The following is a 48,404-nucleotide window of genomic DNA, read 5'->3' on the forward strand; positions in this document are numbered from 1 at the left end:
CAAATACGAGTGGCTGCGGCCAGAAGCCTACGCTGATTTCACTACGCTCAAGGCCGCCGTGCGCCATATTTTGGACCACGTGGGAACAGCATACCGCATCCGGTTTCAAACCTGAAATAGTCTGATTAATTCTGAACAAGCACTTACCACCTACGAACGCTAAACTCACTGCTTCCCCATTTTGCCATCTCGTTAAACAGAACGATGCCCGGCCGCCTATGCAGATCCTCCGTTTTTGAGGCTGCTGGGCGAACCGGGCATCTAATCCTTCAAATCTTACCAAGCGGCTGAGCTGGGGTACAGCCCCGCCATCCTTTCTGTAAGACCTTGCCAGAATGCGGGAACACGCCCTGAAGGGCTAACCGTGTTCCGCGCGAAAGCTGTTGTTAAGCGCGTCCGGCGGTGAAGCGGACTACATTCGACAGGCTTGGCAGGATTTGTTTGGGACTACTAGACATTTTGTACCTCCTTTCTTTAGGACCAACATAACCCCCGCTGCGCTTCCCAGCACCTTAGGGCGGCTAGGCAGGGGCTGTAGCACTCACTACGAAGGGTAAAGTTAAAAACCCCCGGGAAGGTTCAAAGCAAAAACACCATTATTTACAACCCTCACCCCTATTTTCAGTCATCTGCCTGATGATCAGCTCTTTTTTCTCATCGATTTCTTCACCTTGGAACCGGACTATCATTCTGGCTTCATAGTTGCAAGGGATGCTGACGGGTAAAAGAAGGTCAGAGAGTTGATTTTACAGACTTTTTTCTATCTTTTCCCGCAAACCAACACCCACACTTACCCCACCACCATGAAGAAATTTGTCATTCTCAGTATTGCCCTGCTGTTCGGCCTGATTGGCTCGGTTTCCGCCCAAACGCTTTCGCCACTGGGCATCTGGACCAATGCCGAGAAGAAAGCCACCTTTGAAATCTACAAGTGCGGCGACAAGCTCTGCGGTAGAATCGTGACGCTGACCATCCCCAACGACCCCAAAACGGGTAAGCCTAAAGTAGACACCATGAACCCCGACCCCAAGCTGCGCACCCGCCCCCGGTTGGGCATGGTGTTCATGAGTGGTTTCGAGTACGACGAAAACAACAAGTGGGACGACGGCAAGATCTACGACCCTGAAAGCGGCAAAACATACTCCTGCTACATGAAAATGGAGAATGCCAACTCCATGGAAGTGAAAGGCTACATCGGCTTTTCCCTCATCGGCAAGTCGCAGGCCTGGACGCGGGTGAAATAGCCCCACCTACGCCCATGGTGCTCCAACGGGGCCTCCGCAACCGGAGGCCCCGTTTTTTGTGGCCGTCTGGCACAAGTTCTGCTCCAACAGGTGAGCCGGTGGGCCAGGGCTGCGGCCGAAACCATTTACCAGGGCTCGTGTTACCTCTGAAACTACCCGCACTGTTTTGCTTGACTTGCTCAAACGGATTTTCTCCGATTCCTCACCCGCTGCGGCCGACTGGCAACCGTTGCGCCGCCCGCCCGCTCAGGAGCGGGTGCGGCAGCAGTGGCTGGAGCAACAGGTGTACCTGAACTGGGCCGGCCCCTACTTCAAGGCCTACCACTACCAGAAGGCCGGGCTACCAGGCTCGCCTTTCCGGGTGCAGCTGGCCCGGCAGGAAGGGCAGCGCGGGGCAGTTTTCCTGTACGACCCCAGCATTGGCCCCGGCAACTTCCAGCACTTTTTCGACTTCATCCGGGACCGGGTGCTGGCGCTGGGCTACCAGCTCGGGGCGGCCGATGAACGCGCCACCCGCCACGAGCGGTACACGGAAGCAACCCAGAAGTACTTCCTTAAGCCCCAGCCCCACGATTGTACCCACACGGGCCGCTGCAACCAGCGCTACGGCAACGTTACGGTCGACCTGGTCAGCATCAATGGGCAACCGGGCTTTATCCGCCTGTTCAACAACCCTTTCACGGACAGCATCTTCACGCCTCCCGGCACCTTCGATGAGCTCGTTGATGCCGTATTCAACCTGCCGGCCGCGCCGCCGGAAGTGCAGGAGCTGATTGGCAAGTACGCGCGGAAGGGAAAGTAAGCCACTCAAGGCCAGCAGGCGCAACGCCCGTTGAACGGTACCCCAATGGGTCGTTCAACGGGCGTTGCGCCTGCTGGCCTTGAGTGGCTTACTGGCGGTTTACTCGCCTCGCACGAAACGGGCCTGGGCCACGGAGCCATCGGGGCTGAGCAGGCGCAGGTGGTAGATGCCGGGGGCCAGCGCACCGGTTCGCAGCACCGGGGCGGGCGCCAGCACCGTTTGGCGCAGCACCACGCGGCCCGTGGCGTCCGTTACTTCGGCCTGGGCGCGGGAGCCATTGAAATCTGCCAGCCGGAGCTGGTCGTGGCAGGGATTGGGGTAGGTGCGCAGCGTAACCTGGGCGGCAGACGGCCGGGAGGCCGTTACCAGGCCGGCGTCGCGCTGCACGGAGCCAGTGCCGTTGAGCAGCCACTGGTCGGGGTCTACTTCGAGGCTGCTGATGACGCGCGACTCTGCTACGGCGGCTGACACCACGAGCTGGTACTGGCGCAGGCGCAGGGTGCGGGAAGTGCCGTCGGTGAAGGTAAGGCGGTAGTCAACCTCCGTATCGAAATACGGCGTCACGGTTGGCATCGACGTTGTTTGAGTGTTCTGAATGTACACCTGCCCGTTGGCCTGGTTCCAGCGCACGGCAAACGAGGGGAACCCTTCGCCCCGGAACCACTGGTCGAAGAAGTATTGCAGGGAACGGCCGGCTTCGGCCTCGAAGATGCGCTGCAAGTCGCGGGTGCGGGCCGTGCGGCCACCGTAGGTACTTTGGTAAGTGCGCAAGGCCCGGAAAAACCGGGTGTCATCGTTGAGCACATACCGCAGCATGTGCACCACGGCTGCCCCCTTCTTGTAGCTGAGGCGGGAGCTGAAAATCCGGCTCACGCTGGTAGTGTCGCTCACGAACAGGCTCCCGCCCGGAGCCGGCACCCACTGCGCGTTCACGTACTGGTTCATGGCCGAAAAGTGGGCGTTGTTCATCCAGTCGCGGGCCGCACCAGCGGAAGAAAAGCGGTTCAGCGACAGATATTCCCCGTAGGAGGCGAAGCTTTCGTTGAGCCAGATATCCTCCCAGGCCCCGCAGGTCACGTTGTCGCCGAACCATTGGTGGAACAGCTCGTGGGCCGTGAGCGTAAAGTTGAAGCCATCCTGGGTGGTCATGGTCTGGTGTTCCATGCCGCCGCCGATGGGCGCCATACTGTGCCCGTACTTCTCGTTGGCGAAGGGATACAGGCCCACCAGGTCGGAGAAGTTTTCGATGAAGCCCGGCGTGCGGTCGATTTCGGTACGGTAAAAGTTGAGGGCGGCCTGGTTGTAGACGTAATTCACCACCGGAATCCGGGGTCCGCCGGTGGGGTTGGCGTAGTTGATGTACTCGGCATAAGGACCCACGGCCACCGAAATCAGGTAGTAGGCAATGGGGTGGCGCGACTTCCACTCGTAGCGCACCTCGTTGCCGGGCAGGCTGGTAACCCGTTCCAGCACCCCGTTGGAGCCTACTTTGTTGGTGGCGGCCGTGGTCACCCAGACGTCCGAGGAGTCGGCCTTATCGGTCAGCGTTTGCTTGCAGGGCCACCACTCGTAGGCGTTGTAAGGTTCCGACAGGCTCCAGGTGGTACTGACTCCGTACCGGGAGTCGACGCGGGTATTGAGGGCGTTGCCGATGGCGGCGGCGTTGCCGTTGGGGGCCGTCCCGCGGTAGTAGATGCGGGCGCTGAACAGGGTATTGGGGGCAACGTTTGCCCCCAGGCCCACCGTCACGTCGCCCAGCGCCCGGCGCGTGAAGTCGCGGCTTCGGCGGCCGTCGACCACCACCGAGTCGATGGTGTAGGTGGCGTACAGCTCAAAGGCCAGTGAATCCAGCGCCTGCGCGCCGGTCTGGGCGCGCATAGTCACCACTCCGCCCACGGTGCGCGCGTTGTTGGCCAGCCGCAGGTCGAGCTTGTAGTACTTAACGTCGTAGCGGGCCATTTTCTGGCGGTGGCCGAGGCTGGCGTAGGCCGGGCGGGCCACCGCCGGCCCCATGTGGGCGCGGGCGCAGGCCTCGGCCGCCGAGCCATCGAGGTCGGCCGCTAGGGGCCGGTAGGTGGGCACCTGCGCCTGGGCCGCGCCGGCCAGCAGGCCGCCCAGTACCAGCAGGGAAGTAAGGATACGCATGGGAAGAAAGACAGACAGTGAAGTGGGGTTCCAAGATACGACAGCCCCGCACAAATCCGGGGACGGGCGCGCGGATTCGCGCGGCCTCTTCGTATCTTGGAACACGCTTGTTTTTCTTCTGCCTGACTGCCCGATGCTGGTTTCTACGCTTATCTGTTTTTTGCGCCGCGGCTGGCTGGCGCTGGCGCTGCTTTTGTTGCTGGCCGCGCCCGCCCGGGCTACCCACATCGTGGGCGGCGAGATGGACCTGCAATACCTCACCGGCAACACCTACCAGCTCACGCTCACCCTCTACTTCGACGCCGTTAACGGACAACCAGGCGCACTGGATTCCGACCTTACGGCCAGTATTTTTGAAAAGGGCAGCAACCGCCGGATGGCGGATGTGCTGCTGCCCCTGGTCAATAATGCGCTGGTGCAGTACACCAATCCGGCCTGCTCCACCCCATCGCTCATTACGCGCAAGCTTTCCTACACCCGCCAGCTCACGCTCAGCGCGCAGGAGTACGCCAACAGTAGCGGGTATTACGTGGCCGTGGAACGCTGCTGCCGCAACAACGGCATCAACAACATTGTGAACCCGGGCGGGGCCGCTCAGACGTTTTACCTGGAGTTCCGCCCGTGGTGCGGAACGGCATGGCCCTGCGCAACTCCACTCCCCGCATCTTTCCGCCCCTGAGCGACTATGCCTGCCTGCGGGAGCTGTTTTACTACGATTTCGGGGGTCAGGACGTCGACGGGGATTCGCTGGTGTACGACCTAGTGACGCCACTCAACGGCTCCTCCTCGGCGGCGGAGCCCAAACCGGCCGTAGCCTCGTCCTTGCCCTACCGAGACATCAACTGGCTGGCGGGCCTGAGTGAGACCAACCAGATTCCGGGCGCTCCCACCCTCACCATCGGCCGGCTCACGGGGCGGCTGGAGGTGCGGCCCACGCAATTGGGGCTGTTCGTGTTCGGGGTGCGCTGCACCGAGTACCGCAAGGGCGTGCGCCTGGGCGAAACCCGCCGCGACTTCCAGCTCAAGGTTATCACCTGCTCTGCCAATGCCCGTCCCAAGGCGCTTCTGCAACTGCCCGGCACCAAAATAGCCTACCTGCCGGGCCGCGACACGCTGCGCCTCAGCCCGGGCGCTAGCCGCTGCGTCACCTTCCGCTTCACCGACCCCGACCCCACTTCGGCCCTCACCTTTTCTCTGCGGCCGGTAAACTTTACGGCCCCGCTGCCCGCGCTCAGCGTGGCCCAGGGCACCGTCCGGACGCCCGGCCAGCCGGATACCGTCACGTCGCAGCTCTGCTTCCCGGCGTGCTTCAACACCCGGGGCAAGGTGTACCTGATCGACGTCATCGTGGCCGACAACGGCTGTAGCCTGCCCCTGCGCGATACCGTCCGGGTGGCCTTCATCTCCGTGCCCGACCCCAACTCCGCGCCCCTGCTCCGCACCACGGCCGTGCTGCCCCTGCGCGCCCGGGTGGGCGACGTCATCAGCTTCGACCTCACGGCCACCGACCCCGACAACGACCCGCTGACACTGACCATGGCCGGGCGCGGCTTTACGCCCGCCGCCCTGGGGGCCACGCTCGCCCTGGGTGCCAACGGCAACCAGCTCACGGGCCGCTTCAGTTGGAAAGTGGACTGCCGGGCCGTAGACAAGCCACTCTACGAGTTCGAGTTTACGGCGGCAACCGCGCCCTGCGGGGAGCGGCAGGCGGCCACTATTCTTATTCCGATTCAGATAGACTACTCCAATACGCCCCCGGCCCTGGCTACCACGTTCCCACCCGCCGCCGCGCCCGATTCGCTCACGGTTATCCGCCTGCCCATCGGGGGCGTGTACGATGCCACCCTGGAGGGCCAGGATACCGATAACGACGTGCTCACGCTCTCGGCCGTGGGCAAAGGGTTCGACCTGGCGGCGGCGGGCATGACGTTCACGCCCAGCAGCGGCGCGGGCACGGCGGCCGCCCGCTTCCGCTGGATGGCCGACTGCGAGGCCGTGCGCCAGCAGGGCCTGGAAGTAACCTTCACGCTCCAGGAAGCCACTTGTCGGCCCCGCCCCCGAACCCGCACCGTGCGCTTCGAGGTAACGCCGCCCGCGGCCGGCCCCTTTCTGCCGCCCAACGTCATCACGCCCTACCAGAAAGACGGCCTCAACGACGTGTTCACGCTCGATAACGCCCAGAACAACCTGCCCCCGGATTTCTGCGACGCCCGTTTCGCTAATATCCAGATTTTCACGCGCTGGGGCAACCGGATCTACCGTACCACCAACCGGACCTTCCGCTGGGATGGCGGGGGCCTGCCGGCCGGCCCCTACTTCTACCTGATCGAATTCACGAACGGCCAGAAATACCGCGGGGCCGTTACCATCGCCAACTGAGGTGGATGAGTGCGCCAAGAAACGCGTGAAACGGCCGGCGGCCGGCACAATGCCATAGCCCCCCCGCGCCGCTTTATGGGCGGGATGAAAAAGGAAAGGAAGCGCCTGAAAACAACAAGGCACGAGTGCGTATTAAAGCCGACCCCCCTGACGTTCGCACGTCAGGGGGGTCGGCTTTAAAGGCTACTGTGAGTTGCGCGTGGCAGAAATGGCGTCGCGCAGGGCACAGTAGCGGCCCATGCCACGTAGTGCCCGGCTCACTCCTGCTGCGCTAGTACAGGAACAGAAAAGCGGCGAACAGCGCTATCCAGAGGCCGTCGATGAAGTGCCAGTAGAGGGTGATCATGCGCAGCTGAAGGCGGCGGTAGGGGTTGCGGATGAAGACCAGACTGCGGACGGCGTCGCGGGAGGCGTAATGCGTGCGCAGCAGCAGCGTGAGCAGAAACAGCATCCCGCCCAGCAGGTGGGCCACGTGCAGGGCCGAAATCAGGTACACGAACGTGCCGCTGGCCTGGCCTTTAAAGAAGACGCCCTGCACCATCATCTCGCGCCAGCCCAGAACCTGTAATCCGGCAAATACGCTGCTCAGCAGCAGCGTGGCGGCCAGGCAGCGGCGCAGCATCAGCAGGTCGTCCTGCTCATACAGGCGGCGCGACTGGGCAATGACGTAGCTGCTGATGAGCAGCACGATGGTGCTGAGGGAAAAGAAGCGGGGCAACGGGTAGATGTCGGTGGGCGCGTCGGCCCGGAAGCGCGTGTAGGCGTATGCGCCGACCAGTACCACGAACAGCACCGTAATGCCCACCAGCCCCGCGTAGAGCATCATCAGCAGCGGCGGCACGCGCTCCATGCGCTGCAAGGACGAAGCCGGGCGGTTGGAGCCCACTTTATTGGAATGGTTGGGGTCGGAATTCATGAGCGGGGGGGCGGAACTATGTGCGTAGTTGCAAACCAATCAGCAGCCCTTTAGTTCCGGTCCGGCGGGACAAACGTGGTACCAGGGCCCTTCCAGCAAGATACGTAGAAAAGCCCCCGGGGCACGTACGTTTTTCGGCCCGGCCCGGCCCGGTGGCAGCCGTGGCGCCAGGGTCGGTATGCTCGTTTGTTAATCCCGATTCGGCCCGGGCTGGTTGGCTTGGAAGGTCCGGCCCGGGAGCCGCGCGTATCTTGCCGCTGCATGTCTGCTTCTGCCCCCTCATTTGCCGCCGCCCCGCTTGGCCCGCGCCTCTACCCGCTGGGCGAAACGGCCGTGGTGCTGGAGTTCGGCACCGGCATCAACGAGGCCACCAACGCTGCCATCCAGGCCGTGGCGGCGCAGCTGGCGGCCCATCCGTTTCCGGGCTTTGTGGAGTTGGTGCCCGCCTTCGCCACCCTCACCGTTTTCTACGACCCCTGGCAAGTGAGCCAGACGGCTTCCGGTAGCCCCTTCGACTACGTGGCCCGCCAGTTGCGCCAGCAGCTCGGGCAAGCGCCCGCGCCCGGCCCGGAGCCGACTACAACGGGTCCGGCGGTGGAAATTCCGGTCTGCTACGGGGGCGAGTTCGGGCCGGATTTGGCGGCGGTGGCCCGGCATTGCGGGCTGAGCCCCGAGGAGGTAGTAGCCCGCCACGCCGGGGCCGACTACCAGGTGCATTTTATCGGCTTCGCGCCCGGGTTTCCCTACCTGGGCGGCCTGCCCGCCGAACTGGCCATGCCCCGGCGCGCCAGCCCCCGGGCCGCAGTGCCGGCCGGCGCGGTCGGCATTGCCGGGGCTCAGACCGGCATCTACTCCCTGCCCACCCCCGGCGGCTGGCAGCTGATTGGGCGCACTCCGGAGCGGTTGTTCCGGCCCGAAGCAGTTGAGCCCAGCCGGCTGCGGGCGGGCCAGCGGCTTCGGTTCGTGTCCATCACGGCGGAACAGTTCCGCCACTGGCCCGCCTTTTCAGCCACTGCCCGATGAGCCTGCACCTGCTGCGCCCCGGCCTGCTCACCACCATTCAGGATGCCGGCCGGCCCGGCTACCGGCAGGCGGGCGTGAGCGTGGGTGGCCCCCTCGATGCCCGGGCTTTGCGCGTGGCCAACCTGCTGGTGGGCAACCCGACCGGCGCGGCGGCCCTCGAAGTCACCCTGCTCGGCCCCACCATCCAATTCACGGCCGACCACCTGCTGGCCCTCTGCGGGGCCGACCTCAGCGCCACGCTCAACGGCCAGCCCCTGCCCCTGAACCGGGCTGTGGCCGTGCGGGCCGGCACCCAGCTCGCCTTCGGCCGGCCCCGGGCGGGCTGCCGGGCTTACCTGGCCGTGGCTGGCGGGCTGGCCGTGCCGATGGTGCTGGGCAGCCGGGCCACCTACCTGGCGGCTGGTATCGGCGGACTGGCAGGCCGGGCTTTGCGGGCCGAGGACGTGCTGGCGGTGGCCGAACCCGCTCCCGCCGCCAACTGCCTGCGCCAACAGCTGCTGGCCCGCTCGCCCGAATTGCCCTGCGTAGCCGCACCCTGGTTCGCCGCCCCGACCCTGACGCCCCAGCCCGAAGCTAAGCCCGTGCTGCGGGCGGTACGCGGACCGGAATACGGGCAGTTTACGGCGGCCAGCCAGCAGGCTTTCTGGACGAAAGAATTCCAGGTGACGCCGGCCTCCAACCGCATGGGCAGCCGGCTGGCGGGCCTGCCCCTGCTCCGCACTGCCGGGGCACCCGAGCTACTCTCGGCGGCCGTCACGTTTGGCACGGTGCAGGTACCGCCCGGGGGCCAGCCCATCGTGCTGCTGGCCGACCATCAGACCACCGGCGGCTACCCCCGCCTGGCCCTGGTGGCCGCCACCGACTGGCCCCAGCTGGCCCAGGTGCCCCCGGGCGGTACGGTGCGGTTCCAGGAAATCAGCCTGCCCGAAGCCCAGCAGCTGTATATAGCCCAGGAAAACCAGCTGCGGCAACTGGAGCGGGCCGTGGCGCTGCGGTGGCCGATGTAGGGGCGGGGCTTGTCCCCGCCCGCCGTTGAACGAAACCGGGCGCTACAATTCATCAAACCAAACGCCGCTGTTCAATATAGCCAGCCGAACGTCATTCAACAAAACCATCCGCCGCTGTTCAACGACAACCGTTCAACGGCGGGCGGGGACAAGCCCCGCCCCTACATCGGCCGCTTCCGCCTATCTTGCCCGCCATGAATTCAACCCTTACCATCGACCTCAACTGCGACCTGGGGGAGAGCTTCGGCGCGTACTCCCTGGGGCAGGATGAAGCTATTCTGCCTTTAATAACGTCGGCCAACATTGCCTGCGGCTACCACGCCGGCGACCCGGCCGTGATGAAGCACACCGTGCGCCGGGCCCTGCACCACGGCGTGGCCCTCGGCGCCCACCCCGGCCTACCCGATTTAGTAGGCTTCGGCCGCCGCGAAATGGCCATTTCGGCCGAAGAAGCCTACGACATGACGGTGTATCAGCTGGGGGCGCTGCTGGCTTTCGTGCGAGCCGAGGGCGGCATGCTGCACCACGTGAAGCCCCACGGCGCGCTCTACAATATGGCCGCCGTGAACCCCGCGCTGGCCGAGGCGCTGGCCGAAGCTGTGTACCGGGTGGCGCCCGAGGCCTGCCTCTACGGGCTGGCCGGCAGCGCCCTGCCCCGGGCCGCCGAAAAGCTCGGTTTGCGCACCGCCCACGAGGTATTTGCCGACCGCAGCTACCAGCCCGACGGCACGCTCACGCCCCGCCGCCAGCCCGGCGCGCTGCTCACCGACCCCGCCGAGGCCGAGGCCCAGGTGCTGCGCATGGTCCAAGAGAGCCGGGTGCGGGCCCAGTCAGGCGAGGATATTGTGATTCAGGCCGATACGGTGTGCCTGCATGGTGACGGACCCCATGCGCTGACGTTCGCCCGGCAGCTGCGGGCCGCGCTGGCGGTGGCCGGCGTGGCGGTGCAAACGCCTTCCGGGCCGCGCGTATGAAGCCGGCTCGTAACTGGAGCGTGCTGCTGGGGGCCGCTTTTCTGATGGCTACCTCGGCCGTGGGACCGGGGTTTCTGACCCAGACCACCGTGTTTACCGAGCGGCTCGGGGCCAGCTTCGGCTTCGTTATCCTGGCGTCTATCCTGCTTGATATTGGGGTGCAGCTGAACGTGTGGCGGGTAATTGCCGTGGCCGAGCTGCGGGCTCCTGATATTGCCAACCGCGTGCTGCCGGGCCTGGGCAGCGTCATTTCGGTGCTGATTGTGCTCGGCGGCCTGGCCTTCAACGTGGGCAACGTGGGCGGGGCCGGCCTGGGCCTGTCGGCGCTTACGGGCCTGCCGGTGCCGGTCTGCGCCGGGCTGGGGGCCGGGGTGGCGCTGGGGGTTTTTCTGGTGCGCGAGGCCGGCCGGCTCATGGACCGTTTCGCCCAGGTGATGGGCCTGGTGCTGGTGCTCACCATCGTCTACGTGGCCTTTACTACCCATCCCCCTCTGGCCGAAGCGGCGCGGCGCACCCTGGTCCCCACCCAGCTCGACCTCACGTCCATCATCACGCTGGTGGGCGGCACGGTGGGCGGCTACATCACGTTTTCAGGTGGCCACCGCCTGCTCGATGCCGGTATCCGGGGCGAAGCTGCCCTGCCCGAAGTCACGCGCAGCGCCGTGCTGGGCATTTCGGTGGCCTCGTTGGTGCGGGTGTTCCTGTTTCTGGCTACGCTGGGCGTCGTGAGCCAAGGACTGGTTATTGACGCCGCGAATCCGCCCGCTTCGGTGTTCCGGCTGGCGGCCGGCGAGCTGGGCTACCGGCTGTTTGGGGTGATGATGTTCGCGGCGGCCGTCACGTCCATCATCGGTTCGGCCTACACCTCCATTTCCTTCCTCAAAGCCCTACTGCCCCGGGTATCGGCCCACGAAAACCGCTGGATTATTGGCTTCATTGTGCTTTCCACGCTGGTGTTTTTGACCATTGGTCAGCCGGTGCAGGTGCTGCTCTGGGCCGGGGCGCTCAACGGTTTCATCCTGCCCCTCACCCTGGGTACCCTGCTGGTGGCGGCCTACCGTCCGGCCATCGTGGGCCGCTACCGCCATCCGCTGGTGCTGGCCGTATTCGGGGTGCTGGTGGTGCTGGTGATGACCTGGCTCAGCGGCTCGGTGCTACTGACGGCGCTGGGGATGTAGCGCATCTTCACCGTCCTTACGTAGCGCCTCACCCCCCCCTCTCCGAAAAAGGAGAGGGGGAGCCAGACGACAGTGCGTTCGAGAACTCATTCCAAAGTTCGTTGAACGCACCCCCTCTCCTTTTTCGGAGAGGGGGCCGGGGGGGGTGAGGCGCTACGTGAGGACGACTAACCCTAACAACTACTTTCCCCCCCCATGCCCCACCCCGCCCGACTCCTGTTCGCCGCCGCCCTGTTGCTGGCCGCCGGCTGCACCACCCCACCCGCCACCACGGCCTACGACCTGGTCATCACCCACGCCAACGTGGTGGACGTGGAAACCGGCATCCTCCGGCCCGACCAGACCGTGGCCGTTTCCGGGGGCGTCATCCGTCAGCTCGGACCCACCGCGGCCAGCGCGCCGCGGGCCACGCGCACGATTGATGCCCAGGGGCGCTACCTCATGCCGGGCCTCTGGGACATGCACGTGCACTTTCGGGGCGGCGACTCGCTGGTAGCGGCCAACCGCAGCCTGCTACCGCTGTACCTGGCCCACGGCATTACCACGGTGCGCGACGCGGGCGGCGACCTGACTCCGGCCGTGATGGAGTGGCGGCGGCAGATTACGGCCGGCCAGCTGGCAGGGCCTACCATCTTCACTTCGGGTCCTAAAATCGACGGCCCCGGCGCGTTCTGGGCCGGCTCGCTGGAAGTGGAAACGCCCGTCCAGATTAGTCGCGCCCTCGATTCGTTGCAGCGCCTGAAGGTCGATTACGTGAAGATTTACGAGAGCACGATTTCGCGGGAGGCGTTTCTGGGCACCATTGCGCAGGCCGAAAAGCGGGGCATGCGCACAACCGGCCACATGCCCTACACCGTCACGCTGGCCGAAGCCTCAGCCGCGGGCCTCGACGCCTCCGAGCACCTCTACTACGTGTTCAAGGCCTGCTCTAATCGGGAAGACAGCATTACGGCCGCCATCCGGCAAAGCCAGGGCACCGCGAAGCCCATTGGGCTGTTTGCGGCTCTGCCGGCCGTGTACCGCACCTACGATACCGCCACCGCCGCCCGCGCGTTCCGGATGCTGGCCGAGCGGCGCACGGCCGTAGTGCCCACGCTCTACATTCAGCAGCTGTTGGCCGATCTGCCCACCACCGACCACTCCCGCGACTCGCTGCTGGCCTACATCGACCCCGCCCTGGAGGCCACCTACGCCCGCCGACTGGCCGGAGCCCGGCAGCAGTCGGCCGCCACCCGGGTGTTCAACCAGCAGCTCGGGGCCCGGTTCCGGAGCCTGATTCCGGGCCTGCAAAAGGCCGGCGTACTGCTGCTGGCCGGCTCCGACAGCGGGGCCTCCAACTCCTACGTGTACCCCGGCGCGGCTTTGCTCGGGGAACTCGACCAGTTGGTGCGCGCCGGCCTCACGCCCGCCGAAGCCCTGCGCACGGCCACTATCAACGGGGCCATCTTCTTTCACCAGGAAGCCACCGCCGGCTCCATCGCCCCCGGCAAAGCGGCCGATTTGCTGCTGCTCGATCGTAATCCGCTGACCAGCCTGACGGCCCTGCGCGGCCCGCATACCGTGGTGGCCCGGGGCCGGGTGTACCCGGCCGCCGAGCTGCGGCAGATGCTACAAGCCGTGCGGCGGCGGTAGCGTGGGCAGCCCGCCTGAAACCTCTCCGCGCTAGTCGGGTTTGGGTTGAATAATCACAGAGCTGACGCAGAACGACCGTTCTACCTCCCTTTAATCATCCCAGCACACTACTACCCTATGCGCTTCCTCTACTTCCTGTTACTTTGGTTGCTGCCACTCATCAGCTGGTCCCAGACGGGGGTACTGAGCGGCACCGTGCGCGACCGGGCCACCCAGCAGCCGGTGCCGGGGGCCACTATCACGCTGGAAGGCAGCACGCTGGGCACGGCCGCCGATGAGCAGGGCCGTTTCCGGCTGGCAGATATTCCGACGGGCAGCTACAACGTGCGGGCCTCGTTTATCGGCTACGAGCCGCTGTTGCGCGCCAACATCGTTATCACCAGTGGCAACGCCAACATTGTGGGCCTGGAGCTGGTGGCGAGTCAGCAGCAGTTGGGCGAGGTAACCGTGACGGCCAGCCGGGCCATTCGGGTGGCCACGGCCGAAACGCCGCTGAGCGTGCAGCGGCTGAGCGCCCAGGAAATCAAGAGCAACCCGGGCGGCAACTTCGACATTTCGAAGGTGGTGCAGGTGCTGCCCGGCGTGGGCGGCGGCGGCACGGGCGGCACCGCCGGCTTCCGCAACGACATCATCATCCGGGGCGGCGCGCCCAACGAAAACGTGTACTACCTCGACGGCATCGAGGTGCCGGTCATCAACCACTTTCAGACCCAGGGCAGCGCCGGCGGGCCGGCCGGCATGCTCAACGTGAGCTTTATTGAAGACGTGACACTGAGCACCTCGGCCTTCGAGGCGCGCTACGACAACGTGCTGAGCAGCGTGCTGCAGTTCCGCCAGCGTGAGGGCAACCCCGACCGGGTGCAGGGCAACATCCGCCTCAGCGGCACCGAAGTAGCGGGCACGCTCGAAGGTCCCCTGGCGCCCAATACCACGTTTCTGGCCTCCGTGCGCCGCTCCTACCTACAGGTGCTCTTCAAGCTAATTGACCTGCCTATCCGGCCCGATTACTGGGATTCGCAGTTCAAAATCACTTCCAAGCTGGGTCCCAAAACCACCCTCACGGCCCTGGGCCTGGGCGCTTTGGACCACTTCGAGGTGGCCGTGCCGCGCTCCACCACGCCCGAAAAGGCCTATATCATCCGCAACACGCCCACCATCGACCAGTGGAATTACACCGTGGGCCTGAGCTTGCGCCAGCTGCTGCCGCGGGGCTACCTCAACCTGGCGCTCAGCCGCACTCAGCTCAGCAATCAGGTCGATTTTTTTGAGGGCGGGTCGGCCAACCGGGGCGATGAGAGCCGGCGGGTGCTGCTCACGCGCTCGGGCGAAACCGAGAACAAGCTCCGCCTCGACGTGAACCGGAGCGCCGGCCGCTGGCGCTACGCCTACGGGGCCGTGGGCCAGCTCGTGCACTACGACAACCGCTTTTTCAACCGCCTGCGCCAGGCCGTGCTGGCCCCCGATGGCACCGTGCAGCAGCCGGCCGTCACGGTCGATTTCAACGCCAACCTCGATTTTGCCCGCTTCGGCGCGTTCGGCCAGCTCACCCGCTCCTTCCTCGAGGCCGACCGCCTCACCCTCTCGGCCGGCCTGCGCACCGATGGCAACAGCTTTACCGACGGCGGGGCCAATTTGCTGCGCACGATTTCGCCCCGGATTTCGGCTACCTATGCCCTTACGCCGCGCTGGAACGCCAGCGCCAGCGTGGGCCGCTACTACAAAATTCCACCCTCTACCCTGCTCGGCTTCCGCGACAATGCCGGCCAGCTTGTAAACAAGAGCAACCGCTACATCGGCAGCACGCACTACGTAGCGGGCCTGGAGTTCCTGCCCGGCCCCAGCCGCCGCATCACGCTCGAAGGCTTCTGGAAGCAGTACGACCACTACCCGGTGAACGTGCGCGACGGTATTTCGCTGGCCAACCTGGGCGGCGACTTCATTGCCCTGGGCAACGAAGCCGTAACCAGCACCGGCCGGGGCCGCTCGTTTGGGGGCGAGTTGTTCTTTCAGCAGCAGCTCACCCGCAACCTCTACGCGGTGGCCTCCTACACGCTGTTCAACAGCGAGTTTACCGGGGCCGATGGCCGCTACAAGCCCTCGGCCTGGGATACCCGCCACTTGGCCTCGGCGCTGCTGGGCCGCAAGTTTGGCCGGGGCTGGGAACTGGGCCTGAAGTACCGCCTGGCCGGCGGCGCGCCCTACACGCCCTTCAACGCCGCCGCCTCTAGGGCCAACTACCTCACCGTGGGCAACGGCGTGCTCGACTACGACCGCCTCAACACCCAGCGCCTGGGCACCTTCCAGCAGCTCGATTTCCGGCTCGATAAGAAGATAAATCTGCGCCGCCTCACCTTCGATTTCTACGTCGATATCCAGAACGCGCTGGCCCTGAAGAGCCCCGCCGTGCCCAGCTACGCCTTCCAGCGCACCCCCGACAACGCCGAGTTCGTCTCCACCGACGGCCAGCCCCTACGCCCCGACGGCAGCAACGGCATCCCCGTGCTACTCGACAACACCGCCGCCACCGTGCTACCCACCATCGGGTTTATCGTGGAGTTTTGATTTTTGAGATTCAGACTTAAAGTTCTTGTAGTATGGCAACTGCTCCCAATGCTGATTCGCGGCTCGAAATCCCGGCTTTTCTGTCGGCCGCCGAGTGCACCGACCTGATTGCCCGCAGTGAGCAGCAGGGCTTTGCCGAGGCCGGGGTGCTGACCTCTACCGGGGCTCAGATGATAAAGGGAATCCGCAATAACTACCGCGTTGAATACCCCGACCCGGCGCTGGCCGCCGACCTGTGGACCCGCTTGGCCCCGCTCCTACCGGCGAATTCCGAAGCAGATGGCGCGGCCCCAATCGGCCTTTACGAGCAGTTTCGCTTCTACCGCTACGACGTGGGCCAGCGCTTCAACCGCCACAAAGACGGCAGCATCCGGCCCGACGACGCCACGGCCAGTCGCTGGACGCTGCTGCTCTATCTCAACGACGATTTCGAGGGCGGGGCCACCGAGTTTGAGGACCTGACTATTGCCCCACGCCAGGGCGCGGCGCTGGCTTTCCGGCACGAGCTACGCCACAAGGGTTGCCCCGTTACCGCCGGCCGCAAGTACGTGCTGCGTACCGATGTGCTGTACCGGGCGGGGTAGCTGCTATTCAGGGCAATTGTATTTAATTTTCTACTTGGTGTCACTCACTATGTCCGTTGCTGATTCACTAGCTCGCATCGAAACCTGGCTGGCTGCTCATGCGCCCCGCATCCTGCGCGAGTCGCTGAACCCCGGCGCGGCTTCGGCGGCGTTGGATAGGCTGGAAACTACCGTGGGCCGGCCGCTGCCCGCCGACTACCGGACGCTTTACCAGCGGTTTGATGGGTTGAACCAAGCTGCCGACAACCTCGGCAGCTTTTGGTATGGCCCGCGTTTTCTGCCGCTGGCGCAGGTAACGGGCAATTACCAAAGTAGCGCCGCCGATTCGGAGGTAAGTCCTCTTTCCAAAGTACCAGCCATCAGGCAGGATAACGCGCTGAACCCTTTCTGGCTTCGTTTGGGGTTCGATGGCTCACACGTGTGGCTATGCCTCGACCTCGACCCAGCTTCGGAAGGCCAATACGAACAGGTCATTCTGTTGGATGAGGAAGCAGAAACGGCTTTCGTAGTAGCTGGTTCGGTAAGCAGCCTACTGCGCGACTTTGCCCAGGACCTGGAACAGGACCGGTATGTCCTCAACCCCGATGCGCTGGAGGATGGCGACCGATATTTGGACCCGGTCCAAGCCATTGACGTGGTGAACTGGTACCACGCCGAGCGGTGGCAGGACAAGGTCAACGGTTGCTGACCGGCCGTTCAGCAGTACCCTTTCAGCAGGAGGCAAAGTTTATCGCTTCAATAAAGCGAGAACCGGCCGTCATCCCGCCGTACCTTGCGGCTTATGCCGACCCCAATGCAACCCACCCCCAACACTGCCCCTTTTATCGTGACCGACGCGCCGCCGGAGCTCACTGACCCGGCGCGGCGGCAGCGCATCCTGGTCGACCTCTCCGACATGGACGATTATTACGTGGTGTTTGAGCGCTACGGTTTTGGGGGCGGCGGGGCCTGTTGGGCCGAGCACATTGAAACCATTATCGAGGAGCACGCCCCCGACCTGCTGGAGCGCGTGGAGCTGGCCGGGGCCGGCGAAATCTTCCGCGCTTTCACCGACGGCCCCGCCACCACGGCCGAGTTCCTGGCCCTGGTGCGACCCATCTTCGCCGATTTGGGCAGCCTGAACAAGTACCTGAGCCAGACCGACCCCACCGATTTTTTCGAGTAAAATCTGCCAAATTGGACAACGGATGGCCTTTTTCACGTAAGAGGTTGAAGCATACTGAGGGGCTTCGAGCAGATGACTACCAACCTGTGCGGCCTCGACAGCTACCAGCGCATTTTCGAGTTGCAGCAACGGGAAGTAGCCCCCCTCAACCAGGCCGTGAGCGTGTCTGATGACCTGTTCAGGGCCAACTACGCCACCTACCTGGAGGTAGTCACGGCCCAGCGCAACGTGCTCGAAGCCGAGCTCAACCTGACCAACGCCCGCCGCCAGCAGTTGCTGCTGCTCATCAACCTCTACCGCGCCCTCGCCGGGGGCTGGACGCCGCCCTGGACCGGGGAGTAACGGCTGGGCAGGCGGGGGCCGCCTCTCACGCCCCCCTTGCTTACCCGCCTACGGGGTTTCATCCCTTTCGCTCCGCCCCTATACCACCACCACATCCCGCAGAAACCCGGCCGCGCCCGCGAAGTCGAAGTACCGCTCCTTGAGCACCGCTACCTGCAAATGCGCGGGCAGCCGCGCACCCCACTTGGCGAAATCCATCAGGGCCGGGTTCTGGGTTAGCGCATCGTGCAGGTGGAAATCCACGTCCAGCGCGAACAGGCGCAGCTGCTCGAACAGCGCCGGCAGCAGCGGCGCGGCCACCCCAAGGCCGAAGCTGCTCGCGCGCTCATCGAAGATGAATTCCACCTCCAGTTGCCGGAGCAAAAAGGCTAGGCTGCGGTTGATTTTCGTGCCGGTGAAGGTATAGAAAACCAGGCCGCTTTCCTTGAGCAGCGCGGGCCGCTCGTGGGTCATTTGCGCCGGCCAGGGCCGGCCGGCAAACTGCTGGCGCAGGCCGCGCAGAGCCAGTCGGCTGGGCTCGTCCAGCTCCGGGTACTCGTCGGTAGCGGCCAGAATGGCCAGCATTTTCTCGCGGATACGCGGGTGCACCGTGCCGCCGCCACCCGAGAAGGCGGGGCGCTTGCCGTCGCGGGCGGGCACTACCTCGATGCGCTTGGCAGCCATATCGATGTTGGTGATTCTCCAGGTGCGGGCGGCCAGAAACAGGTTTTCCTGCTCCTGCACCTGGATCGAATAGGGAATTTCGCCCACCGTTTTGCCGGCATGGACGACTTTAAACACCGACTCGGTTTTGAAGACGCTGAAAAACTCCCGCGAGTTGACCGTGAACTCACCCTCCACCCCGATAATGAGCTCCGGCCCCAGCGCCTCTAACCAGCCAATACGCAGTAACTCGTCCAGAATTTCATGGGCCGCTGCCGGCGCTATTTCCTCGAACAGGCTATTGTCCAGCAACTCCTTAAGCAGCGCAATCCGGCCAATACCTGCCCGCTCCTTCACAATAGAAAGGGCCTGGTGCAGCAGCAAATCATAGGGGTGGCGGGCGGCCCGCAGCGGCTCCACGAAGCCCTCTTGATACAGCAGCCAGCAGGCCAGCGACTGCACCAGGCTCCAGGCATTGGTGGCGTAGAGCAGCAGCTCACTGGCCGCCCCATCGCGCCGCCCGCTGCGCCCCACCCGCTGGATGAGGGAGGCCACCGACTGCGCCGCGTCAATCTGCACCACTTTATCGACCGAGCCGATGTCGATGCCCAGTTCCAGGGTGGAGGTGCAGGCAATGCAGAAGGGCTGGCGCTGGTTGTTTTTGGCGAAGTGCTCCACGTATTCGCGCACCTCCTTGTGCACCGACGAGTGGTGCGAAAAGTAGTGCGGGTGCCCGTGCACCCGGTCCGAAATCAGGCGCAGCTTCACGGCCACCACTTCGGCCAGGCCACGGGTGTTCGGGAAAATCAGGGCTTTACTATGGCTGGTTTGCTTGTACAAATCCTTGAGCAAATCGAGCGGCAGATCGGCCCCGTGGCGGTCGGCCGCGAAGTAGCGAAACCGCGTGAGCAGCTCCTTACCGGCGCGGTCGAGCAGCACCTTGGTGCGCGCGGCCTCGCCGGTAAAGCGCTTGGCCTCCGCGTAGTCGCCGATGGTGGCCGACAGGCCCACTACCGCCGGCCGCGTTCGGCTCACGCGCCGCAGCCGCCCCAGCAACGACTGCAATTGCAGGCCCCGGTCGGTGCCCAGAAAAGAGTGAATTTCGTCAATCACCAGGTAATCTAGGCTGGCGAACAGCGTTGTAACGCTGGAGGGCGAGTGCACGAACATGGCTTCCAACGACTCGGGGGTGATGAGTACGATGCCTTGGGGTTGGGCCAGCAGGCGCTTCTTGTCGGCGCGGCTGGATTCGCCGTGCCACTTGGTCACAGGCACGGCGAGGTACTGGCACAAGGCCTCCACGCGCTGAAACTGGTCGTTAATAAGGGCAATGAGCGGCGACACGTACAGCACCCGCACGCCCGGCCGCCCAAAATCCACCTTCGACAGAATAGGCAGAAACGCCGCCTCCGTCTTGCCCGAAGCCGTGCGCGAGGCCAGGATATAGTTGTCGTCGTCGGCCAGAATATGCTGGATAGCCGCCGCCTGAATCGGGCGCAGTTCCTGCCAGCGCTGGTCGCGCACGTAGCGGCGAATGGGCTCGGCGAGCAGGTGGAAGGCCATTTTTTGGAGCTGTTAGCTGTCAGCTATTAGCTGCTAGCTTTTCGTTCTGATGAACTTTATGAGGTAGCCAGGAATGGGGTAGAGACGCAAAAATTTGTATCTCTCCTTAAAGGGCTGAATGACGAGAAAGCTGTCAGCTAACAGCTCAAAAAAACTCACAGCACCTCAATGGCATCCACGGCCGAGTCGTTGGCACCGGGCCGCTCGTCGCGGATTTGAATGTCGCCGAACAACTGCTTTTTATCCAGCTCCGGGTTTTGGCGCAGCAGGCTCAGGATGTTGAGGAAGTCGCGGATGACTTCGCGGGGCGTGAGGAATTCGCTGGCCCCGGGTTTGTTGAACATCTCTTCCATGAAGGCCTCAATGTCGGCATCGGTGATGGCCAGCTGGCTCTGGTAGTTGAAATCGAAGATTTCCTTGAGCTTTTGCAGCAGCACGAACACCTCGTTGTGGGTGAGCGGCATGAGGCGGATGACGGGCTGGGCGAAGTCGCGCAGTGCGCTGGTTTCAAACTTATTGGTTTCCAGCCGCGACTTCAGGGCCTGGTAGCTGAACAGGCCGCGCCGCTCGTTTTCGAGCACCTCGCGGGTGCCGGCGAAGTTGAGGAAGAAGTGCTCGATTTTGCCTTGGAAGCAGTCGTTGTAAATGGTCAGAATCTTCTCATAGTTCTTCTCGCGGGTGGCCGACGACGCTATTTTGTACAGGTTGATAGCCTCGTCCAGATTTATCATAAACCCGCTGTAGCCCATGCTCACGAACAACCGGCAGAAGTTCTTGAGCATGTCGTAGTAGTTGAGGTCGTTGATGATTTCGCGCACGCCCAGGTCGCGCCGGGCCTCAGTTTTGGTGCGGTACTCGCCCTTGAGCCACTTGAGCGCGTCGCGCCGCAGCGTATCGTTGCCCGTAACGTAGCCCTCGTAATACTTCATCACCACCGTGCCAAAGTCGAAGCCGCCCACGTCGGTCAGCTCCTGAATAGTGGCCATAATGGCGGCCTGCACCTTCGGCAAGTGCTTCTGGTCGCGGATGCTGGGCAGCGGAATGTTCTCGGCGGCGGCCACCCGGCTCATCACCTGCTCCATCCATTTTTCGAGCAGCGTGGCCAGTGCCCCACCTTCGGGCTTGGTCTGGATGGCGATGTTGTCCATGATGGCCGCGTACAGGGCCACGGCCTTGTGGTCGTTGGCATACAGGCGGTTGTCGGGCGTGAAATCGGCATTGGCCACCACAAATTTCTGCTTCAGGGCCACCGTGTTCAGCAGGTGCAGCATAAACGACTTGCCGGAGCCGAAGTCGCCAATCCAGAACTTGACCATGCTGTGTCCGTTTTTGACATCATTCAGGGCCTGCAAAAACGCGGCAATTTCGGGCGAGCGGCCCACCGTAATGTGCTGCACCCCCAGCTTGGGTACCACGCCGCCCAGCAACGAGTTGACGATGGCCGTGGCTTCCTTGGGTTTTATGTTGTCGATCATCAGGCAGTAATCTTATGATAATAAGGCTGGTAAATGGTGTAGCCGTCGCCGGTTTCCTCCACCAGCACGTCGTCCAGCAGCTCGTAGCACGCCTCATTGAGGCCGTCGATGAGCTGGTGGCGCAGCGTGCCGTGGCTGATAGCCAGCGCTTCTACCTGGGCCTGCGACAAAGCCAGCTTGTGGGCGGCGAAGAGTTGCAACAGCACCCGCTGCGGGATATCCAGGACCAGGCTACCAACGCAACGGGCAGCAGCGGGGGGGGGCGGATCAGCGGCCGTTCGGGGCGGTTTGGCAGCTACTTTCCGGGATTTTGCAGGCTTGGCCGGCGCGGGAGTTTTCCCCGGCGGCGGGGACGCAACGGTTTCGTCGCGCAGGTATTCGTTGAGCAGCTCCACGGTGCCGCTATGCTGGTCGCGCACGGCGTGGATGGCGTGGCGGTCCAGCTCGATTTTGCGGCGCTGCACCTCGTACACTTTCGGCAGTTTGGCCAGGGCCTCTTCCAGGTTTTGAGAGAATGCCAGCTCGTTCACCATCACTTGAAACCGCTTGGCCTGCTCGGGCTGCGAAAACAGCTGTTTCTGCAAAGCCTTGGGCAGGGGTTTGGCTTCGGCGTAGCGGGCTTTTACACCATGCAGGTAGCGCAGGTGGTAGCCCAGCGCGGCCTCGGGGTGCCGGGCGGCCAGGCGTTTAGTGGCCTCCTGGTAAAGCGCCCCCACGGCCGGGTTGTCGGCGTTGCGGGCCGCCAGCGCATCGAGGGCGGCCACGAAGGCGGGCGCATTGGCAGCGGGGCTAGTTACCAGTTGCGCCAGCTCGGCTTTCCAGCGACTGGTGTTCAGCTTGTTGAGGAGCCGCTCGGTAGCATGGTCGGGGGCGGGCAGCAGGGCCAGTAGCGGCGGTAGCAGCGGCGGCACCCGCCGCCCCAGCAGCTCCCGGAAATCAGGTTCCAGCTCGGCCAGGGAGCCACCGAACAGACTGGTTATTTTACGCTTGTGGCCCAGGTGCGCCCGCGCCGCGTTTTCGCAGAGCCGGAAAATAGCCAGGTAGGTATCGGCCCCGGTTTTGGGCGGCGTGTAGTACCACGTCGTGCTGGCGTAGTAGCGCAACGACTTGGCGCGGCCATCCAGGGTTTTCACCGTCTGGGCCAGGGTACTGCCCTCGGACTTGAGCTGCTGCTCCAGCAGCGGCAGCACAGCCAGGTACAGTCGCACGGTGGCCTCGCGGCCCGCCTCCACATCCAGAAACGTATTGGTTGGCAGCGGAAAGCGGTTGAGCCAGCTGATTTGCCGGGGCGTGAGGGCCAGCTTCTCCTTATAGAACCGGGCGAGGCTCGGCGGCTCGTAATCGTTGTAGTACGAGTAACCGGACGTTGGCGGCAGTGCGGGCGTAGACCGGGGCAGGTCGGCGCTGGCCCATTGGAGCGCATTGTTCAGCTTCAGTAATAGGCCCGTTACGTCGATGATGGAGTCGTCAGCGGAGTCGGTTGGCATGGCGGAAAACGGGAAAATTGCGGTCGGCGGCGGCTACAAATTACGGCAATTCGCCCGGTACCGTGCACTCTGCCACGCCTGCCGCCACGTAGGTCGGGGGCGGCGGCTCCTGCTCCTGCCGGGCGTGGGTGGCCAGCAAATGCTGGTAGAGCGGCGGCTGGGCCGCTGTCAGGCCGGGCAGGGGTTGGGGGCTGAAACTGCCGCCGCGCCCGCCGCCATGGTAACGGACCACTCCGATGTTGTTTTTAAGCGCAACTCTGCCATCGTTTAGAGCGAAAATATTTCTTGCTTATCATCTGCTTACTGATTACGCCTACGCCTTATCTCGGCGGGTTGCTTGGCAAGGGCCTTTTCGGCAGCAGCTGAAGGAGCTTTCTGGAGCGCTGACGAAGTCAGGGGGTAACATCAGTTATCGACACCCGGGTTGGCTGACAGAACTGCCATCCGGCCGCAACCATGCAACGCCCGACGGGTGGCCGTACTCCAGGCAAAGTACCGCCGCCCCGTTTTTTTGTTCCATATGCTGCTCCTATTGGGCTTACTGCTGACCCACTCGAACCTCACCGTCGCTTCCCCGGCCCCGCCCGACACCCTGACCGCCCGCGAAACCCGCAACCTCACGGCCCTGGCCCGGGCCGTCGGCGACCTCAAGTACTTCTACCCCAACCGCCACACGGCCCGCGTAAGCTGGGAAACAGTGCTGACCCGCGCCATTCCGGCCGTGCGCCATGCCCCCACCGATCAGGCCCTGGCCGCTACTCTCGACCGGCTGTTGCGGCCGTTGGCCCCCGGCTGCCGCTTGGCTATTGGCACTGGTACCGCTATTCTTCCCGCGCCGCCCGCTGCGGCGGGCTTCTACTGGGAGCATCGCGGGCTGGGGCTTGACAAGGCCGGTTTAGGGTTGGTAACCGGACTGATGCGGCTGGGCGGGTTGCACTATGAGAGCCGGATTGAGGCGGTCTCGGCGACGGAAACGGCAGCCGCTTTCCCGGACGGGCCGACGTATACGGAGGCCCTCACCGATTCGGTGCACCTGACCCTGCCGCTGGTGCTGACGGCCGCTCAGCACCGGCTGCGGCTGCGGTACCGGCCGGGGCGACGGGTCCGGCAGTTATCCGCCGCCACCCCGGAACAACGTATGGCAACGGTCATGCTCACCTGGAACATCATCCGCCACTTCTACCCCTACCAGGCCGTGCTCGACCGTGCCGGGTGGACCGAGGCCCTGCCGGCCGCGCTGGAGCAGGCCGGCAGGGCCACCACCGAAACCGAGTTGCTGGCCGCTGTGCGCCGGCTGCTGGCCCGCCTGCCCGACCGCCACCTGAGCTTCAGCCCCCTCACCCGCACCGGTCTGCACCTGACGGCTCCGCCCCTGGCCCTGGAACTGGCCTGGGCCGACAGCGCCGTAGTGGTGCACCGGGTACCCGCCGGGCTGGCGTCGGCCGTAGCCCCGGGAGCGGTCCTGACCCACCTGAACGGCCAGCCGGCAGGGCCGCTGCTGGAAGCCCTGCGCCGCACCATTCCGGCCACCAGCCCCACCGTAGCCCGCCAGCTGGCCGCCCGCCAACTACTGCCGGAACTGGCCGCCACGGCCGCCTCGGCGGCGTTTACGCTCCGCGATTCGCTGGGCCGCACCCGGACGCAGACCTGGGCGTTCCGCCAGCTGCGCGGCAGCCACTCCGAGCCGTTGGGGCCGGTGCGCGAAGTGGCCCCGGGCATTGTGTACCTCGATGCGACCCGGCTGCGCTACGCGGATTTCCGGCGGGCTCTGCCGCAGCTGCAAGCCGCCGGGGCTCTGGTAGTGGATGTGCGCCGCCGTCCTCACTACGACCTGCTGCGCATCCTGCCCCACTTCACGGCTGAGCCCCTGCTTTCCGACAGCATTGCCACGCCCCTGCTACATCAGCCCAACTTCGGGCACCCGGGCTGGTTGGCAACGGCCAGCTCGCCCATTCTCCCCCAACTGCCGCTGCTAACCGCCCCAAAAGTCTTCCTGACCGGCCCCGATACGTACAGCTACGGCGAAACGGTAGCCACGTTGGTGCGCAACAACCGCCTCGGCGTGCTGCTGGGCCAGGCCACCGGCGGCACCAACGGCGAAATGAATTTCGTCAGCATCGGCCGCGCCTACGAGCTCACCTTCACCGGCCGCCGGGTACTGCCCCAGGGAGAAGTTTACCAGGGCCGGGGCCTTACCCCGGATCTGCCGGTTATGCCCACCCCAAGCCCTATTGGCCGGCCGCTGGACGCGACGCTGCAACAGGCCATAGAATGGCTGCGGGCGCAGTGAAGGAAGGTGGCCGCAACTGGCCGCAACCTGGGTCTGCCACGCGGAAAACCGCACGCCCATGCTCCGGACCGCTTCATCACCCCCAACAACCAGCCCCCACTAGCTAAAGAAGGACCCGATCTTACCCAGTACCGCGTTGAGCGATATTTTGGGTGAGCGGCCGGTGCCGAACGTGACGTAGGTTTTGCCGGCCACCCGTAGCTCCAGCACCAGGCCCAGACGGTGCGCCAGGCCGTTTAGCTCCTGCATGGGGTTGGGGGCGTTGCGGTTCTTCGGTTTGGGGGGGGCATTCGGGTCTTTGGGCGGACCGCTGGTTAGCTTGTCGAGGACGCGCTGGCTGGGCAGGTTCACAATCAGGTAGCCCCCCGAGCCGGCCACCTGCACATCGTCGCCATCGAGGCTGATGACCAGGCGCGCTTCGATGTCGAGGCCGCTAGCCAAGAGGCGCGGGGGTAACCGGGGGCAATGCGCCGGAGGGCGGATTTTCGCCCCGGGTCCGGATGCGCAGCGAGCCGTTGAGCCGCCAGGTAGTGGGCGTGGCCGCGTTCTGGGGGTTGGGCACCTGCAATTCCATCTGTTCGAAATTGAGGGCCAGCTCCACCCCGCCCGAAAGCTTGGAGAGCAGCGAGGCGGCCGTATCGGCCCAGGAAGTAGCTTGTTCAGGCATTTTCAGTAGTAAGAAGTATGCGTAAAAGAAAGTCGGAACCGGGTCCGGATGAGGAAGGGGTGGCAGTACCTTCGCTGCTGACAAATGCTGCCGGGCGGCCCAAGTTACGTTTTCGGGCTGGCAAGGCTTTTGACAAGCCCCACGTACTCGTTCTAACAAACCGGCAAAATCCAAATAGTGCAGCTTGCGTATGCAGGTTTCCCGGCCGGATTCCCACTTTTCCCCTACCCATGCGTTCCGTTACTTTTTCTCTTGCTCTGTTGGTCGGCACGGCGTCGGCTCCCGCCCTGCTGGCCCAAACGGCCCCGGCCGACTGCCCCCACCCTTTCGGCCTCTACGATAACATGGAGCTGGTATACCAGCGCCAGGACGACCACGGCAAACCCCTGGGCACCGTGCGGGAGCGGGTGGTGCGCCTGGACTCGGAACAAAGCAAAAAACAGACGCTAACCACGACTACCGTGCTGCTCAAGAGCGGCACCTACGACGCCAAAAACCGGCTTCAGCACCTGCGCGACCTTACCTTCCGCTGCCGCCGCGACACGGCCTTCACCGACGGCCTCACCCAGCTCAACCCCGACCAGCTGAGCTCCTTCCGGGACCGGATTTTTGCCTATTCGCCCACGCCCCTGGCCTGGCCCAACCAGCCTACCGTTGGCTCGGAGCTGCCCGACGGCGGAATTTCGGTAGATGTGCGCAGCTCGGCCGTGCACATTGCGGAGGTGTACACCCGGGTGCGCAAGCGCCGCGTAGTCAGCCAGCAAACCATCACAACGCCGGCCGGCACCTTTTCCTGCTACCAGGTGGAAGCCGAGCGCGAAAGTGCCACCGTGGCCCGGGCCGATATTGTGATGCGCACTACGGTGCGCGTGGTGGATTATTACTCCCCGGCCGTTGGGCTGGTGAAAACGGAGGTCTATGACAAGAAGGGGCGGCTGGCCGAAGTCCGGCTGCTGACGGCCATCCAAAAGGCTGGTCAGTCGGCCGAAAAAGCCAAGTACAAAGTCAAAAAATCGTAAGTTCAGGGCTTCCAAGGAGGGCTACGGTAGCCCCCGTTTCTCCGCTATGCGCTTTCTCTCCCTTCCGGCTTTCGCAGTGCTGCTGGCCGCCTGCCAACCCCAGACTGACTCGGCCGCTACGGCTACTACCGTCCCGGCAACGACGACTCCGGCTTTGCTGACCGGCCAGAGTTACGGGGCCACCACCACCAGCGAGGATGCCCAGCCGCTGTCGGCCCTGCCGGCGCTGCTCGGCTCCCAGGACTCGGCCCGGGTGAAGCTGGTGGGCAAGGCCGAGGCCGTGTGCCAGGCCAAGGGCTGCTGGCTGACGATGCAAACGCCCGACGGCCAGCAAATGCGCGTCCGGTTCAAGAACTACGCCTTCTTCGTACCCAAGGACATCAGCGGCCAAACGGTGGTCATCAACGGCTGGGCTCACCGCGAAACCGTGCCCGTTTCCGACCTGCGCCACTTCGCCCAGGACGCCGGTAAGTCGGCCGCCGACATAGCCGCCATTACGGAGCCCCAGCAGCAGCTTAATTTTGAGGCCGACGGGGTACTGGTAGTAAAGTAGCGGCTTTTATTGTTCGTTGATTCGGACCCGATCAGGCAGTAGTTGACGCGTACCGCAGAACGAACAAATCCCCCGGCAGCACCGCCACCGGGGGATTTGTTTTTTTTCAGAAACGGCTCTATTTGTAGCCAAACCGGTAGCGCAGGCCTATACCGAGCGAACGAAACGTTTTTATTTCGTACTTGGTAGTGCGCAGATTTCGGTTGAAAAGCAATTCGGAGGTAGCCTGAAAATGCCGACCCAACGCGTAACTCAGTCCTGGCCCTGCAACTACATACCAGTCAGTGGCGCGGTTATCGTTCAATCGTTTTTCCGTTACTACCCCGTTTTCTGTGCGAGTAAACTCACCCCAATTGCGCCGACGCAATAAAACCGGACCTGCTATCCATTCTAACTGGAATTTTTGGAGTGGAAACCGCAAGAAGGTGTAGCGGGCAACAGCAGAGAAGGCATGACTTCGGTCTTTTGTCCAACCTTGTTCAGTAACGGGCTGGCCGCTAGTATTGGTCCCGAAATTATCGGTAATGAATTTGTTACCACTGTAGCCCCAGCCTACCTGAAAAGCCCAGCTGGGGTTCAATTGATAGCCCGTCGAAAGCTGAGTCCGCCGTGCATTGGTAAGCCAGGGTTCGAGCTTGGGAGGATTGAACAACTGGTAGGTTTGCCGGCCGTATTGAACGCTGCCATACCAGCGAGCGAATGGGGCGGGTGCTATTTCCTGAGCTAGTAAGGTAGCTGGAAGACCAAGCAAAGAGCAACAAAGCAGAAATATATTACGCATGTCGATGAACCAATGACTATCTAACGAGAATTAGCAGCACCCTACCTACGTCTGATGTACAGATAAATGTAATCTCCGCCAGCACCTTCGTTCAAGTCGCCACTTGCCCTTACCCAACCCTGAGTTGGCGGCTGAGTGCTGCTGCTGTTACTTGTTAATACACCTAATTCAATAGGATTCCCTGAATTTAAAGATCTGGATTGAAAAGCATAGATAAATTTTCCTCCTGCTCCATCATTCAAATCGGAGAATTTCATCTTATCACCTTCAACAGAAGGAAAAGGTGATTCAGCCCAAATAGGAGAATAGTCGTACCCATCAGCAGAGAAATAATAGTAATTTGGCCTACCCAATGTATTCGCTTCTGATCGAACATTAGTGATGGGCCTATATATTGCATTATTAGAGGAATCATACTCACCTTCATCTCTACCTTTACCAAAAATATTATTTCGATGATAAAAAATAATATCTCTACTGAACGAGACATAAATATATTCCCCTCCAGCTCCACCATTGAGGTTAACCCCTATGTTATGATAATAGCGGCTGTCGTAAAATGTTGGTTGAGTTTGGCCTCGCCCTTTCACGATTTTCAAATCATACAAATAGCCGTTCGGATTCTCCGCTGTGTAAAATCCGGTTGGCCGCATAGCAGTGGCAGTGCCTGTTGATTGTATGTTGGGCGGTGAACTGTAGGGCTGCACCATTTCGGTAGTAATAAAGGTGTAAGTCGGCGCTGGAAAACCGCCGCCACCGCTACCGCCACACTCAAGTGCATCACCTGCGCAGGGCTCATCAATTGGAATGAGCAGCGAAGTGAGGTCGCCGTTCTTGGCGCGGGTAATAACGCGTTTGAACTCCCTTTTGCCAGCATCTTGCTTGGGCCGGGAGGCCCGTTCCCTATTGGCGGCCGTCTCCACCCAAGTGTCATCACTAACATACTGCCCAAAAGCGTCTTTCCATTCGCCCTTTTTAACTTTCGTAACGAAAGTATTCCAGGCTTCTTTAAGGTCTTGTTGGGTGGTGGCAGCAGCTGGTACTGGTTTGTCATTCTGCGCCAGATTTGGCTCCGCTTGCTCTTTTGAGCAACTCGCCATCGTAGCGAGTATCCCAAGAGCTATTAGGCTAGCTCTGCGGGGAAGGGAAGGGAAGGGAAGGGAAGGGAAGGGAACATAAAAACAGGTAAGGGTGAAAAATAGAAATGGTCGAAAAGGTCAGTCTGGTGCGAGCCTGAGCCTGTCTGCGTAGTTATTCAGAATAGTAGGCGCAAGTAGGGTTTTTTTCACCGATTTAAGATCACCCACCAGAGCTTTTTTGTAAACCAGTCAATGCTGGCATGGCGCGGTATAAAATCAGCCGGCCGGAGTCGGCTTAACCAACATACTGCGGTTTCGCCAACAGGGTGCCCGTGCAGGCTGTAGTGGCGCCGTAGCTTTGCGGCTCGTCGTGGAGCGAGGCCAGCCGACCGGCGCGAACGGCGCGCCGCAAAGCGGCGGCGCTACAACCCGGGTGTAGGGTGCGCGAAGCTGCTATAGGCGCAGCTCACCCGTCCGGGTTTTCCGCTTACTACCCTTCCGCGTCCTCCTCATCAATTCGTAGCTTGCGGCCCTAACCCGCCCGGCTTCCTATGACGACCGATATTCAGCAGCGCCTTACTGCCCTCACCGAGCAGCTCCACCACCTCAACTACCAGTACTACCAGCGCGATATTTCCGAGGTATCGGACCAGGAGTTTGACCGGCTGCTGGCCGAGCTGGCCCGGCTGGAAGATGAGTACCCGCAATTCGCCCAAGCCAACTCGCCCACCCAGCGCGTGGGCGGCACCGTTACCAAGCAGTTCCCGACGGCCGAGCACCGCTACCCCATGCTCAGCCTGGGCAATACCTACTCCGAAGCCGACCTGCGCGAGTTCGACGAGCGGGTGCGCAAGGGCCTGGAGGGCGCGGAAACGGCCTACGTCTGCGAACTGAAATTCGACGGGGCCGCCATGAGCCTGACCTATGAAGCCGGCCAGCTCACCCAGGCCGTTACGCGCGGCGATGGTGCCCGCGGCGACGTGGTGACCAGCAACGTGCGCACCATCCGCAACGTGCCCCTGCACCTGCGGCCGGCCGGCGCGCCCCAACCCCCGGAGTTTGAGGTGCGCGGCGAGATATTTATGCCCCTGCCCGTCTTCGCCGAGCTCAACCAGGAGCGGGAGGCCAACGGGGAGGCCCAGCTGGCCAACCCGCGCAACGCGGCCGCAGGCGCGCTCAAGCTCCAGGATTCGGCCCAGGTGGCGGCCCGCAAGCTGCGCTTCTACGCCTACGCCTTCCTGATGCCCGGCCGCGCTCAGTTTGCTACCCACAGCGCCTCTTTGGAAGCCCTGAGCGCCTGGGGACTGCCCGTAGCGGATACCTGGCGGCGGTGCGCCACCCTGGAGCAGGTGCTCGATTTCGTGCACGAATGGGACCAGAAGCGGTTTGAGCTGCCGGTAGCTACCGACGGCATTGTGATCAAAGTGGATGATTTCCGCCAGCAGGAGCTGCTGGGCTACACTGCCAAAAGCCCCCGCTGGGCCATTGCCTACAAGTACCCCGCCGAGGCCGGCCGCACCCGCCTGCTGGCCGTGCAGTACCAGGTGGGCCGCACCGGGGCCGTAACGCCGGTGGCGTTGCTGGAACCGGTGCCCCTGGCCGGCACGGTGGTCAGGCGGGCCTCCCTGCACAACGCCAACCAGATTGCCGCCCTCGATTTGCGCCTCGGCGACCTGGTGTTCGTGGAGAAAGGCGGCGAAATCATTCCCAAAGTAACGGGTGTCGATCTGGAGGCCCGGCCCGAAGGCAGCCAGCCCATCGTGTACCCCACCGAGTGCCCGGCCTGCGGCACCCCGCTGCTCCGGCCCGAGGGCGAGGCCCACTTCCGCTGCCCCAACGACCGGGGCTGCCCGCCCCAGCGCAAGGCCAAGCTGGAGCACTTCGTGTCGCGCAAGGCCCTGGATATTGATGGGCTGGGGGCTGAAACGGTGGGCCGGTTCTTCGATCTGGGCCTCGTGACGGACGCGGCCTCCCTCTACGAGCTGCCGGCCAAAGCCGGGCAGCTGGCCCAGCTGGAGCGTATGGGCGAGAAATCGGTGCAGCGGCTGGTAGCGGGGCTGGCCCTCAGCCAACAGATACCCTTCGACCGGGTCCTGTTCGGGCTGGGCATCCGCTACGTGGGCGAAACGGTGGCCGAGAAGCTGGCCGCCCACTACCGCACCGTGGAAGCCCTGGCAGCGGCCACGGCCCCCGAGCTGGCCGCCGTGCCCGAGGTGGGCGGCGTCATTGCCGAGTCGGCGGCGGCCTGGTTCCGGGAGCCCGAAAACCAGGCGCTGGTGGAGCGACTGCGGGCCGCCGGCGTGCAGCTGGCCCTGACGGGCGAGGCCCCGCAGCCCCAGAGCGACCGGCTGGCGGGCCTCACCTTCGTGCTCTCGGGCGTGTTCGAGCAGCACAGCCGCGACGGGCTGCACCACCTGATTGAGCAGCACGGCGGCAAAATCACGGGCAGCATCAGCAAGAAGCTCAGCTTCCTGGTGGCCGGCGACAAGATGGGACCCGCCAAGCGCGAAAAAGCCACCAGCCTCAACGTGCCCATCATCAGCGAAACCGACCTGCTGGCCATGCTGCCCGCCGCCGGCGACGCGGCCGATGCAACAGCCGCAACGCCGGGCTCGGCGGCGGCTGTTGCATCGGCCGCGTACGAGCAAGGCGCGTTGTTTTAGGCAATCGGGTAGTGTGACAATTTTTCGTGTAACAATTTAAATTGTTACACGAAAAATTACCGCACCGTTCTCCCTATTGTTGAATTAACCGCCCCGAAATTTCCGGCAGGCAACGCGCCCGGCAACGGCGTGTCTTTATTGCATCCACCACGTTAAACCTGATTCCGATGCTTCGTTACTTGCTGCTTACCACCCTGGCCGCCGCCCCCCTGGCCGTACTGGCTCAACGACCAGCCGTTCCCCAGGAAGTGAAAACGGAAATACCTGCCGCCCAAAAGACTGCCCTTTTCACCGAAACTGGTGCTATTGCCAACCCAACCGTACCCGTAACACCGGTAGCTCAGGTGAAGCAAACCCTGGGCCGGCCCAACGTGGTGCTGCTGGATGTGCGCACGCCCGAGGAGTACGCTACCGGTCATCTGCCCGGGGCCGGCAACCTCAACTTCCGCGCCCCCGACGTGGCCGCGCAGCTCCAGCAGCTCGACCCCAACAAAACCTACGTGGTGTACTGCGCCAGCGGCAACCGCAGCAACAAAACGGCCGTGCTCATGCAGGAAAAAGGGTTTAAGCACGTAGTAAATGCCGGCGCGTACCAGGATCTGAAGAACGACATCAAGTAACAGAAAAGCGAAAGCCCCCACCCGTCATCCGGAGCTCCGGATGACGGGTGGGGGCTTTCGCTTTTCTGTTACTTGCGGAGCTCCGGATGACGGGTGGGGGCTTTCGCTTTTCTGTTACTTGCTTCCGGTTAGAAGCTCTGCACCATGCTGTTGTGCAGAGTGCGGGGAGTCCAGTAGCCGCTGGCGATAATGCGGCGGATGGTGAAGAGCGGGTCCTGCTGGTCGCGCTTTTCGGCCAGCACGAAGGCCGCGTCCATGCCGCGCTTTTTGAGTTCAGGAATGGCTTCCTGGTTCCAGAGGCCGAAGGGGAAGGCGAAATAGTTGATTTTCTTGCCCGTGATTTCCTCCAGCTGCTTGGTGGGCTTCTCAATCTGGGTTACCCAATCCTGGCCCTGGTATTTTTTCACGTTGTGGTGGTCCCAGGTGTGGGAACCGATGACGTTGCCCTCATCGGAGAGCTGCTTCACCTGCGCCTTGCTCATGTAGTTGGGGCGGCCCAGGCTCACGGTCATGATAAAGTACACGGCTTTGAAACCGTACTTTTCCAGCGTGGGGCGGGCCACGGTGAACTGGTCGAGGTCGGTGTCGTCGAAGGTGAGCATCACGGGCTTGCTGGGCAGCGTGGCGCCGGTGGTCAGGTAGGCGTAGAGTTGGTCGGGCAGGATGGCGTGGTAGCCCGAATCGGCCAGCATCTTGATGTGGGCCTTGAACTGATCCACCGGAATGATGTAGTCCTTGGCCCCTTTCGAGTCCTTGGCCCGCCAGTCGCGGATCTGGTGGTAGCACAGAATGGGCACCTGGGGGCGGGCCGTGATGGTGGCCGCATCGGCGCGCCGGCCGGCCGGAATGGTGGCCGGGCTGCCGGCGCTGTTCATGGTGGCGGCCGTGGCCGTGCCGGTGGTGGTAGTTTCGGCCGTTTCGGCTGAGTCGGCGGTCATGGCCGCCGTAGCGGCATCAACGGCCGTGTTCTCGGCGGTGGCGGCGGTTTTGGCGTCGTTGCAGGCGGGCAAAGCGGCCAGCGTTGCCAGCGCGGCGGCCAGCAGGGGGTATTTCGGAAAGTTCATGGACGAGGATAACGCGGCCGGACACGGGGTCCGGCCGTACTTTTGAATGATGACGGGCCGACCTTCTTGCCGGCGGCTGTATCTTTGCCGCGGGTCTTCCCTTGTACAAATCAACCGCTTATTTCCCGCATGGACAAATTCCGTGGCACCGGCGTAGCCCTCGTTACCCCCTTCACCCCCACTCCTGACCGCGCCGTGGATTACCCGGCCCTGCGCCGGCTGATTGATTTCCAGCTCGCAGGCGGCGTGGACTACCTCGTCATCAACGGCACCACCGCCGAGTCGCCCACCCTTACCACCGAGGAAAAGGCCGAAATTATGCGCGTGGCCCGTGAGCATACTGCCGGCCGCTGCCCGCTGGTGTACGGCCTGGGCGGCAACGATACGGCCGCGCTGGTGCGCACCATTGAGGCCACCGACTTCACCGGTTACGACGCTTTGCTCTCGGCCTCGCCTTACTACAACAAGCCCAGCCAGCGCGGCATCATTGCCCACTACCAGCGCGTGGCCGATGCCTCGCCGGTGCCCGTTATTCTGTACAACGTTCCCGGCCGCACCAGTTCCAACCTGACGGCCGCCACCACGCTGGAGCTGGCCCGGCACCCCAACATCATCGGCATCAAGGAAGCCAGCGGCAACCTGGAGCAGTGCCAGGCCATTGCCGCCGGCAAACCCGCTGATTTCCTGCTCATTTCGGGCGATGATATGATGACCACAGCCCTCATCAGCTTCGGCGGCGCGGGCATCATCTCGGTGCTGGCCAACGCCTTCCCCCGCCGCTTCGCCGACATGACCCGCCACGCCCTGGCCGGCGACTTCCCGGCCGCCAGCCAGCTGCTGTTCGGTTTCGTACCCCTTAACCCGCTCATGTATGAGGAAAGCAACCCCGTGGGCGTAAAAGCCGCTCTGGCCGCCCAGGGCATGTGCGCCGATGCCGTGCGCCTGCCGCTGTTGGAGGCGTCGGAAGGGTTGAAGCAAAGAATCGCGGATTGTGCGGATTTTTAGGATTTCGCGGATTTTGGTGATGGAAAGGGCGGTTTACTACCGCCCTTTCCTTTTTTTTGATTTTTCGAGCTGATGCTTTGGCCGTTCATTCCTGGCATCGGGCATTTGGTTAGTTGACGTTTATGGGTATTTTTCTTTCCGATTATTTTCTCTTGGTTATCCACCTATTGACTCAATCCTATGTCGCTTGACAGTCGGTTCAATCACATTACAGAAAAGATTATAGGAGCAGCTTTCCAGGTTCATCGGAAGATGGGGGCCGGATTTCAGGAAGTCATTTATCAACGCTGCCTGGCTATTGAGTTGGAAAAAACCGGGTTAGTTTTTGCCCGGGAAGTTTCTATGCCCCTTTACTACGATGGGCACAACGTGGGACTGCGGCGGGTTGATTTTCTGGTGGAAGAAAATGTGTTGGTTGAGCTGAAAGCTCTATCTGAAATCACGAATACCCATTTCGCTCAGATTATCAACTACCTCAATGCATACCAATTGGAAGTCGGTCTACTACTAAACTTCGGGGAGCCCAGCTTGCGCATTAAGCGCTTCGTAAAAAGCCAACAGGCCAACAAACTCAATCAGTAAAGTATCCGCCATTCATGCAAGCGGCGTGTACGTGGGAACGAACTACTTGTACCGTATCCGAAATCCGCGAAATCCTACAAATCCGCATAATCCGCGTTCTACCAACCGCTGGCCAGCACATCAGCTACGTGCAGCGTCTTAATGGGCTTTTTCTCGCGGCGGATGTAGGCGTCGAGGTGCATGAGGCAGCTCGTGTCGGTGCTGATGAGGTAGTCGGCACCGGTGGCCAGGGCGTGTTCCACTTTCTGCTCGGCCATGGCCACGGATATGGCCTCGAACTTCACGGCGAAGGTGCCGCCGAAGCCGCAGCAGGTTTCGGTTTCGGCCATTTCGAGGCGTTCGAGGCCGGGCACGGCATCCAGAAGCTGGCGCGGGGCCTCGCGGATGCCGCACTCGCGCAGGGCGGAGCAGGAATCGTGGTAGGTGTACTTGCCGGTTAGCCGGGCCTGCGGGATGCTGGTGATGCCCAGCACGTCCACCAGAAACTCGGTGAGCTCGAAGGCCCGGCGCTGCACGCCGTGGTAGCGGCCGGCGTCGGGGGTGCCCTCAAACAGGTCGGCGTAGGTGTTGCGCACCATGCCGATGCAGGAGGCCGAGGGGCTCACGATGTAGCGTTCCTGGTCGGTGGGGAAGTCGGTGAGGAACTTGCGGGCCACCTCGCAGCTCTGCTCCTTGTAGCCCGCATTGTAGGCCGGCTGCCCGCAGCAGGTTTGGTTGGCGTTGTAGTGCACCTCGCAGCCCACCGCCTCCAGCACCTTCACCATATTCATGGCCGTCTGGGGGAAAAGCTGGTCTACGAAGCAGGGAATGAAGATATCGACGGCGGTTGGCATGGGCAGAGAGGGGAATGGTGGATAACCGACAAGAACTGTCATTCCGACGCAGGAGGAATCTGGGGGTGAATCGTTGACAACAGTTCAGTAATTCAACCCAGATTCCTCCTGCGTCGGAATGACATTTCTCGTCGGAATGACAGTTCTTAACGCCCCGCAAAGATGCGCTGATTCAGCCGCATAGCCTCGCCGAGTTCTGCCGGTTTCAGGCCCGGCTCCAACCCGACCTGGGTGGCGAATTCTAGGAGCCGCTCGGTGGGCATATTGCCGGTGAGCTCATCGGTGGCCATCGGGCAGCCGCCGTAGCCGCCCAGGGCGCCGTCGAAATGGCGGCAGCCGGCCTCGTAGGCGGCCTGCACTTTCTCGTGCCAGGTAGCGGGCGTGGTGTGCAGGTGGGCCCCGAAGCGGATGTGCGGGTAGGCGGCCGTCAGCTCCCGGAACGCGGGGCCGATGGTGGCCGGGGTGCTGGCCCCGATGGTATCGGAGAGGGCCACGATGCCCACGCCCAAATCATCCAGCTTCTGCGTGAACTCGCCCAGCACGGCCGGGCTCCAGGCGTCGCCGTAGGGGTTGCCGAAGCCCATGCTCAGGTATACCACCTGCTCCTGCCCGGTGCGGGCGCAGATGTCCTGCATCCGGGCCACGTCGTCGAGAGCCTGGGCAATGCTTTTGTTGGTATTGCGCTGCTGAAACGTTTCGGAAACTGAGAGCGGGAAGCCGATAAACCGGATTTGGGGGTGAGAAGCCGCCGTTTCGGCCCCGCGCAGGTTGGCCACAATGGCCAGCAGCCGGGTCCCCGACTGGCTTAAATCGAGGCCATCGAGCACCTCCGCCGTATCGGCCAGCTGCGGAATGGCTTTCGGCGACACGAAGGAGCCGAAGTCCAGGGTATCAAACCCCACCTTGAGCAGGGCGTTGAGGTAGTCGATTTTATCGGTGGTCGGGATGAACGTGGGCCAGCCCTGCATGGCGTCGCGGGGGCATTCGGTGAGGTAGAGCATGGAGTCGGGGTTGGGGGGCGGGCGTAAAGGTAAAATCTCCCCCGGCAAACCGCTACACCCTGCCCATCAATTAGCGGCCCACCACTCCGTAACGGCCGCCTTTCACGTCGAGAATGAGGGTACCACCCACGAAAGGTTCATTGCCCAGCATGCCTTCCAGACCGGAAAAGCGCGTTAGCATCTGCTGCATCAGGTTCATGCCTTCCATGTACGTAACGGTGCCGAGGGGCAAATCCGTAGCGCCGAAGCGGAAACGGGCAGCGGTTGGCACGGTATGGACCAACAGTTTTTTGCCCCAGGAGTTGGTGGTATCGGTGCGGGCGGGAGCACCGGGAAGGGCCATTCGCTGCCAGTTTTGCTGGCTGGTAATTAAGGTATAAGCGCTACTGCCCGAATCAAACAAAAGCTGGCGGGATTCGCCGTCTACCCCTGCTTCCAGCAACACGCGGCGCTCGGGGAATGTCAGGGGGGCAAAATGGGTCCGGGCGGCCAGGGCAGGCGGCACCTCATGGCCCAGCGTGAAGCGGCCGGCGGCGTAATCCAACACCAGCACCCGGCCTTCCAGCACATCAGTGCCCAGGGTACCAATAATGAACGGGGCCAGGCTATCGGCGGGGAGCTGGCCCGCCCCATTAAGGAGCACCCGGGCCTGGCCCACCTTTACCTGGCTGCTTCCCAGAGCGAAGCGGAATTCCGGAACTACGTTTTCCTGAACTGCGAGGGCCGGGGCCAGGTGGGGGTAGCGTTCGGCCAGCGCCGCCAGCTGGCGGGCGTAGAGCAGCGTGTAGGGGGCGCCGGTATCGAATTGCAGATAGCAGGTGCGAGGGCAGTTGGGGAGCCGAACAGGTACCAGCAATTCGGCGTGGGGCACGGCAATTTTGGCTACCGTATCGGCCTGCCAGCGCAGGGTACCCGTGGCGGGCAGGGCGGAGATGACTAGTTGGTTGGCAGGCGGCGCAAACTTCTGCCTCATGTAGAAGTAGCCCCCAACACCGCTCAGCACGAGCACCATCACCAAGGCGGACAGAATTTTAAAAAACGTTTTCATACGGGGAAAAGATAGGGTTGCTATACGGAAGCAAACCTAGCCGAATGCGTGGCCTCTGCTTGCGCCATTTTGCCGCCATTTTGCCGCCACTACGCCTAAAGCCTTTTCTATCAGCCCTGTGGCATCAGAGCCTGATGGGATAAATAGCTAAATCGCCGCGCCGTAGCCGGCCGGCATAGTACCCCACGAGCAATAGATTGAGCAAGTAGGACAGGATAAACACCGCCAGGAAGCCCCCCCGCCACAGCGGCAGATGCAACGCGTTGGCCGCTTGGTAAGCCAGCAGCACCACCACGTACGCCAGAAAGCATCCGACCTGCCACAAAATCTGGAAGCCCAATACCCGGCGGCCCACCTCGGCCGCGTGCAGGATGGTATGGCGTTGCCGCCGCCAGAGGACAAAGGGCACAACGATGTTGAGCAAGGGTAGCACCAGCACGCTCAGCGCACTCAGGTTGAGCAGTTGCAGAAACTCCGGGTCGGGCCGTAATGGGCTCAGCAGCACGGGCACGGCAGGCGCGGCCACCACCCCGGATGCGGAAAGGAGTTGGACAGAGGTTTCCAACGCTGGCTCCGGGCTGGGCTGGGCCGACGCTGGCCGGGCCGCCACGGCGAGGGATGGACCTGGTGAAAAAGCCGATGCAGTTGTAGGCCCATCTTCCGGGCGAAAATCTTCCAACGACACGCCCAAGGCGGTGGCCAGCGCTTGTAGGGTATGGCCCCGGGGAACTGTTTCGCCCTGCTCTACCCGCTGAATAGTGCGCAAGCTCACGCCCGAGTGTTCGGCCAGCACTTCCTGCGAGAAGCCTCTACGTTTACGAATAGCGAGAATGCGGGCAGCGGAGAACATACGCGAAATTTAAACGACAAAACGTGGGTAATAATACGGCTTTCCGTTGCTGGGCCCAGTTGCCGGTAACTGCCGGCAGGCCGACGGCAGCCTTGTCGCGCAGTCGAACTACTCCGCGCCGGCCGGGGTTTAGCAGGTTCTGCTATTTCTGCTGACTTCGTTCTATGCCGCACCGCCTTCGCGCCCTGCCTGTTACTCTTCTTGTTCTTTTACTGACCGCCTGCGGCCCCAACCAGACGCTGCGGGGCATTTTCCAGTCGGGCACGCCCCACGAAAACTACGCCCGCCGGCTCCGCCAGGCCGGCCTGGCCGAAACGGCCCTGGGCCGCGACTGGCTCCGGGCGGCCAACCAGGCCCTGCGCGATTCGCTGGTGGTAAAGCTGCCCTACCAGGAATCCGGCTTCTTCCCGACTGACCGCGCCGTGGCCACCGGCCTGCGCTACCCCGTGCGCACCGGCGAAACCATCCACGTCAGCCTTACACTGGCGGCCGGCACCGCGCCGCCCAAGGTGTTTCTGGATGCCTACGAGCTTAGCCCCGACCGCGCGGCCCCGCGCCACCTGCTGGCCGCCGACACTGCTAACCTCTCCTTCCGCTACGTGGCCGAGGCCGACCGCCAGCACCTGCTGCGGGTGCAGCCCGAGCTGCTGCGCGGCGGCCGCTACACGCTCAGCATCCGGCGCGAGCCCAGCCTGAGCTTTCCAGTGCTGGGTAAGTCCGATAAGGCCATCGGCTCATTCTGGGGCGCGGGCCGCGACGGCGGTGCCCGCCGCCACGAGGGCGTGGACATTTTCGCCACCCACGGCACGCCCGTCGTGGCCGCCGCCCGGGGCTACATTACCCGCGTGAGCGAAACGCCCTTGGGCGGGCGGGTGGTCTGGCTGGCCGATGCCGACCACGGCCAGCACCTTTACTACGCCCACCTCGACCGCCAGCTGGTGCAGCCCGGCCAGCAGGTTCGGCCCGGCGACACGCTGGGCCTGGTGGGCAATACCGGCAACGCCAAAAGCACCCCACCCCACCTCCACTTCGGCGTGTACCGGAACGGAGCCATTGACCCGCTGCCCTTCCTGCGCCGCGCCGACGTACTGCCCACCGCTCCCAAAACGCCGCCCGCCCGCCTGGGCCAGTACGTGCGGGTCCGCGAAACCCGCCTGACTCTGCGTCGGACCCCAGCCACTGCCGCCGCCCCGGCGGCCACCGCTACCCGCACCACGCCCCTGCTGGTGCTGGGCGTAGCCGCCGACTGGCTGCGGGTGCAGCTGCCCGGCGGCGGCACCGGGTTCGTGCCGGCCAAAGCCGTGCTGACGGCCGCGCCCCTGCGCCGCGAAAACCTTACCGTTGCTGCCGAGCTGCACTCGTTTCCGCTGCCTGATGCCCCCGCCATTGCCGTCCTGCCGGCCCAAACGCCCGTGGCCGTACTCGGCGAGTTTGGCCGCTACCGCCTCGTGCGCCAAACCAACGGCCGTACGGGCTGGCTGCTGACGTGACTGGGCAGTTGGCAGTTGGCAGTTGGCAGTTGGCAGTTGGCAGTTGGCAGTTAAAAGAACGTCATTCCGAGCGCAGGCGGAGCCGCAGCCGAGGAGTCTTGCGTGCTAATATTGCCAGAGTCATTCTGTCATCAGAGTTACCAATCCAACGTCAGCACGCGAGATTCCTCGCCTCCGGCTCCGCTTGTGCTCGGAATGACGTTCTCTCAGTTTTTTCACAGCTGCGCGGTTTTCTTCATACGGCGTTCATGGAAGCGCCCGTACGTTTGGGCCGGTGATTGGAGTAAAAACGCGGGGCTGCTTTCGTGAGAGCTGCCCCGCGTTTTATTTTCCACTAACGGCACGGAGGTTGCCCCGTACACGACAACGCAGGATGCTTGGTCCTGCTGCCCCCAACAACCCACTTCATGCGCACTCCATTGTTTGCCACCGCTTTTTCGTTGCTACTGCTGGGCTCGTCCGGTGGTATGTTGGCCCAAATGCCGGCCCCGACGGCCACCACCGCCGCTACCCCCACCTGGAACACCACCCTGGATGCGGCTTTGCGGCAGGCCAAGGCCACCAATAAGCCCGTGCTGGCCGTTTTTTCGGGCTCCGACTGGTGCAAGCCCTGCATCATGCTCAAGCAGGAAGTATTCGATAAGCCGGAGTTTGAGCAGTTCGCTAAGGACAACTTCGTGCTGGCCCGCTTCGATTTTCCCCGCAGCAAGAAGAACAGGCTCCCCGCCGACCAGATCAAGCAGAACGAGCTGGCGGCAGCCCGCCTGAACAAAGAGGGGGCCTTCCCGCTGGTGGTCCTCATTTCACCCGAGGGTAAGGTGCTGGCCAAAACCGGCTACCGCCCCGGCGGCGTGGCGGCCTACGATGCTCACCTGAATTCTCTGTTGACCCGGAAATAACCCGCCATTCTGCCCGGCCGGTCCTGAACAAGTTCGGGGCCGGCCGGTTTTTTGGGTCCGTGCCCTTCGTTCCGCCAATGCCTGCTCTGTTCCTTCGTTTGTTCTGGCTGCTGCTGGCTTTTCCCCTGGCGGTAGCCGCCCATCCGCGCAACTATGCCAAGGAGGCCCGCCTGATGGGCTCCCATTTCACCTACACCGTGGTGGCCGACAACGATACGCTGGGCTGGAACGCGCTGAACGCGGCTATTGCCGAAACCCGCCGTATCGACCGGCTCATGTCGTTCTGGGATTCGACTTCCCAGATAACCCAGGTGAACCGCGCCGCCGGCCGGCACCCGGTGGTGGTAGACCAGGAGGTGTACGACCTGATTGCCCGCACCCTGCGCATTTCGGCCCTGAGCGGGGGCGCGTTCGATATCACCTTTGCCTCGGCCGACAAGATTTACCGCTTCGACCGCCAGGAACACCCGCTGCCTGCCCCTGCCGTGAGGCTGGCGGCGGTGGCACGCATCAACTACCGCAAAGTGCTGCTCAACCCGGCCACTCATTCCGTAATGCTCCAGGACCAGGGCATGCGCATCAACCTGGCCGGGGTGCTTCAGGGCTACGGTATCCGGCGGGCCCGGCAGGTACTGGACAGACTGGGTATCCGGGGCGGGCTGCTCAATGGCTCGGGCGACATTCTGTGCTGGGGCCGCCAGGCCGACGGCTCGCTGTGGCGGGTGGCCATCGGCGACCCCGACCACCCCAACAGCATTTCCAGCTGGGTGCAGGTGACCGACGTGGCCGTGGTAACGGCCGGCAACTACGAGCAGTACTTTACTTCCGGCGGCAAAGTGTACGGGCACATCATCGACCCCGCCACCGGTTTGCCGGCCACGGGGCTGCGCTCGGTCACCATCATCTGCTCCGATGTGGAACTGGCCGACTGCCTGGATGAAGTCGTCTTCGTAAAAGGCCCCGTCGCCGGGCTGGCCTTCATCAATACCCTGAAGGGAGTAGATTGCACGCTCATCACCGACGACAACCAAACCCTGGTTTCTAAGAATATGCGGGTGAACTACTACCGAACCGCTGCCCCGACCGTAGAGGGCAGCCCGGTGCCACCCAAACCCTGACCATTGCCCCAGTCATTCCGCTGTTCACTCTCTCTCCCCTGCCCGTGACCTCTCCGACTCCCTTTTCGCGCCTGCGTCGCCTCGTGCTGGGCATAACCGGCCTGCTGATGGCCGCCGGCAGCCTCGCGGGCTGCGTGTCGGTGGCGGCCTACCAGAAAGTATACCTCAACGATGAGGACATGAAGCTGGCCAATAAGCGGGTAGAAGTGTACGAAACCAACTTCGAGTCGTACCGCGAAGGGGCTGGCGGGGCCAACGGCGGCAAAGTAGGGGGCGGCTGCGGTTGTAATTAGCGCTTGAAGCCGGAAAAAGGACGACGCTCCAGCCGGAAAGCCGTGCTTTTGAACAATGATTCGCGAAAAAAATCTAAACTGGCTCACAGCTGACAGCCAATAGCTAGCCGCCGACCAACCTCTGCCCCCTCGTATGCGCTTTTCTACCAATCTTTTTCGGCCGGCGCGGGTGCTGCCGGTGCTGCTGGGGTTGCTGCCGATGCTGGCGCGGGGTCAGGGCGGCGTTACGCCCAACCGCATCGATGGCTCGGGCGTGCCGCTCACGCCCCAGACCAATGCGGCCAGCGCCCCGGTGGGCGAAACGGAAGTCAACATTCTCGGCAGCTACTACCAGCAGGATGGCACCCACGGCGCGGTGCAGGGTGGCCGCGGCACGGAGTACCTCACCGACGTCACGCCCACCATCATCCTCAATATTCCGCTCGATACGGTGAGCCGGCTCACGGCCAACATCGGGGCCGATTTCTACGCCTCCGCCTCCACCGACCGTATCGACGGCGTGGAGGGCTATTTTCTGTCGACGCCTTCCTCGAGCGACACGCGCATTCATGCCGACTTTGGCTACTCGCGCGAGAACCGGGCCAGGCACCGTATCGTGGGCCTGGGGGCCGGCGTATCGAAGGAATACGACTACTTCTCGGTGAACGTGGTGGGCTCCTGGGCCAAAAGCTCCCGGGACGGCAACCGCGAATTCAGCGCCGCCGGCCAGGTATTTCTCGACCAGGCCAAACTGATTTATCCTACCGAGCTGCGCACCGGCCAACTGCTGGTACCCACCGACAAGCGCCAGAGCTATAACCTCTCGCTGGTGTATTCGCAGGTTATCAGCCAGCGGATGCAGGTGGCCCTGAGCACGGAGCTGGTGTATCAGCACGGACTGTTGAGCACGCCGTTTCACCGGGTGTATTTCCGCGACGCGGGGGCCGGGGCACTGCCCCGGGTAGAGCAGCTGCCCCAGAACCGCTTCAAGTATCCGGTGGCCCTGCGCGTGAGTTACTTCGCCTCCGATTTCGTGCAGCTGCGCGGCTTCTACCGCTTCTACAACGACAACTTCGGCATCACGGCCCACACCCTCGAGCTGGAAACCCCGGTGAAGGTGACGCCCTTTTTCGTGCTCTACCCCTTCTACCGCTACCACACCCAAACGGCCGCCGACTACTTCGCCGCCTACGCCCAGCACTCCGTCGCCGACGAATTCTACACCTCCGACTACGACCTATCGGCTTTCTCGGCCAACAAGTATGGGTTGGGGCTGCGCTATTCGCCGGTATACGGCATCAGCCGCTTCAAAACGCCCTTCAGCAATGGTCAGGGCGGGCGCAAAGTCGCCAAGTTTAAGTCGCTCGATGTCCGCTATGCCTACTATCGGCGCAACATCAGCTTCAGCGCCAACGTCATCAGCTTCGACCTGGCCTTCACGATGCCTTGAGTGAGTAGTGATTAGTGATTAGTGATTAGTGATTAAAATACGCTCTTTGGGGTTTTTCTGCTGCCTTTCCACGCATACGAGCTGTTTCACCAGAGGGCTCCCTTTTTCGGGCCGCGTATCAAGCGGCCGAGAGTTGAGGCCTAACGACAAATCCGACCCGACTCCTGCTGATGAGTAGCCATTAGCTGTTTGGGTTAGCCACGACCCGTAAACGCCAAGACGCCCCCGGACCGGGTCCGGGGGCGTCTTGGCGTTTACGGGTCGTCTGATTTATTCCGATTTATTCGGCGATGATCACGGCGCGGCTCATCTCCTTGGAGTAGGCCAGCCGCCGCTCCCGACCATCGGCCGAAGGGTAGTCGAAGCCCACGGCCCGGTTGTCGGATTTCACCGTTTTCCAGGACTGGGAGTCAACATTTTCGGGTTGGATGGCGGCTTTGGGCACGGCGGGCTGCACGAACCGGTCGTCGCGGAAGAAACTGTTCATGCCTTGCAGAATGGCAATTTCCTTGTCGCGGGTGGTGGTGGCCTGCGGATCCGCGATGTCCTGGTTGCGGATGAGGGCGGTAGCCGGCATCGATTCGTTGCGAAGCGTGTCGCCGGAGCTGCTGATGATGATGAAGTGAGCCTGGGAAGTGGAGATTTTCGGGCCGCGCAGCTGGAGCACGAACGTGTCCTTGCTTTTCGGGGAGGAGAAAGTATGGGTGGCATTCACCGTGCGCAGCACCGTGCGCTCCGTTACGCGGCCCCGGTTGGCCTCGGGAGTAGGCGTGAAAAGGCGGTCGGCGTTTTTGGAAGTTCCCACCTCGCGCTCCGTGTTCAGGCAGGAGGTAAGTTGAAACAGACAAAACGCCGCAGCTGCGGGGAATACAAGCTTTTTCATGAAGGAGGAATAAACCATCGTCAAATCAGTTCGGCAAAATACGCAACCTTCTAACAGCCGGGCATCCGGCCCGGGCAGAACCCTCGAACGGGGTATGGTGGAGCGTTGGGTAGGCAAAAAGAAAAATTACCAGCCGATAGCAAGCCGCAACAGCTGGTTTTCGGCCCGGGGATATTTACGGGATAAATGCATTCTGGGGCTGGACCAAGGCCGGATTTTTCGTGGTTTTTTAGAATACCCCCAACTCCAGCCCTAGCAGCCAGCGCGGTAGTTCCGCGTAAGCGGGGTCGGCCGCCGGGGTGAACGAGGACGAAAGCCGGTAGCGGGCCACTACGCCATAGCGCCCCGACCCCAGCCGTGTCCCCACGCCCCCGGCCCAGCGGCGCAGGTACCGGGGCTGGCGTTCCTTGACCAGGGTGCTGGTGCCGCCGCCGGTGCCGGGGCGGTCCTCGTAATAGTGCGTGGTCGCCATGGCCCAGCCCCCCCAGCCGCTCACGTCCAGGTAGTGCCCGATAACGTTGCCGCGCCGTCCGAAGCCCAGCCGCAAAAACGGCTCCAGCTGCACCTGCGACAACATGAGGGCCTCCCGGTCGTGGAGCTGGGCGTTGGGCAACAGCTTTCCGCTGGTTTGCTTGAGCTGGTATTGAAGGCGGGCATATCGCACGTCTGCGCCCATAGCCAGCTGCCCGCTGAGTCGGAATTTAGTGCGCAGGCCCAGGAAGGTTTCTGCCGACTGCGGATGGCGCAGGGCCGCGCCAGCCCCTTCGGCCCGCCCGGCCACCGGCGAGTAGCCGGCAAACAGGTGCTGGTAAAAAGCCCGGTTGGGCCCGTAGCGTGGTGGCAGCGAGTCGGCGGCCGGCTCGGCGTGCAGCAGCACCCGCTGGGCCTGGGCGGGGGTGCCCCCCATCGCCAGCAGCAGCCCGACAAACAACAACGAATACCTCATGGCGTTGGAGGAACAGAATAGGTTTCGGTGTAGCCCCGGTAATGGACCCGCACCGTGTGGCCGGCCGGCAGCTCGCCAACGGGCAGTTGCAGCACGGCCCGCTGGGTAGCCTCCAGCACTTCGTAGCGCAGCACCTTCTGGTCGGCCGAGAGCAGTTGCCAGTACACGTAGGCCGGCGGTTCCGGGGGCGGGGGCGCCGCTACTACTTCGGCTCCCGGCAGCAGCTGGGGCTGCTCCTGCCCCACCAGCGCTACTGCCAGGCCGGGCCGGGCTGCCTGGACCGAATCGGAGTAGAGCGGCAGGGTGCGCGCCGGAACGAAGGCCGCCGCCGGCCGGATAATTACGCTCACGCCCAAATCAGTCCGCACGAAATCGAACGTAGGCACGGCGGCCCGATTGGCGGCGGGTGCGGTAAAGAACGTGGCCCGGGGCAGGCCGTAGCCGTGGGCATAGTCAAAATACGGATACAGGCTACCCGATTGCTGCAACTGCCCGAACAGCGCCATCACTGGCAGGCCGCGCTGCTGCTGCCAGGCGCAGGCCGCGAACCCCGCCACCAGCGGGCTGGCGAAGGAGGTGCCTTCGGTGCGGCTGTACCCGCCCGGCACGGCCGTAATGGCGACCCCGAACGCGGCTACGTTGGGCTTGAGCCGTCCCCCTGGGGCCGGACCATAGCTGCTAAAGTCGAGGTGCAGATATGTTACCGGATCAATACCGCCCACGGCCAGCACTGAGTCGCCGTCGGCGGGGGTGCCCACGGTGCGCCACTGCGGGTCGTCGCCGGCGTTACCGGCGGCGTTTACCACCAGAATGCCCTTGCGCACGGCCAACTCGGCGGCCCGGGCCACCAGGCTGGTGCGGCCGTTCATCTGCTCGGGAAAGTAGCGGCGGTCGGTGTAGCCCAGGGAGGAGTTGATGATGTCGGCCCCGTTGCGGTCGGCCCACTCCACGGCGGCCAGCCAGGCTTCCTCCTCGGCGTACTTCTCGCGGTGCATCTGCTCCGTACGGGCCAGCAGAAATTCGGCCTCGGGGGCCAGGCCCAGACAGGTGCTGTCGGGCAGGCGGCCGGCAATGCAGGACAACACCTCCGTGCCGTGGCTGCCGCCCTGGTACACATCGGGCGTCCGGCGCAGGAAGTCGTAGGTTGCCACAATGGCCCGGCGGCGGCGCAGGTGCGCGAAGGCCGGATGGCGGTCGGTACCCGTGAAGCCCACGTCGAAAATCGCAATCCGCAAGCCCCGGCCCGTGAGGCCGGCCTGCCGGAAATCGGTCGCCCCGAGGGCGGCCGTCTGCTGGCGGGCCAGCGKGCGGTCGGCGGCCGAAAGCGGCCGGGGTACGGCCGCGCTCCGGCTGGCCGCCAGCAGCGGCAAAATGGGCCAGGGCTCCACCCCGCGCACTCCGGGCAGGGCGCGCAGGCGGGCGGCCTGGGCCGGCGTGGCCCGGCAGGCCACGGCATTGAACCAGCGGCTGACCAGGGTTACGGAATCGGTGGCGGCGCGCACCCGGGCCAGGTAGTCGGGGCGCACGGGGTAGTCGGTGCTGTCGGCGGGCGGCAGGTGCTGGCGGCGACGACGGGCCTGGGCAGCCGGACTAAAATACGCGGCCGGCCGCAGCTGCTGGCCCGCCTTGTCGCGAAACGTGACCCAATAGCGGGCCGCCGGGACCACCGGCCGGGACTGAGCCTGCCCTGCCAGCACCGGTAGCACTGCCAGCAGCAAAGGGAGGCCGAAGAGAGAATACAGGCGCAAGCGAAAAATCGGATCGGGGAAGACGGATTGAGTTTTCGAAGGTACGGGAAAGCGGGCAGCCAGCGGAATTACTTCTGCTACTGGCCACGCCACTCGAGGCCAGGCACAACTACCCTACGTTTTCAGAGCGGGTTTGACGAACGGCGGATCCTGGATGAATGAATACGCCTCAGCGCGTTGCCGGTCCGGTTGCATTGGACGACCAGACGCGGATAGGCGTCTCTGTTATAGTCATTGCGGGAACGAGGCAGCCGGTCGGTCATTGTCGAGGCGCCTAGTGCTTAGTCAGGTAAGTTAGCCAACAAAATAAGGGAGTCGGAGTTGAGATGATATGGCCCGTCCCCTGACTCCCTTTATCCTGCCGGCTGCTGATCAGTCTGCCCTCGAAAAGTTCACGCGTACCGGTCGCCGGCCCGTGCGGGC

44 protein-coding genes are annotated in these 48,404 nt (G+C 63.3%); 26 read left to right on the plus strand and 18 right to left on the minus strand.

The features are described from left to right. The first annotated feature begins 803 nt into the window (after positions 1–803). Together D0T11_RS18980 and D0T11_RS18985 are read left to right on the plus strand one after the other, a co-directional pair. On the plus strand, positions 804–1,244 hold the full coding sequence (locus tag D0T11_RS18980) for a DUF2147 domain-containing protein (RefSeq protein ID WP_119657431.1): 441 nt from the start codon (positions 804–806) through the stop codon (positions 1,242–1,244). Between the two features lie 166 nt (positions 1,245–1,410). Then, positions 1,411–2,046 (plus strand): hypothetical protein, encoded by a 636-nt coding sequence (locus D0T11_RS18985; RefSeq protein ID WP_147374731.1) that lies wholly within the window; start codon positions 1,411–1,413, stop codon positions 2,044–2,046. A 99-nt stretch (positions 2,047–2,145) separates the two neighbouring features. Here the strand turns inward: D0T11_RS18985 and D0T11_RS18990 are convergent, their stop codons facing one another. Then, entirely contained in the window at positions 2,146–4,191 is a 2,046-nt protein-coding gene (locus D0T11_RS18990; RefSeq protein WP_119657390.1) for a M1 family aminopeptidase, read from the minus strand. Between the two features lie 133 nt (positions 4,192–4,324). Between D0T11_RS18990 and D0T11_RS18995 the strand changes: the two genes are divergently transcribed. After that, positions 4,325–4,870 carry a hypothetical protein gene (locus D0T11_RS18995; RefSeq protein ID WP_119657391.1) on the plus strand — a complete coding sequence of 182 codons (546 nt, stop codon included), beginning with the start codon at positions 4,325–4,327 and terminating at the stop codon, positions 4,868–4,870. After that, on the plus strand, positions 4,813–6,570 hold the full coding sequence (locus D0T11_RS19000; RefSeq protein ID WP_147374732.1) for a gliding motility-associated C-terminal domain-containing protein: 1,758 nt from the start codon (positions 4,813–4,815) through the stop codon (positions 6,568–6,570). The genes D0T11_RS18995 and D0T11_RS19000 overlap by 58 nt, the downstream gene beginning before the upstream one ends. A gap of 271 nt (positions 6,571–6,841) precedes the next feature. Here the strand turns inward: D0T11_RS19000 and D0T11_RS19005 are convergent, their stop codons facing one another. Further along, the gene (locus tag D0T11_RS19005) at positions 6,842–7,486 is read right to left on the minus strand and encodes a cytochrome c oxidase subunit 3 (RefSeq protein ID WP_119657393.1); all 645 of its coding nucleotides are present in this window, start codon (positions 7,484–7,486) and stop codon (positions 6,842–6,844) included. Between the two features lie 261 nt (positions 7,487–7,747). On the opposite strand from D0T11_RS19005, the gene pxpB reads away from it, so the two are divergent. The 10 genes from pxpB to D0T11_RS19055 all read left to right on the plus strand — a co-directional run bounded on the left by pxpB (position 7,748) and on the right by D0T11_RS19055 (position 17,953). Further along, positions 7,748–8,509 carry a 5-oxoprolinase subunit PxpB gene (gene pxpB / locus D0T11_RS19010; RefSeq protein WP_119657394.1) on the plus strand — a complete coding sequence of 254 codons (762 nt, stop codon included), beginning with the start codon at positions 7,748–7,750 and terminating at the stop codon, positions 8,507–8,509. Then, positions 8,506–9,516, plus strand: coding sequence for a 5-oxoprolinase subunit C family protein (locus D0T11_RS19015; protein WP_119657395.1), 1,011 nt, complete (start codon positions 8,506–8,508; stop codon positions 9,514–9,516). The genes pxpB and D0T11_RS19015 overlap by 4 nt, the downstream gene beginning before the upstream one ends. A 194-nt stretch (positions 9,517–9,710) precedes the next feature. Continuing rightward, positions 9,711–10,490 (plus strand): LamB/YcsF family protein, encoded by a 780-nt coding sequence (locus D0T11_RS19020; RefSeq protein ID WP_119657396.1) that lies wholly within the window; start codon positions 9,711–9,713, stop codon positions 10,488–10,490. After that, a complete protein-coding gene (locus D0T11_RS19025; protein WP_119657397.1) occupies positions 10,487–11,668 on the plus strand; it encodes an NRAMP family divalent metal transporter in 1,182 nt (393 codons plus the stop codon). Before D0T11_RS19020 ends, D0T11_RS19025 begins: the two co-directional genes overlap by 4 nt. 195 nt (positions 11,669–11,863) lie before the next feature. Further along, positions 11,864–13,300, plus strand: coding sequence for an amidohydrolase family protein (locus tag D0T11_RS19030; protein ID WP_119657398.1), 1,437 nt, complete (start codon positions 11,864–11,866; stop codon positions 13,298–13,300). A gap of 117 nt (positions 13,301–13,417) precedes the next feature. Then, positions 13,418–15,862, plus strand: coding sequence for a TonB-dependent receptor (locus D0T11_RS19035; RefSeq protein ID WP_119657399.1), 2,445 nt, complete (start codon positions 13,418–13,420; stop codon positions 15,860–15,862). Positions 15,863–15,894: 32 nt separating this feature from the next. Continuing rightward, positions 15,895–16,446 carry a prolyl hydroxylase family protein gene (locus D0T11_RS19040; RefSeq protein ID WP_119657400.1) on the plus strand — a complete coding sequence of 184 codons (552 nt, stop codon included), beginning with the start codon at positions 15,895–15,897 and terminating at the stop codon, positions 16,444–16,446. A 49-nt stretch (positions 16,447–16,495) separates the two neighbouring features. After that, entirely contained in the window at positions 16,496–17,134 is a 639-nt protein-coding gene (locus tag D0T11_RS19045; RefSeq protein ID WP_182888496.1) for an SMI1/KNR4 family protein, read from the plus strand. A 93-nt stretch (positions 17,135–17,227) separates the two neighbouring features. Beyond that, complete coding sequence (locus tag D0T11_RS19050) at positions 17,228–17,611, plus strand: hypothetical protein (protein ID WP_147374733.1); 384 nt, start codon at positions 17,228–17,230, stop codon at positions 17,609–17,611. Positions 17,612–17,683: 72 nt separating this feature from the next. Next, a complete protein-coding gene (locus tag D0T11_RS19055; RefSeq protein WP_119657403.1) occupies positions 17,684–17,953 on the plus strand; it encodes a TolC family protein in 270 nt (89 codons plus the stop codon). A 78-nt stretch (positions 17,954–18,031) separates the two neighbouring features. On the opposite strand, the gene D0T11_RS19060 is transcribed toward D0T11_RS19055, so the two are convergent. The 4 genes from D0T11_RS19060 to D0T11_RS22215 all read right to left on the minus strand — a co-directional run bounded on the left by D0T11_RS19060 (position 18,032) and on the right by D0T11_RS22215 (position 23,352). Next, positions 18,032–20,158, minus strand: coding sequence for a DEAD/DEAH box helicase (locus tag D0T11_RS19060; RefSeq protein ID WP_119657404.1), 2,127 nt, complete (start codon positions 20,156–20,158; stop codon positions 18,032–18,034). Between the two features lie 155 nt (positions 20,159–20,313). Continuing rightward, on the minus strand, positions 20,314–21,633 hold the full coding sequence (locus D0T11_RS19065; protein WP_119657405.1) for an ATP-binding protein: 1,320 nt from the start codon (positions 21,631–21,633) through the stop codon (positions 20,314–20,316). Then, positions 21,633–23,120, minus strand: coding sequence for a tellurite resistance TerB C-terminal domain-containing protein (locus tag D0T11_RS19070; protein ID WP_119657406.1), 1,488 nt, complete (start codon positions 23,118–23,120; stop codon positions 21,633–21,635). Before D0T11_RS19070 ends, D0T11_RS19065 begins: the two co-directional genes overlap by 1 nt. Before the next feature lie 40 nt (positions 23,121–23,160). After that, positions 23,161–23,352 carry a hypothetical protein gene (locus D0T11_RS22215; RefSeq protein WP_147374734.1) on the minus strand — a complete coding sequence of 64 codons (192 nt, stop codon included), beginning with the start codon at positions 23,350–23,352 and terminating at the stop codon, positions 23,161–23,163. Between the two features lie 288 nt (positions 23,353–23,640). Here D0T11_RS22215 and D0T11_RS19080 point away from each other — a divergent pair, with 288 nt between their 5' ends. Next, entirely contained in the window at positions 23,641–25,410 is a 1,770-nt protein-coding gene (locus D0T11_RS19080) for a S41 family peptidase (RefSeq protein ID WP_119657408.1), read from the plus strand. Positions 25,411–25,509: 99 nt separating this feature from the next. Here D0T11_RS19080 and D0T11_RS19085 read toward each other — a convergent pair whose 3' ends face one another. Both D0T11_RS19085 and D0T11_RS19090 read right to left on the minus strand, forming a co-directional pair. Next, positions 25,510–25,851, minus strand: a complete 342-nt coding sequence (locus tag D0T11_RS19085; RefSeq protein WP_119657409.1) for a hypothetical protein — start codon at positions 25,849–25,851, stop codon at positions 25,510–25,512. Further along, a complete protein-coding gene (locus tag D0T11_RS19090; RefSeq protein WP_119657410.1) occupies positions 25,844–26,077 on the minus strand; it encodes a hypothetical protein in 234 nt (77 codons plus the stop codon). Before D0T11_RS19090 ends, D0T11_RS19085 begins: the two co-directional genes overlap by 8 nt. Positions 26,078–26,307: 230 nt before the next feature. Here D0T11_RS19090 and D0T11_RS19095 point away from each other — a divergent pair, with 230 nt between their 5' ends. Further along, a complete protein-coding gene (locus tag D0T11_RS19095) occupies positions 26,308–27,096 on the plus strand; it encodes a TapB family protein (RefSeq protein WP_147374735.1) in 789 nt (262 codons plus the stop codon). 46 nt (positions 27,097–27,142) lie between these two features. Continuing rightward, positions 27,143–27,649 carry a DUF4920 domain-containing protein gene (locus D0T11_RS19100; RefSeq protein ID WP_119657412.1) on the plus strand — a complete coding sequence of 169 codons (507 nt, stop codon included), beginning with the start codon at positions 27,143–27,145 and terminating at the stop codon, positions 27,647–27,649. Positions 27,650–27,767: 118 nt separating this feature from the next. Here D0T11_RS19100 and D0T11_RS19105 read toward each other — a convergent pair whose 3' ends face one another. Next, positions 27,768–28,430: an outer membrane beta-barrel protein gene (locus D0T11_RS19105; protein ID WP_119657413.1), complete on the minus strand. Its 663-nt coding sequence runs from the start codon at positions 28,428–28,430 to the stop codon at positions 27,768–27,770. A 41-nt stretch (positions 28,431–28,471) separates the two neighbouring features. After that, positions 28,472–29,530, minus strand: coding sequence for a hypothetical protein (locus tag D0T11_RS22220; RefSeq protein ID WP_147374736.1), 1,059 nt, complete (start codon positions 29,528–29,530; stop codon positions 28,472–28,474). A 530-nt stretch (positions 29,531–30,060) separates the two neighbouring features. On the opposite strand from D0T11_RS22220, the gene ligA reads away from it, so the two are divergent. Together ligA and D0T11_RS19120 are read left to right on the plus strand one after the other, a co-directional pair. Then, on the plus strand, positions 30,061–32,172 hold the full coding sequence (ligA, locus tag D0T11_RS19115; RefSeq protein WP_119657415.1) for an NAD-dependent DNA ligase LigA: 2,112 nt from the start codon (positions 30,061–30,063) through the stop codon (positions 32,170–32,172). 167 nt (positions 32,173–32,339) lie between these two features. Next, complete coding sequence (locus tag D0T11_RS19120; RefSeq protein WP_119657416.1) at positions 32,340–32,792, plus strand: rhodanese-like domain-containing protein; 453 nt, start codon at positions 32,340–32,342, stop codon at positions 32,790–32,792. A gap of 128 nt (positions 32,793–32,920) precedes the next feature. On the opposite strand, the gene D0T11_RS19125 is transcribed toward D0T11_RS19120, so the two are convergent. After that, positions 32,921–33,856: a polysaccharide deacetylase family protein gene (locus tag D0T11_RS19125; RefSeq protein WP_119657417.1), complete on the minus strand. Its 936-nt coding sequence runs from the start codon at positions 33,854–33,856 to the stop codon at positions 32,921–32,923. 129 nt (positions 33,857–33,985) lie between these two features. Between D0T11_RS19125 and dapA the strand changes: the two genes are divergently transcribed. Together dapA and D0T11_RS19135 are read left to right on the plus strand one after the other, a co-directional pair. Further along, positions 33,986–34,861: a 4-hydroxy-tetrahydrodipicolinate synthase gene (dapA, locus tag D0T11_RS19130; protein ID WP_119657418.1), complete on the plus strand. Its 876-nt coding sequence runs from the start codon at positions 33,986–33,988 to the stop codon at positions 34,859–34,861. Positions 34,862–35,041: 180 nt separating this feature from the next. Further along, a complete protein-coding gene (locus tag D0T11_RS19135; RefSeq protein ID WP_119657419.1) occupies positions 35,042–35,443 on the plus strand; it encodes a GxxExxY protein in 402 nt (133 codons plus the stop codon). A gap of 98 nt (positions 35,444–35,541) precedes the next feature. Here D0T11_RS19135 and D0T11_RS19140 read toward each other — a convergent pair whose 3' ends face one another. From D0T11_RS19140 to D0T11_RS19155, 4 genes are all read right to left on the minus strand, one after another. Further along, complete coding sequence (locus tag D0T11_RS19140) at positions 35,542–36,276, minus strand: (Fe-S)-binding protein (RefSeq protein WP_119657420.1); 735 nt, start codon at positions 36,274–36,276, stop codon at positions 35,542–35,544. Positions 36,277–36,422: 146 nt separating this feature from the next. Next, a complete protein-coding gene (locus D0T11_RS19145; protein WP_119657421.1) occupies positions 36,423–37,277 on the minus strand; it encodes a hydroxymethylglutaryl-CoA lyase in 855 nt (284 codons plus the stop codon). Positions 37,278–37,347: 70 nt separating this feature from the next. Next, complete coding sequence (locus D0T11_RS19150) at positions 37,348–38,325, minus strand: hypothetical protein (protein WP_119657422.1); 978 nt, start codon at positions 38,323–38,325, stop codon at positions 37,348–37,350. A gap of 124 nt (positions 38,326–38,449) precedes the next feature. After that, positions 38,450–39,175 carry a helix-turn-helix domain-containing protein gene (locus tag D0T11_RS19155; protein ID WP_119657423.1) on the minus strand — a complete coding sequence of 242 codons (726 nt, stop codon included), beginning with the start codon at positions 39,173–39,175 and terminating at the stop codon, positions 38,450–38,452. A 164-nt stretch (positions 39,176–39,339) separates the two neighbouring features. Here D0T11_RS19155 and D0T11_RS19160 point away from each other — a divergent pair, with 164 nt between their 5' ends. The 5 genes from D0T11_RS19160 (at position 39,340) to D0T11_RS19180 (ending at position 44,404) form a co-directional block, all read left to right on the plus strand. Continuing rightward, complete coding sequence (locus D0T11_RS19160) at positions 39,340–40,665, plus strand: M23 family metallopeptidase (RefSeq protein ID WP_119657424.1); 1,326 nt, start codon at positions 39,340–39,342, stop codon at positions 40,663–40,665. A gap of 407 nt (positions 40,666–41,072) precedes the next feature. Continuing rightward, complete coding sequence (locus D0T11_RS19165) at positions 41,073–41,564, plus strand: thioredoxin family protein (protein ID WP_119657425.1); 492 nt, start codon at positions 41,073–41,075, stop codon at positions 41,562–41,564. A 77-nt stretch (positions 41,565–41,641) separates the two neighbouring features. Continuing rightward, positions 41,642–42,682, plus strand: coding sequence for an FAD:protein FMN transferase (locus D0T11_RS19170; protein ID WP_119657426.1), 1,041 nt, complete (start codon positions 41,642–41,644; stop codon positions 42,680–42,682). Positions 42,683–42,789: 107 nt separating this feature from the next. Continuing rightward, positions 42,790–42,975, plus strand: coding sequence for a DUF4266 domain-containing protein (locus tag D0T11_RS19175; RefSeq protein WP_119657432.1), 186 nt, complete (start codon positions 42,790–42,792; stop codon positions 42,973–42,975). Between the two features lie 133 nt (positions 42,976–43,108). After that, positions 43,109–44,404, plus strand: coding sequence for a DUF3570 domain-containing protein (locus tag D0T11_RS19180; RefSeq protein ID WP_119657427.1), 1,296 nt, complete (start codon positions 43,109–43,111; stop codon positions 44,402–44,404). 280 nt (positions 44,405–44,684) lie between these two features. On the opposite strand, the gene D0T11_RS19185 is transcribed toward D0T11_RS19180, so the two are convergent. From D0T11_RS19185 to D0T11_RS19195, 3 genes are all read right to left on the minus strand, one after another. Then, positions 44,685–45,287, minus strand: a complete 603-nt coding sequence (locus D0T11_RS19185; RefSeq protein WP_147374737.1) for a hypothetical protein — start codon at positions 45,285–45,287, stop codon at positions 44,685–44,687. Positions 45,288–45,516: 229 nt separating this feature from the next. Beyond that, complete coding sequence (locus D0T11_RS19190) at positions 45,517–46,233, minus strand: hypothetical protein (RefSeq protein WP_147374738.1); 717 nt, start codon at positions 46,231–46,233, stop codon at positions 45,517–45,519. Beyond that, positions 46,230–47,981, minus strand: a complete 1,752-nt coding sequence (locus tag D0T11_RS19195; RefSeq protein ID WP_182888497.1) for a S8 family serine peptidase — start codon at positions 47,979–47,981, stop codon at positions 46,230–46,232. Before D0T11_RS19195 ends, D0T11_RS19190 begins: the two co-directional genes overlap by 4 nt. Positions 47,982–48,404: the final 423 nt, after the last annotated feature.

It is taken from the genome of Hymenobacter rubripertinctus, assembly GCF_003583925.1.
Taxonomy (GTDB): Bacteria; Bacteroidota; Bacteroidia; order Cytophagales; family Hymenobacteraceae; genus Hymenobacter; species Hymenobacter rubripertinctus.

Coding starts and splice junctions, on each gene's coding strand:
- D0T11_RS19160 (WP_119657424.1), top strand. CDS start 39,340: ATGCCGCACCGCCTTCGCGCCCTGCCTGTTACTCTTCTTGTTCTTTTA.
- D0T11_RS22220 (WP_147374736.1), bottom strand. CDS start 29,530: ATGGCGAGTTGCTCAAAAGAGCAAGCGGAGCCAAATCTGGCGCAGAAT.
- D0T11_RS18980 (WP_119657431.1), top strand. CDS start 804: ATGAAGAAATTTGTCATTCTCAGTATTGCCCTGCTGTTCGGCCTGATT.
- D0T11_RS19135 (WP_119657419.1), top strand. CDS start 35,042: ATGTCGCTTGACAGTCGGTTCAATCACATTACAGAAAAGATTATAGGA.
- D0T11_RS19020 (WP_119657396.1), top strand. CDS start 9,711: ATGAATTCAACCCTTACCATCGACCTCAACTGCGACCTGGGGGAGAGC.
- D0T11_RS19095 (WP_147374735.1), top strand. CDS start 26,308: ATGCGTTCCGTTACTTTTTCTCTTGCTCTGTTGGTCGGCACGGCGTCG.
- D0T11_RS19070 (WP_119657406.1), bottom strand. CDS start 23,120: ATGCCAACCGACTCCGCTGACGACTCCATCATCGACGTAACGGGCCTA.
- D0T11_RS19040 (WP_119657400.1), top strand. CDS start 15,895: ATGGCAACTGCTCCCAATGCTGATTCGCGGCTCGAAATCCCGGCTTTT.
- D0T11_RS19145 (WP_119657421.1), bottom strand. CDS start 37,277: ATGCTCTACCTCACCGAATGCCCCCGCGACGCCATGCAGGGCTGGCCC.
- D0T11_RS19065 (WP_119657405.1), bottom strand. CDS start 21,633: ATGATCGACAACATAAAACCCAAGGAAGCCACGGCCATCGTCAACTCG.
- D0T11_RS19050 (WP_147374733.1), top strand. CDS start 17,228: ATGCCGACCCCAATGCAACCCACCCCCAACACTGCCCCTTTTATCGTG.
- D0T11_RS19185 (WP_147374737.1), bottom strand. CDS start 45,287: ATGAAAAAGCTTGTATTCCCCGCAGCTGCGGCGTTTTGTCTGTTTCAA.
- D0T11_RS19100 (WP_119657412.1), top strand. CDS start 27,143: ATGCGCTTTCTCTCCCTTCCGGCTTTCGCAGTGCTGCTGGCCGCCTGC.
- D0T11_RS19170 (WP_119657426.1), top strand. CDS start 41,642: ATGCCTGCTCTGTTCCTTCGTTTGTTCTGGCTGCTGCTGGCTTTTCCC.
- dapA (WP_119657418.1), top strand. CDS start 33,986: ATGGACAAATTCCGTGGCACCGGCGTAGCCCTCGTTACCCCCTTCACC.
- D0T11_RS19030 (WP_119657398.1), top strand. CDS start 11,864: ATGCCCCACCCCGCCCGACTCCTGTTCGCCGCCGCCCTGTTGCTGGCC.
- D0T11_RS19025 (WP_119657397.1), top strand. CDS start 10,487: ATGAAGCCGGCTCGTAACTGGAGCGTGCTGCTGGGGGCCGCTTTTCTG.
- D0T11_RS19005 (WP_119657393.1), bottom strand. CDS start 7,486: ATGAATTCCGACCCCAACCATTCCAATAAAGTGGGCTCCAACCGCCCG.
- D0T11_RS19140 (WP_119657420.1), bottom strand. CDS start 36,276: ATGCCAACCGCCGTCGATATCTTCATTCCCTGCTTCGTAGACCAGCTT.
- D0T11_RS19175 (WP_119657432.1), top strand. CDS start 42,790: ATGGCCGCCGGCAGCCTCGCGGGCTGCGTGTCGGTGGCGGCCTACCAG.
- D0T11_RS19120 (WP_119657416.1), top strand. CDS start 32,340: ATGCTTCGTTACTTGCTGCTTACCACCCTGGCCGCCGCCCCCCTGGCC.
- D0T11_RS19015 (WP_119657395.1), top strand. CDS start 8,506: ATGAGCCTGCACCTGCTGCGCCCCGGCCTGCTCACCACCATTCAGGAT.
- D0T11_RS19080 (WP_119657408.1), top strand. CDS start 23,641: ATGCTGCTCCTATTGGGCTTACTGCTGACCCACTCGAACCTCACCGTC.
- D0T11_RS18990 (WP_119657390.1), bottom strand. CDS start 4,191: ATGCGTATCCTTACTTCCCTGCTGGTACTGGGCGGCCTGCTGGCCGGC.
- D0T11_RS19190 (WP_147374738.1), bottom strand. CDS start 46,233: ATGAGGTATTCGTTGTTGTTTGTCGGGCTGCTGCTGGCGATGGGGGGC.
- D0T11_RS19045 (WP_182888496.1), top strand. CDS start 16,496: ATGTCCGTTGCTGATTCACTAGCTCGCATCGAAACCTGGCTGGCTGCT.
- D0T11_RS19035 (WP_119657399.1), top strand. CDS start 13,418: ATGCGCTTCCTCTACTTCCTGTTACTTTGGTTGCTGCCACTCATCAGC.
- ligA (WP_119657415.1), top strand. CDS start 30,061: ATGACGACCGATATTCAGCAGCGCCTTACTGCCCTCACCGAGCAGCTC.
- D0T11_RS19180 (WP_119657427.1), top strand. CDS start 43,109: ATGCGCTTTTCTACCAATCTTTTTCGGCCGGCGCGGGTGCTGCCGGTG.
- D0T11_RS19150 (WP_119657422.1), bottom strand. CDS start 38,325: ATGAAAACGTTTTTTAAAATTCTGTCCGCCTTGGTGATGGTGCTCGTG.
- D0T11_RS19165 (WP_119657425.1), top strand. CDS start 41,073: ATGCGCACTCCATTGTTTGCCACCGCTTTTTCGTTGCTACTGCTGGGC.
- D0T11_RS19105 (WP_119657413.1), bottom strand. CDS start 28,430: ATGCGTAATATATTTCTGCTTTGTTGCTCTTTGCTTGGTCTTCCAGCT.
- pxpB (WP_119657394.1), top strand. CDS start 7,748: ATGTCTGCTTCTGCCCCCTCATTTGCCGCCGCCCCGCTTGGCCCGCGC.
- D0T11_RS18995 (WP_119657391.1), top strand. CDS start 4,325: ATGCTGGTTTCTACGCTTATCTGTTTTTTGCGCCGCGGCTGGCTGGCG.
- D0T11_RS19060 (WP_119657404.1), bottom strand. CDS start 20,158: ATGGCCTTCCACCTGCTCGCCGAGCCCATTCGCCGCTACGTGCGCGAC.
- D0T11_RS19055 (WP_119657403.1), top strand. CDS start 17,684: ATGACTACCAACCTGTGCGGCCTCGACAGCTACCAGCGCATTTTCGAG.
- D0T11_RS19125 (WP_119657417.1), bottom strand. CDS start 33,856: ATGAACTTTCCGAAATACCCCCTGCTGGCCGCCGCGCTGGCAACGCTG.
- D0T11_RS19155 (WP_119657423.1), bottom strand. CDS start 39,175: ATGTTCTCCGCTGCCCGCATTCTCGCTATTCGTAAACGTAGAGGCTTC.
- D0T11_RS19090 (WP_119657410.1), bottom strand. CDS start 26,077: ATGCCTGAACAAGCTACTTCCTGGGCCGATACGGCCGCCTCGCTGCTC.